This window comes from Mesorhizobium sp. M0088 (assembly GCF_040322895.1).
Classification (GTDB): Bacteria; Pseudomonadota; Alphaproteobacteria; order Rhizobiales; family Rhizobiaceae; genus Mesorhizobium.
This window is the reverse complement of sequence record NZ_JAMYUI010000017.1, coordinates 111,151-166,758: the sequence shown is the minus strand read 5'-3', so window position 1 is coordinate 166,758 and position 55,608 is coordinate 111,151. Positions and strand designations below refer to the sequence as shown.

The 55,608-nt window shown below is 63.9% G+C and carries 55 protein-coding genes (2 of these 55 cut by a window edge); 38 read left to right on the top strand and 17 right to left on the bottom strand.

Annotated features, from left to right (window positions below; translation table 11 throughout):
* The 9 genes from ureC to NKJ67_RS21495 form a co-directional block, all read left to right on the top strand.
* Positions 1 to 1,316 carry the 3' portion of an urease subunit alpha gene (gene ureC / locus NKJ67_RS21535; RefSeq protein ID WP_502895894.1) on the top strand. It extends 397 nt beyond the left edge of the window, so the window shows 1,316 of its 1,713 coding nt (coding positions 398-1,713); its start codon lies off the left edge, out of view; the stop codon is at positions 1,314 to 1,316.
* 32 nt (positions 1,317 to 1,348) lie between these two features.
* Positions 1,349 to 1,783 carry a YfbO family protein gene (locus tag NKJ67_RS21530; RefSeq protein ID WP_352582928.1) on the top strand — a complete coding sequence of 145 codons (435 nt, stop codon included), beginning with the start codon at positions 1,349 to 1,351 and terminating at the stop codon, positions 1,781 to 1,783.
* 34 nt (positions 1,784 to 1,817) lie between these two features.
* A complete protein-coding gene (locus NKJ67_RS21525; RefSeq protein ID WP_224697243.1) occupies positions 1,818 to 2,411 on the top strand; it encodes a hypothetical protein in 594 nt (197 codons plus the stop codon).
* A 44-nt stretch (positions 2,412 to 2,455) separates the two neighbouring features.
* Entirely contained in the window at positions 2,456 to 3,061 is a 606-nt protein-coding gene (locus NKJ67_RS21520; protein WP_352582926.1) for a glutathione S-transferase family protein, read from the top strand.
* Positions 3,058 to 3,651, top strand: coding sequence for an urease accessory protein UreE (locus NKJ67_RS21515; RefSeq protein WP_352582925.1), 594 nt, complete (start codon positions 3,058 to 3,060; stop codon positions 3,649 to 3,651). The genes NKJ67_RS21520 and NKJ67_RS21515 overlap by 4 nt, the downstream gene beginning before the upstream one ends.
* A complete protein-coding gene (locus NKJ67_RS21510; RefSeq protein ID WP_352582953.1) occupies positions 3,644 to 4,315 on the top strand; it encodes an urease accessory protein UreF in 672 nt (223 codons plus the stop codon). The genes NKJ67_RS21515 and NKJ67_RS21510 overlap by 8 nt, the downstream gene beginning before the upstream one ends.
* Entirely contained in the window at positions 4,312 to 4,752 is a 441-nt protein-coding gene (locus tag NKJ67_RS21505; RefSeq protein ID WP_352582923.1) for a DUF3995 domain-containing protein, read from the top strand. The genes NKJ67_RS21510 and NKJ67_RS21505 overlap by 4 nt, the downstream gene beginning before the upstream one ends.
* Entirely contained in the window at positions 4,749 to 5,393 is a 645-nt protein-coding gene (gene ureG, locus NKJ67_RS21500) for an urease accessory protein UreG (protein WP_352582921.1), read from the top strand. The genes NKJ67_RS21505 and ureG overlap by 4 nt, the downstream gene beginning before the upstream one ends.
* 82 nt (positions 5,394 to 5,475) lie before the next feature.
* Positions 5,476 to 6,243 (top strand): class II aldolase and adducin N-terminal domain-containing protein, encoded by a 768-nt coding sequence (locus NKJ67_RS21495; RefSeq protein WP_352582919.1) that lies wholly within the window; start codon positions 5,476 to 5,478, stop codon positions 6,241 to 6,243.
* A gap of 269 nt (positions 6,244 to 6,512) precedes the next feature.
* Here the strand turns inward: NKJ67_RS21495 and NKJ67_RS21490 are convergent, their stop codons facing one another.
* Positions 6,513 to 7,145 carry an HAD family hydrolase gene (locus NKJ67_RS21490; protein ID WP_352582917.1) on the bottom strand — a complete coding sequence of 211 codons (633 nt, stop codon included), beginning with the start codon at positions 7,143 to 7,145 and terminating at the stop codon, positions 6,513 to 6,515.
* A 246-nt stretch (positions 7,146 to 7,391) separates the two neighbouring features.
* Between NKJ67_RS21490 and NKJ67_RS21485 the strand changes: the two genes are divergently transcribed.
* On the top strand, positions 7,392 to 8,351 hold the full coding sequence (locus NKJ67_RS21485; protein WP_352582915.1) for a sugar-binding transcriptional regulator: 960 nt from the start codon (positions 7,392 to 7,394) through the stop codon (positions 8,349 to 8,351).
* A gap of 37 nt (positions 8,352 to 8,388) precedes the next feature.
* On the opposite strand, the gene NKJ67_RS21480 is transcribed toward NKJ67_RS21485, so the two are convergent.
* A complete protein-coding gene (locus NKJ67_RS21480) occupies positions 8,389 to 8,574 on the bottom strand; it encodes a hypothetical protein (protein ID WP_127318258.1) in 186 nt (61 codons plus the stop codon).
* 110 nt (positions 8,575 to 8,684) lie between these two features.
* Here NKJ67_RS21480 and NKJ67_RS21475 point away from each other — a divergent pair, with 110 nt between their 5' ends.
* From NKJ67_RS21475 to NKJ67_RS21430, 10 genes are all read left to right on the top strand, one after another.
* Positions 8,685 to 9,590, top strand: coding sequence for a LysR substrate-binding domain-containing protein (locus NKJ67_RS21475; RefSeq protein ID WP_352582913.1), 906 nt, complete (start codon positions 8,685 to 8,687; stop codon positions 9,588 to 9,590).
* A 225-nt stretch (positions 9,591 to 9,815) separates the two neighbouring features.
* Positions 9,816 to 11,126, top strand: a complete 1,311-nt coding sequence (locus NKJ67_RS21470; RefSeq protein ID WP_128289362.1) for an ABC transporter substrate-binding protein — start codon at positions 9,816 to 9,818, stop codon at positions 11,124 to 11,126.
* 124 nt (positions 11,127 to 11,250) lie between these two features.
* Positions 11,251 to 12,123: a carbohydrate ABC transporter permease gene (locus NKJ67_RS21465; protein ID WP_352582911.1), complete on the top strand. Its 873-nt coding sequence runs from the start codon at positions 11,251 to 11,253 to the stop codon at positions 12,121 to 12,123.
* 11 nt (positions 12,124 to 12,134) lie between these two features.
* On the top strand, positions 12,135 to 12,959 hold the full coding sequence (locus NKJ67_RS21460; protein WP_127382577.1) for a carbohydrate ABC transporter permease: 825 nt from the start codon (positions 12,135 to 12,137) through the stop codon (positions 12,957 to 12,959).
* A gap of 69 nt (positions 12,960 to 13,028) precedes the next feature.
* Entirely contained in the window at positions 13,029 to 14,027 is a 999-nt protein-coding gene (locus NKJ67_RS21455; protein ID WP_127330447.1) for an ABC transporter ATP-binding protein, read from the top strand.
* Positions 14,028 to 14,029: 2 nt separating this feature from the next.
* Positions 14,030 to 14,800: an L-iditol 2-dehydrogenase gene (locus NKJ67_RS21450; RefSeq protein ID WP_352582908.1), complete on the top strand. Its 771-nt coding sequence runs from the start codon at positions 14,030 to 14,032 to the stop codon at positions 14,798 to 14,800.
* A 145-nt stretch (positions 14,801 to 14,945) separates the two neighbouring features.
* Positions 14,946 to 16,424, top strand: a complete 1,479-nt coding sequence (locus NKJ67_RS21445) for a mannitol dehydrogenase family protein (RefSeq protein ID WP_352582906.1) — start codon at positions 14,946 to 14,948, stop codon at positions 16,422 to 16,424.
* A 15-nt stretch (positions 16,425 to 16,439) separates the two neighbouring features.
* Entirely contained in the window at positions 16,440 to 17,123 is a 684-nt protein-coding gene (locus NKJ67_RS21440; RefSeq protein ID WP_127268441.1) for an HAD family hydrolase, read from the top strand.
* A complete protein-coding gene (locus NKJ67_RS21435; protein ID WP_352582904.1) occupies positions 17,120 to 18,706 on the top strand; it encodes an FGGY-family carbohydrate kinase in 1,587 nt (528 codons plus the stop codon). The genes NKJ67_RS21440 and NKJ67_RS21435 overlap by 4 nt, the downstream gene beginning before the upstream one ends.
* Positions 18,707 to 18,873: 167 nt before the next feature.
* Positions 18,874 to 20,277 carry an MATE family efflux transporter gene (locus NKJ67_RS21430; RefSeq protein ID WP_352582902.1) on the top strand — a complete coding sequence of 468 codons (1,404 nt, stop codon included), beginning with the start codon at positions 18,874 to 18,876 and terminating at the stop codon, positions 20,275 to 20,277.
* A 132-nt stretch (positions 20,278 to 20,409) separates the two neighbouring features.
* Here the strand turns inward: NKJ67_RS21430 and NKJ67_RS21425 are convergent, their stop codons facing one another.
* From NKJ67_RS21425 to NKJ67_RS21415, 3 genes are all read right to left on the bottom strand, one after another.
* Positions 20,410 to 20,697 (bottom strand): hypothetical protein, encoded by a 288-nt coding sequence (locus NKJ67_RS21425; protein WP_352582900.1) that lies wholly within the window; start codon positions 20,695 to 20,697, stop codon positions 20,410 to 20,412.
* 221 nt (positions 20,698 to 20,918) lie between these two features.
* Positions 20,919 to 21,377, bottom strand: a complete 459-nt coding sequence (locus tag NKJ67_RS21420) for a nuclear transport factor 2 family protein (RefSeq protein WP_352582898.1) — start codon at positions 21,375 to 21,377, stop codon at positions 20,919 to 20,921.
* Positions 21,378 to 21,465: 88 nt separating this feature from the next.
* Positions 21,466 to 21,825 carry a hypothetical protein gene (locus tag NKJ67_RS21415; RefSeq protein WP_352582896.1) on the bottom strand — a complete coding sequence of 120 codons (360 nt, stop codon included), beginning with the start codon at positions 21,823 to 21,825 and terminating at the stop codon, positions 21,466 to 21,468.
* Between the two features lie 80 nt (positions 21,826 to 21,905).
* Between NKJ67_RS21415 and NKJ67_RS21410 the strand changes: the two genes are divergently transcribed.
* From NKJ67_RS21410 to NKJ67_RS21400, 3 genes are all read left to right on the top strand, one after another.
* Positions 21,906 to 22,484, top strand: coding sequence for a TetR/AcrR family transcriptional regulator (locus NKJ67_RS21410; RefSeq protein WP_352582894.1), 579 nt, complete (start codon positions 21,906 to 21,908; stop codon positions 22,482 to 22,484).
* Between the two features lie 44 nt (positions 22,485 to 22,528).
* Positions 22,529 to 23,794 carry a beta-ketoacyl-ACP synthase II gene (gene fabF / locus NKJ67_RS21405; RefSeq protein ID WP_352582951.1) on the top strand — a complete coding sequence of 422 codons (1,266 nt, stop codon included), beginning with the start codon at positions 22,529 to 22,531 and terminating at the stop codon, positions 23,792 to 23,794.
* Positions 23,795 to 23,887: 93 nt separating this feature from the next.
* On the top strand, positions 23,888 to 24,703 hold the full coding sequence (locus tag NKJ67_RS21400) for an oxidoreductase (RefSeq protein ID WP_127269244.1): 816 nt from the start codon (positions 23,888 to 23,890) through the stop codon (positions 24,701 to 24,703).
* A 22-nt stretch (positions 24,704 to 24,725) separates the two neighbouring features.
* Here the strand turns inward: NKJ67_RS21400 and NKJ67_RS21395 are convergent, their stop codons facing one another.
* From NKJ67_RS21395 to speB, 4 genes are all read right to left on the bottom strand, one after another.
* The gene (locus NKJ67_RS21395) at positions 24,726 to 25,373 is read right to left on the bottom strand and encodes an amino acid ABC transporter permease (protein WP_127269243.1); all 648 of its coding nucleotides are present in this window, start codon (positions 25,371 to 25,373) and stop codon (positions 24,726 to 24,728) included.
* Positions 25,370 to 26,026, bottom strand: a complete 657-nt coding sequence (locus tag NKJ67_RS21390) for an amino acid ABC transporter permease (RefSeq protein WP_127808345.1) — start codon at positions 26,024 to 26,026, stop codon at positions 25,370 to 25,372. The genes NKJ67_RS21395 and NKJ67_RS21390 overlap by 4 nt, the downstream gene beginning before the upstream one ends.
* A gap of 6 nt (positions 26,027 to 26,032) precedes the next feature.
* Positions 26,033 to 26,839 carry a transporter substrate-binding domain-containing protein gene (locus NKJ67_RS21385; RefSeq protein WP_127808346.1) on the bottom strand — a complete coding sequence of 269 codons (807 nt, stop codon included), beginning with the start codon at positions 26,837 to 26,839 and terminating at the stop codon, positions 26,033 to 26,035.
* Positions 26,840 to 26,924: 85 nt separating this feature from the next.
* Complete coding sequence (speB, locus tag NKJ67_RS21380; RefSeq protein WP_352582891.1) at positions 26,925 to 27,986, bottom strand: agmatinase; 1,062 nt, start codon at positions 27,984 to 27,986, stop codon at positions 26,925 to 26,927.
* A gap of 207 nt (positions 27,987 to 28,193) precedes the next feature.
* Between speB and gcvA the strand changes: the two genes are divergently transcribed.
* The 8 genes from gcvA (at position 28,194) to NKJ67_RS21340 (ending at position 37,149) form a co-directional block, all read left to right on the top strand.
* On the top strand, positions 28,194 to 29,168 hold the full coding sequence (gene gcvA / locus NKJ67_RS21375; RefSeq protein ID WP_352582889.1) for a transcriptional regulator GcvA: 975 nt from the start codon (positions 28,194 to 28,196) through the stop codon (positions 29,166 to 29,168).
* A 136-nt stretch (positions 29,169 to 29,304) separates the two neighbouring features.
* Positions 29,305 to 30,609: a nicotinate phosphoribosyltransferase gene (pncB, locus tag NKJ67_RS21370; RefSeq protein ID WP_352582887.1), complete on the top strand. Its 1,305-nt coding sequence runs from the start codon at positions 29,305 to 29,307 to the stop codon at positions 30,607 to 30,609.
* A 168-nt stretch (positions 30,610 to 30,777) separates the two neighbouring features.
* Positions 30,778 to 32,217 carry a hypothetical protein gene (locus NKJ67_RS21365; protein ID WP_352582885.1) on the top strand — a complete coding sequence of 480 codons (1,440 nt, stop codon included), beginning with the start codon at positions 30,778 to 30,780 and terminating at the stop codon, positions 32,215 to 32,217.
* Positions 32,218 to 32,345: 128 nt separating this feature from the next.
* The gene (locus NKJ67_RS21360; protein WP_352582883.1) at positions 32,346 to 33,650 is read left to right on the top strand and encodes an ABC transporter substrate-binding protein; all 1,305 of its coding nucleotides are present in this window, start codon (positions 32,346 to 32,348) and stop codon (positions 33,648 to 33,650) included.
* Positions 33,651 to 33,867: 217 nt separating this feature from the next.
* A complete protein-coding gene (locus NKJ67_RS21355; RefSeq protein WP_352582881.1) occupies positions 33,868 to 34,749 on the top strand; it encodes a branched-chain amino acid ABC transporter permease in 882 nt (293 codons plus the stop codon).
* Positions 34,746 to 35,708, top strand: a complete 963-nt coding sequence (locus NKJ67_RS21350; RefSeq protein ID WP_292337471.1) for a branched-chain amino acid ABC transporter permease — start codon at positions 34,746 to 34,748, stop codon at positions 35,706 to 35,708. Before NKJ67_RS21355 ends, NKJ67_RS21350 begins: the two co-directional genes overlap by 4 nt.
* A complete protein-coding gene (locus NKJ67_RS21345; protein ID WP_352582879.1) occupies positions 35,705 to 36,433 on the top strand; it encodes an ABC transporter ATP-binding protein in 729 nt (242 codons plus the stop codon). Before NKJ67_RS21350 ends, NKJ67_RS21345 begins: the two co-directional genes overlap by 4 nt.
* The gene (locus NKJ67_RS21340) at positions 36,430 to 37,149 is read left to right on the top strand and encodes an ABC transporter ATP-binding protein (RefSeq protein ID WP_352582877.1); all 720 of its coding nucleotides are present in this window, start codon (positions 36,430 to 36,432) and stop codon (positions 37,147 to 37,149) included. Before NKJ67_RS21345 ends, NKJ67_RS21340 begins: the two co-directional genes overlap by 4 nt.
* On the opposite strand, the gene NKJ67_RS21335 is transcribed toward NKJ67_RS21340, so the two are convergent.
* Together NKJ67_RS21335 and pncA are read right to left on the bottom strand one after the other, a co-directional pair.
* The gene (locus NKJ67_RS21335; RefSeq protein WP_352582875.1) at positions 37,150 to 38,595 is read right to left on the bottom strand and encodes a sodium:proton antiporter; all 1,446 of its coding nucleotides are present in this window, start codon (positions 38,593 to 38,595) and stop codon (positions 37,150 to 37,152) included. It abuts the gene before it with no gap.
* Positions 38,596 to 38,752: 157 nt separating this feature from the next.
* Positions 38,753 to 39,367, bottom strand: coding sequence for a bifunctional nicotinamidase/pyrazinamidase (pncA, locus tag NKJ67_RS21330; protein ID WP_127267041.1), 615 nt, complete (start codon positions 39,365 to 39,367; stop codon positions 38,753 to 38,755).
* A 244-nt stretch (positions 39,368 to 39,611) separates the two neighbouring features.
* Between pncA and NKJ67_RS21325 the strand changes: the two genes are divergently transcribed.
* Genes NKJ67_RS21325 through NKJ67_RS21300 form a run of 6 tightly spaced genes read left to right on the top strand, consistent with a single transcriptional unit; the run spans position 39,612 to position 46,913 of the window.
* On the top strand, positions 39,612 to 40,466 hold the full coding sequence (locus tag NKJ67_RS21325) for an FAD binding domain-containing protein (protein ID WP_127267040.1): 855 nt from the start codon (positions 39,612 to 39,614) through the stop codon (positions 40,464 to 40,466).
* Complete coding sequence (locus NKJ67_RS21320; protein WP_352582873.1) at positions 40,463 to 43,456, top strand: molybdopterin-dependent oxidoreductase; 2,994 nt, start codon at positions 40,463 to 40,465, stop codon at positions 43,454 to 43,456. Before NKJ67_RS21325 ends, NKJ67_RS21320 begins: the two co-directional genes overlap by 4 nt.
* Positions 43,453 to 44,994, top strand: coding sequence for a 6-hydroxynicotinate reductase (locus tag NKJ67_RS21315; RefSeq protein WP_352582871.1), 1,542 nt, complete (start codon positions 43,453 to 43,455; stop codon positions 44,992 to 44,994). The genes NKJ67_RS21320 and NKJ67_RS21315 overlap by 4 nt, the downstream gene beginning before the upstream one ends.
* Positions 44,994 to 45,878, top strand: a complete 885-nt coding sequence (locus tag NKJ67_RS21310) for a UPF0280 family protein (protein ID WP_352582869.1) — start codon at positions 44,994 to 44,996, stop codon at positions 45,876 to 45,878. The genes NKJ67_RS21315 and NKJ67_RS21310 overlap by 1 nt, the downstream gene beginning before the upstream one ends.
* Positions 45,871 to 46,455: an amino acid synthesis family protein gene (locus NKJ67_RS21305; protein WP_292660879.1), complete on the top strand. Its 585-nt coding sequence runs from the start codon at positions 45,871 to 45,873 to the stop codon at positions 46,453 to 46,455. Before NKJ67_RS21310 ends, NKJ67_RS21305 begins: the two co-directional genes overlap by 8 nt.
* A complete protein-coding gene (locus NKJ67_RS21300; RefSeq protein ID WP_127271007.1) occupies positions 46,452 to 46,913 on the top strand; it encodes a MarR family winged helix-turn-helix transcriptional regulator in 462 nt (153 codons plus the stop codon). Before NKJ67_RS21305 ends, NKJ67_RS21300 begins: the two co-directional genes overlap by 4 nt.
* Before the next feature lie 40 nt (positions 46,914 to 46,953).
* Here NKJ67_RS21300 and NKJ67_RS21295 read toward each other — a convergent pair whose 3' ends face one another.
* From NKJ67_RS21295 to NKJ67_RS21285, 3 genes are read right to left on the bottom strand one after another with little or no spacing between them, the layout of a single operon-like run.
* Positions 46,954 to 47,922, bottom strand: coding sequence for a substrate-binding domain-containing protein (locus NKJ67_RS21295; protein WP_127267673.1), 969 nt, complete (start codon positions 47,920 to 47,922; stop codon positions 46,954 to 46,956).
* A complete protein-coding gene (locus NKJ67_RS21290) occupies positions 47,919 to 49,235 on the bottom strand; it encodes an ABC transporter permease (protein WP_352582866.1) in 1,317 nt (438 codons plus the stop codon). Before NKJ67_RS21290 ends, NKJ67_RS21295 begins: the two co-directional genes overlap by 4 nt.
* On the bottom strand, positions 49,232 to 50,815 hold the full coding sequence (locus tag NKJ67_RS21285; protein WP_352582864.1) for a sugar ABC transporter ATP-binding protein: 1,584 nt from the start codon (positions 50,813 to 50,815) through the stop codon (positions 49,232 to 49,234). The genes NKJ67_RS21290 and NKJ67_RS21285 overlap by 4 nt, the downstream gene beginning before the upstream one ends.
* 220 nt (positions 50,816 to 51,035) lie before the next feature.
* On the opposite strand from NKJ67_RS21285, the gene NKJ67_RS21280 reads away from it, so the two are divergent.
* Entirely contained in the window at positions 51,036 to 52,055 is a 1,020-nt protein-coding gene (locus NKJ67_RS21280; protein ID WP_127267670.1) for a LacI family DNA-binding transcriptional regulator, read from the top strand.
* A 32-nt stretch (positions 52,056 to 52,087) separates the two neighbouring features.
* Here the strand turns inward: NKJ67_RS21280 and NKJ67_RS21275 are convergent, their stop codons facing one another.
* The 3 genes from NKJ67_RS21275 to NKJ67_RS21265 form a co-directional block, all read right to left on the bottom strand.
* Entirely contained in the window at positions 52,088 to 53,089 is a 1,002-nt protein-coding gene (locus NKJ67_RS21275) for an LLM class flavin-dependent oxidoreductase (RefSeq protein ID WP_127328151.1), read from the bottom strand.
* Between the two features lie 68 nt (positions 53,090 to 53,157).
* Positions 53,158 to 54,327, bottom strand: coding sequence for an AI-2E family transporter (locus NKJ67_RS21270; RefSeq protein WP_352582861.1), 1,170 nt, complete (start codon positions 54,325 to 54,327; stop codon positions 53,158 to 53,160).
* A 252-nt stretch (positions 54,328 to 54,579) separates the two neighbouring features.
* Positions 54,580 to 55,608, bottom strand: partial view of an LLM class flavin-dependent oxidoreductase gene (locus NKJ67_RS21265; RefSeq protein ID WP_292337483.1) — the 3' portion only. Its footprint extends 30 nt past the window's final position; only the last 1,029 of its 1,059 coding nucleotides appear in the window; the start codon falls outside the window, past its right edge; the stop codon is at positions 54,580 to 54,582.

Genomic DNA, 55,608 nt, shown 5'->3' with positions numbered 1-55,608 from the left:
TCGATGCGCATATCCACTTCATCTGCCCGCAGCAGATCGAGGAAGCGCTGATGTCAGGCATCACCACCATGCTCGGCGGCGGCACCGGTCCGGCGCACGGCACGCTGGCCACCACCTGTACGCCGGGACCATGGCACATGGCCCGCATGATCCAGTCCTTCGATGCCTTCCCGATGAACATCGGCCTGTCGGGCAAGGGCAATGCCTCACTGCCCGCCGCGCTTGAGGAAATGGTGCTGGGCGGCGCCTGTTCGCTGAAGCTGCACGAGGACTGGGGCACGACGCCGGCGGCCATCGACTGCTGCCTGTCGGTCGCCGACGACTACGATGTGCAGGTGATGATCCACACCGACACGCTGAACGAATCCGGCTTTGTCGAGAACACGGTCGCGGCGATCAAGGGCCGCACCATCCACGCCTTCCACACCGAGGGCGCCGGCGGCGGCCACGCGCCTGACATCATCAAGGTCTGCGGCCTGCCCAACGTCATCCCGTCCTCGACCAACCCGACGCGGCCCTACACGGTCAACACCCTGGCCGAGCATCTCGACATGCTGATGGTTTGCCATCATTTGTCGCCGTCGATCCCCGAAGACATCGCCTTTGCCGAAAGCCGCATCCGCAAGGAGACCATCGCGGCCGAAGACATCTTGCACGACATCGGCGCCTTCTCGATCATCTCGTCGGACAGCCAGGCCATGGGCCGCGTCGGCGAAGTCGCGATCCGCACCTGGCAGACCGCCGACAAGATGAAGCGCCAGCGCGGCTCGCTGCCGCAGGAGACCGGCAACAACGACAATTTCCGCGTCCGCCGCTACATCGCCAAATACACGATCAACCCGGCCATCGCGCATGGGCTGTCCAGGGACATCGGCTCGATCGCGGTCGGCAAGCGCGCCGACCTGGTGCTGTGGAACCCGGCCTTCTTCGGCGTCAAGCCGGACATGGTGCTGATCGGCGGCATGATCGCCGCAGCCCCGATGGGCGACCCCAATGCCTCGATCCCGACGCCGCAGCCGATGCACTACCGGCCGATGTTCGGCGCCTATGGCAAGGCGCGAACCAACTCATCGGTGACCTTCGTTTCCAAGGCAGCGCTCGAGTCGGGGCTGCATGGCAGGCTCGGCGTCGACAAGCAGTTCGTCGCCGTCGAAAACACCCGCGGCGGCATCGGCAAGCATTCGATGGTGCTCAACGACGCCACGCCGCATGTCGAGGTCGATCCCGAAACCTATGAGGTGCGTGCCGACGGTGAGCTTTTGACCTGCGAGCCGGCGACGGTGCTGCCGATGGCGCAGCGGTATTTTCTGTTTTAGGATTACTGCGCCCACGACGTATCGGACCCATCATGGACGAGCAAAAGAAACTTGCCTTAATTTCGAGGATGGGCGCGCTGCAAAAATACAATGGCGGCATTGCCCCGCTCTCCATGCCGCTTGTTGCACTGGAGGAATATTTCGATGGGGCTCAAGGCGAAGCCGGATTGCTGTGCAACAGCCCGGAGGCACCGGACAATGATACTGTTCTGGCTACATTTCAGTCGATATGGAAAAAGCCCGAAGTTCACGATGTACGGATAGCAATCGTGCAGTGCGATGATGGAGAATGGCCATTCTCTGACAAAGTCGTCATTACAACGCGCGCCAGCGAAGAACATGTGATTGGCTGGCTGCCATCAGGCTTCGAGCCGGACGAAACCTGGGAAGGAGATGTCGATCACCTGCCCGCCGAGCAGATTGAATTTCCGGCCGGCTACCGAAAGCTGTGGCTTTGGTATGATTAGCCGAAATTGTCGAAGCAGTTGGTAAGACACACGCATGGCCACCGAAATCGCCTCCGCCCACGACATCTTCCCGCACATCCGCATCGTCATGGGCATGGTGATCGGGCTTGGCGTCGCCCGCCTGCTGTCGGGGGTGGCGCGCATCGTCCAGCATCCTGGCCAGTACAAGCTCTATACCGTGCATCTGGCCTGGGTCGTCTCGGTGCTCCTGATGCTGGTGCATTTCTGGTGGTGGGAGTTCGGCCTCTACGCCATCGAAACCTGGACCTTCGGCAAGTACCTGTTCATCATCTTCTACGCGATCACGCTGTTCCTGCTGTGCGCGCTTTTGTTTCCCGATTCGATGCTGGACTACACCAGCTACGAGGATTTCTTCTATTCGCGCCGGGCGTGGTTCTTCGGCCTGCTGGCGGCGACATACCTGCTCGATGTGATCGACACGCTGCTGAAAGGGCCGGAGCATTTCGCCCGCTTCGGCAGCGAGTATCTGTTCCGCACGCCGGTCTTCGTTGCGCTGTGTATCGTCGCGATCCTGGTGCGCGACCGCCGCTTCCACATCGCCTTTGTCACGGCGGCGCTTATCTACCAGATATCGTTCATCCTGCGGCTCTTCGACACCATCGTCTGAACGAACGCGATGGTCTAGCTTGTTGGAGAAAGGCAGGGTTCGACATGTACAAGGCCGTTGGATCGCGCGGATCCCGGGTCAGCCGCGTTCTCTGGATGCTGGAGGAGCTCGGGCAGCCCTATGAATTCGTCGAGGTTCATCTGCGCTCGCCGGAAGCCTATGCGCTCAACCCATCGGGCAAGGTGCCGATCCTCATCGACGGCGAGCTGACGGTGACGGATTCGGCGGCGATCTGCGTTTATCTCGCCGACAAGCACGCGGACAAGGGAATGGGCGCCAATCCGGGTGTCGCCGGCCGGGCCGAGATGGATTCCTGGATGCATTTTGCCCAGAGCGAGTTGGAAGCGCCGCTGTGGAACAAATTGCGCCATCGCTTCCTGCTGCCTAGGGATGTGCGCGTCGATGTCGGTCCTGCGGCGGCTTACGATTTTGCCTCGGAACTGAAGGCGCTGGAGAGGCGGCTGGGCGACAAACCGTTTGCGCTCGGCGATCGGTTTTCCGCTGTCGATGTGCTGCTCGGCGACATGGGCGGCTGGGCTCGCGCCGGCCGATTCCCGATCGACTCCGAGCGCGTCAACGCCTATTTCGACCGCGTGCTGGCACGGCCCGCCCGTGCACGGGCGCAAGCAAATGGGGGATCCATGAAATGAAGCTCAACCTCAACACCGACTTCACCAAATTCCCGCGCGCCGTCTCCGTACTGTCCGCCGGCAATGCCGGAACCACCCTACCGTCAGGCCGGGCCATTCTCGCCCATGACGAGCGGCATCTGCGCCGCCGCGCCATCGAGCTTGCTGACGGCAGCAAGGTGCTGGTCGACCTGCCCGAACCCGTCGCCTTGAACGATGGCGACCGGCTGGTGCTGGAGGATGGCGGCCATGTCGAGATCATCGCGGCGCCGGAAGAGGTTTATGACATCCGCGCCCGCGACGGCGTGCATCTGGCCGAGCTCGCCTGGCACATCGGCAACCGCCATCTCGCAGCAAGCATCGAGGCCGGTCGCATCCTCATCCTGCGCGACCATGTCATCAAGGCGATGCTGGAGGGGCTCGGCGCCACGGTGGCCGACGTTTCCGAACCGTTCAAGCCGGTGCGCGGCGCCTATTCCGGGCATGGCGGGCAAAGCCACGATCACGGCCATGCGCATGCCCACAGCCACGCCGAAGCGCACAGCCATTCTCATGACGAAGCGCATGCCCATTCGCACAGTCACGCCGGCCATCACCACGACCATGACTGACCAGCCTTCGAACATCGCCCTGCTGCGGCTGATGGCGTGGCTGTCGCCTGCCTTTCCGGTCGGCGGCTTTTCCTACAGCCATGGTCTCGAGCGCGCGGTGCATGACGGGCTGGTTGCCGATGCCGGGAGCCTGACCGGCTGGCTGGAAACGCTTGTCGAGATCGGTTCGGGCTGGAACGACGCCGTGCTGTTCGCCGAGAGCTGGCGCCGGGCACGCGGCACCGGTGATCTCGATGAAGTGGCGGCACTCGCCGAGGCGCTGGCCGGCTCGCGCGAACGCCATACCGAGACCATGCTGCAGGGTGCCGCCTTCCTCAAAGCGGCGGCGGCCTGGCCAAATCCGGTGCTGAAACGGCTGCCGGCTGAATGCGCCTATTGCGTCGCCGTCGGCGCTGTTGCCGGCGGCAATTCAATTGCGCTTCAGGATGCGCTGTCAGCCTTCCTGCAAACCTTCTTCTCCAACCTCGCCCAGGCGGCGATCCGCCTTGGCATCGTCGGCCAGAGCGGCGCGACCGCGTTGTTAGCCGGCTTCGAGCCGCTGGCGCTGGCGACCGCAAGCCGCGCTGCGCGCTCGACATTGGACGATCTCGGCGGCTGCGCCTTCGTCTCCGATGTCATGGCGATGAAGCATGAAACCCAGTATTCGCGACTGTTCCGCTCATGATTTTTCTCGCTTTCTCGCTCTCCCTTGCTCTGCTGCTGATCACCGCGCTGCATGTCTATTGGGGTCTTGGCGGCATCTGGCCGGGCCAGGATGCGGCCTCCTGCGCCCGCGCCGTTGTCGGCTTTCGCGGCGTCGATGAAATGCCGACGCCGTTTGCCAGTTTCGCCGTTGCCGCGTGCCTGTGCCTCGCGACACTATGGCCGCTGGCGCTCATGGGCGTCTTTGCCTCGCCCTTTCCCCGGGAAGGCCTCGCCGCCACTTCGCTGCTCATCGGCCTGGTGTTCCTGGGTCGCGGCATAGCCGGCTTCACGCCATGGTGGCGGCGGCTGGCGCCGGAACAACCTTTCGCGCGGCTCGACCTGCGCTATTACTCGCCGCTGTGCCTGCTGATCGGGCTCGGCTTTGCCATCCTCGCCATCACGGAGTTTCCGACATGACACAGACAAATGGCCCGCTGCGCGTCGGCATTGGCGGCCCGGTCGGTTCGGGCAAGACGACGCTGACCGAAAAACTTTGCAAGGCGCTGCGCGACGAGTTTTCCATCGCCGTCGTCACCAACGACATCTATACCAAGGAGGACGCCATGATGCTGGCGCGGCTGCAGGCACTGCCCGAGGACCGCATCATGGGTGTCGAGACCGGCGGCTGCCCGCACACCGCCATCCGCGAGGATGCGTCGATCAATCTGCAGGCAATCGCCGAAATGAACAGGAAATTCCCGGATCTCGACATCGTCTTCATCGAATCCGGCGGCGACAATCTTGCCGCGACCTTCTCGCCTGACCTCGCCGACCTGACGCTCTATGTCATCTCGGTTTGCCAGGGCGAGGAGATTCCGCGCAAGGGCGGGCCGGCGATCACCCGCTCCGATTTCCTGGTGATCAACAAGAGCGATCTGGCTCCCTACGTGAACGTCAACCTCGATGTCATGGAGAGCGACGCCGGCCGCATGCGCGGAAAACGGCCGTTTGGCTTCACCGACCTGTCGCGCGGCAAGGGGCTGCAGGAGGTGATCGATTTCATCATCGAGCATGGCGGTCTGCGGACCGGCGCTGCCGCTGCCAGCACGGCGGCGTGAGACAGCTATCCCTGCACCAACCAAAACCGGTTGCGGGGAGCGACTGGCCACGGCATTCTTGCCGAAACCGGAGGATTTTAGGATGAGCATCGCCCGCCTGCAAAAGGAAACGCTGACCAACCTGCCCTTCTATGAGGAGCGCGTCGATCTCGCCTGCGCCTTCCGCTGGACGGCACGGCTCAACATGCACGAGGCGGTGGCCAATCATTTCTCGCTGGCCGTCAATGATGCCGGCACACAGTTCCTGATGAACCCCAACCAGGTGCATTTCTCGCGCATCAAGGCGAGCGACCTTCTGATGATCGATGCCAACGATCCAGAAACGCTTTCGGGGCCGAACGCACCCGACCCGACGGCATGGGGACTGCACGGCGCCATCCATCGCAATGTGCGCCACGCGCGCTGCGTCATGCATGTGCACTCGATCCACGCCACGGTGCTGGCATCGCTCGCTGACTCGACACTGCCGCCGATCGACCAGAATTCGGCGATGTTCTTCAACCGCCATGTCGTGGACGCGCATTATGGCGGGCTGGCCTTCGAGGAGGAGGGCGAGCGCTGCTCGCAGCTTCTCGTCGATCCCAAGGTCAAGGTGATGGTGATGGGCAACCACGGCGTGCTGGTCATCGGCGACACGGTCGCCGATGCCTTCAACCGCATGTTCTATTTCGAGCGCGCCGCCGAGACCTACATCAAGGCGCTGTGGACCGGCCGCCCGCTGCGCACGCTTTCCGACGCGATCGCCGAAAAGGCGGCGAGCGAGATGGACGACTATCCCGGCCAGGCCGAACGCCATCTCAGCGAGTTGAAGGCGATCCTAGACGAGCAGGAACCGGCCTACCGGAATTGAGGACCCTTCTCCCCGTCACTATACGGGGAGAAGGTGCCGGCAGGCGGATGAGGGGCGGCGCAAGCCCCGAAAGTGTGGGACGAACCAAAACTCGGCCTGACCGTGATCTCAATACGCCATGGAAAGCGCCTTCATTGTCAATCGCGGCGCCGCCCCTCATCGCCCTGCCGGGCACTTCTCCCCGTATAGTGACGGGGAGAAGGACGCTCTTATTCGCCGGTTTCGCCAATCATCGACGTCGCAGGAAGAGCCACCCACTTTCCCCAAGCTTAAAGCCCCAGTTCAGTCCGCAATTCCTCGGCGCTGTTGATGACGACGGCGCCGGGCGGGCCTTCCATCGGCTTTTCCGGCCAGAAGATCGTTATCATGCCCGCCGCCAGTCCCGCCATGGCGCCCGGCCAGCTGTCGTCGATCGCCACGGCGTGCGCAGGGTCGACATCGGCCAGATAGGCGGCGCGCAGGAACGGCTCGGCATGCGGCTTACCTTCGCGCACATCGTTGCGGCTGATCGTCTTCATGCCGGGGTAGATCAGGCCGACCATGCTCAGATTGGCGTCGACGATCATCCGGTCCGAATTCGAGACCACGGCCTGCTGGATGCCTCTTGCACGCAGCTCGTTGAATATCTCGATCGCGCCCGGGCGCGGCTTCAGCCCCTCGACCAACGGCAGATAATGCTCGTATTTGCGCACGATCCAGTCGTCGAAAGGCAGGTCCAGGCCGAACTCGTCGCGCATCATCTCGTAGACCGGCCAGGCGGCGACACCGAGCACGCGCTCATGCAGATCGTCCGGCGGGACAAGGCCGACATTGCGCATCGCCGCCATCAGGGCTGCTTCGTGCAGCGGTTCGCTGTCGACCAGCGTGCCGTCCATGTCCCAGAAAACCGCTTTCGGCATCATGTGAGGCTCCTTTTTGCCATCCCTTAAAGGGTTTGAGCCGGGAGATAAACCTTCGGAGCACAAGAACCTGCCGCCTGCCGGGACCGCGGCCAAGTCTCTTTGGCGACACAGGCAAAAAACTGGGCCGTGCCTACGCCGATCGACAGCAAGCAATTGCTCCCGAGATTGACAATTGCGCAGCAGGCCGTTCCCTGCGAAAGTGGGCATGGGCCGCTCTCATGACCGGCGGTCTCGGGAGGCAGGACTTTGAATAGCCGGCAGGATGGTGGCAGCAACAGGCTGGACGATGCGGCGCGCGCCGGCTGGCTTTATTATGTTGCCGGCAACACACAGGACCAGATCGCTTCGACGCTCGGCATTTCACGGCAAACGGCGCAGCGGCTGGTATCGCTGGCGGTGTCGGAGGGCTTGATCAAGGTTCGCGTCGACCATCCTATCGCCAGCTGCCTCGATCTGGCGGCACGGCTGAGATCGCGCTTTGCGCTCGATCTGGTCGAGGTGGTGCCGAGCGACCCCAATTCGTCCTCGACCACGATCGGCATCGCCGAGGCGGCTGCCGCCGAGATCGAGCGGCGGCTGCGGTCACCGACCCCGATCGTCATGGCGATCGGCACCGGTCGCACGCTGAAGGCGGCGATCGAGCAGTTGCCGCCAATGGAATGCCCGCAGCACAAGGTGGTGTCGTTGACCGGCAACATCTCGCCGGACGGCTCGGCCGCCTTCTACAACGTCATCTTCACCATGGCCGACAGGGTCAAGGCGCGCTCCTTCCCGATGCCGCTGCCGGTCATCGCCTCGTCGCCGGAGGAGCGCGAGATGCTGCTCAACCAGCCGATGATCCAACCGACGCTTGCGCTTGCCGCCGAGGCCGACGTCACCTTCATCGGCATCGGCGACCTCGGCCCCAAGGCGCCGCTCTACGAAGACGGCTTCATTTCGGAGAGCGAATTGAAGGCGCTGCAGAAGGCCGGCGGCATCGCCGAGATCGTCGGCTGGGTGTTCGACAGGGAGGGCCGCATGATCGAGGGCATCACCAACGACCGGGTGTCGTCGGCGTCGCTTCCGTCACGCGAGAAATCGCTGGTCATCGCACTGGCCATGGGCGAACGAAAGCTGCCAGGCATCCTGGCGGCCGCGAACCGGCGGCTGATCAACGGCCTCATCACCGATGAACGGACCGCCGCCGCCCTGCTGGCCAACATCTGACCGGAACCACAACTGATTTGCGATAAAACCAACCGCGCTAGCTGTGCCGCCCGAAAGGGTCATTGCCATCGAGAAAACCGAGATCGCGCTGCAGATGCGGCGACAGGTCCCTGATGTCGAGATGTGCCCGTTTTTTGGCCGCGAACCAGCCGAATCCATCCGTCAGCCATGAAAACCAGCGGTGATCCGGAGCGGGAGTGCATTTTTGCTGCGCCATGGTCATGATCGTCAACCTTCGCTATCCTGAACCCGAATGACGGGTTGACTGGGAATGTCGGTCTTGGCGGCAGTCTTTGCCAATCGAACGTCGATAAGGACCCATAAGGAGGCTTTATGCCGGACCTCAGCTCTCGGCAGGTTGCACAGCTTCCGCCGCTGCAGGCGATCCGGGTGTTCGAAGCGGTGGCGCGGCATCTTTCCTTCACCAAGGCCGCCAGTGAACTTGCCATAACGCAAGCGGCGGTCAGCTATCAGATCAAGGTGCTGGAGGAACGGGTCGGCGCGCCGCTGTTCCTGCGACGACCGCGCCAGATCGCACTCACCGAGGCTGGACAGCGCCTCGCGCCGGCGGTCAGCGAGGCCTTTGCCATTCTCGGCCAGGCCTATGCCGCGGCGCGTGGCGGGGCCGACGGCTTGCTATGCGTGACGACGGTGCTGACATTCGCCTCGAACTGGCTCGCGCACCGGCTGGGGTCGTTCCAGATCGCCCATCCAGCGCTGGCGGTGGGGCGCGAAACGACGAGCCGCCTGACCGACTTTGCCCGCGAGGATACCGATATCGCCATCCGCTCGGGCGGCGGCAAATGGCCGGGCCTGGAGGCGCACAAGCTGCTCGATGCCGACTTCACGCCGATGCTGAGCCCGAAACTCGCAGCGACCATCGGCGGCGTCAGGGAACCGGCGGACCTGTTGCGGCTGCCGATCCTCGATCCCGGCGACATCTGGTGGACGCAATGGTTCGAGGCTGCCGGCGTGCATTCGCACGATCTTGCCAAGCGGCCCGGCAGCAGCATGGGCGCGCAGGCCTATGAGGCCAATGCGGCGATCGCCGGTCATGGCGTCGCGGTCCTGACCAGGGCGCTGTTCAAGGCGGAACTTGCCGACGGGCGCCTGATCCAGCCTTTCGATCTTGTTGGCGACGACGGCCATGCCTATTGGCTGGTCTACCCCGAAGCGCGCCGCAACGTGCCGAAGATCCGTGCCTTCCGCGACTGGCTGCTGGCCGAGATCGCCGGCTGACCGGCAAGCTTTCGGGCTGCACCTGGTTCTCGCAGATCTATCTGCTGTTACCGCACTGCATCCGGCCGGGACGCTCCTCGTCCTGGCAATTTCCGCTCGCCCCGGCCTGCGGTGTCGCCCGGGTGCTGCGCTGCAGCATCGAATCCGACTTGACATAATTCACGCCAAGTGAGTAATTGCCCAAAGCCAAGGCAAATGCTCATCTTGGTTCAAGGGAGGAATTTAATGAAACTTCGCACGCTTACCCTGGGCTTGTTGTCGGCCAGCACGCTTGCGTTCGCCGCACACGCCGAATCCATCACCATCGCCACCGTCAACAATGGCGATATGGTCCGCATGCAAAAGCTGACCGACGACTTCACCAAGGCGAACCCGGACATCCAGCTCAACTGGGTCACGCTCGAAGAAAACGTGCTGCGCGAGCGCGTCACCACCGACATCGCCACCAAGGGCGGCCAGTACGACGTGATGACCATCGGTACCTACGAGGTTCCGATCTGGGCCAAGCAGAGCTGGCTGCTGCCGCTCGACAAGCTCGGCGACGACTATGACGCCAAGGACATCATCCCCGCCATCGCCGGCGGCCTTTCGGTCGACGGCAAGCTCTATGCCGCGCCCTTCTACGGCGAAAGCTCCTTCGTCATGTACCGCAAGGACCTGATGGAGAAGGCCGGACTGAAGATGCCCGACGCGCCGACCTGGGACTTCATCAAGCAGGCCGCCGACAAGATGACCGACCGCGCGAATGGCGTGAACGGTGTCTGCCTGCGCGGCAAGGCCGGCTGGGGCGAGAACATGGCCTTCCTGACCGCCATGTCGAACTCCTTCGGCGCCCGCTGGTTCGACGAGAACTGGAAGCCGCAGTTCGATCAGCCGGAATGGAAGAACACGCTGCAGTTCTATGTCGACCTGATGAAGGCCGACGGCCCCGAGGGTGCGTCCTCCAACGGCTTCAACGAAAACCTGGCGCTGTTCCAGCAGGGCAAGTGCGGCATGTGGATCGACGCCACCGTCGCTGCGTCCTTCGTCTCCGATCCCAAGGCATCGCAGGTCGCCGATAAGGTTGGATATGCGCTGGCACCCGACAATGGCCTGGGCAAGCGCGGCAATTGGCTGTGGGCATGGTCGCTGGCGATCCCCGCCGGCACGCAGAAGGCCGATGCCGCCCAGAAGTTCGTCTCCTGGGCGACCAGCAAGCACTACGCCGAACTGGTCGCTTCGAAGGAAGGCTGGGCCAACGTTCCTCCGGGCACGCGCTCCTCGCTCTATGCCAACGCCGAGTACCAGAAGGCGGCTCCGTTCGCCAAGATGACGCTGGACTCCATCAACGCCGCCGACCCGACGCATCCGACCGTCAAGCCGGTGCCCTATGTCGGCGTGCAGTTCGTCGCCATCCCTGAGTTCCAGGGTCTTGGCACCACGGTCGGCCAGCTCTTCTCGGCGGCTCTTGCCGGCCAGTCGAGCGTCGACGACGCGCTGAAGCAGGCCCAGGACGCTGCCACCGCGGCAATGACCGAAGGCGGATACATCAAGTAAGGCTCCTCCCGGTGCCGACTGCCGGTCGCCTCCTTGACCGGCAACGGCCGCCCGAGTTCCCAGTTCGGGCGGCCGCCTTTAACGCCTTTTGAAAATTCCGTCTGACCAGTGAAGGGTGACCGTCATGGCTACTCAGCAGACCCGTTCGCTTGCCCGTTTCATGATGGCGCCATCCGTGGTGCTGCTGTTCGTCTGGATGATTGTGCCGCTGGTCATCACCATCTGGTTCTCTTTCCAGCAATACAACCCGCTCAATCCGGTCCGCGACGGCTTTGTCGGCTTCTCGAATTACGCGCTGTTCTATTCCAACCCGGCCTTCCTGCAATCGATCCTCAACACGCTCACCCTGGTGGTCAGCGTGCTCCTGATCACGGTGATCGGCGGTATCCTTCTGGCGCTGCTGATCGATCAGCCGATGTGGGGCCAGGGCATCGTGCGCATCCTGGTCATTTCGCCGTTCTTCGTCATGCCGCCGGTGGCCGCATTGGTGTGGAAGAACATGATCATGCACCCGCAATATGGGGTGTTCGCCGACATAGCGCGCTTCTTCGGGGCCCAGCCGATCGACTGGTTCGGGCAGCATCCGATGCTGGCGATCATCATCATCGTCGCCTGGCAATGGCTGCCTTTCGCCACGCTCATTCTCTTGACCGCGCTGCAGTCGCTCGACGGCGAGCAGAAGGAAGCCGCCGAGATGGACGGCGCCGGCTTCATCAGCCGCTTCATCTATCTGACGCTGCCGCACATGTCGCGCGCCATCACGGTCGTCATCCTGATCCAGACGATCTTCCTTCTCTCCGTCTATGCCGAGATCCTCGTCACCACCAATGGCGGCCCGGGATACGCCTCCACCAACCTGCCCTTCCTCGTCTACCAGAAGGCGTTGCTGGAGTTCAAAATCGGCCAGGCATCCGCCGGCGGTGTGATCGCCGTCATTCTCGCCAACATCGTTGCCTTCTTCGCCATGCGCGCCGTCGGCAAGAACCTGGACAAGTAAGGGAGGCTACGATGGCACGCTCAGTCACCACCCAGCACAAGACGATTGCGACAGTTGCCGCCTGGATCGTCGCCCTGCTGATCTTCTTCCCGATCCTCTACACGATCATCACCTCGTTCAAGTCGGAGCAGGAAGCCATCCAGGGCTTCAGCATCATCCCGTCGGGAACGTTCGAGAGCTATGCCGAGGTTCAGGCGCAGAGCGGCTACTTCAAATTCTTTTTCAACTCGGTGCTGCTCTCGGTCGGCTCGACCATCCTGGCCCTGCTCGTCGCCATACCGGCGGCATGGTCGATGGCCTTCTCGCCGACCAAGCGGACCAAGGACATCTTGATGTGGATGCTGTCCACCAAGATGATGCCCGCGGTCGCGGTGCTGTTCCCGATCTACCTGATCTTCCGCGACACAGGACTGCTCGACAGCCGCATCGGCCTGATGATCATGCTGATGCTGATCAATCTGCCGATCGTGGTGTGGATGCTCTACACCTATTTCCGCGAAATCCCGGGCGAGATCCTGGAAGCGGCGCGCATGGACGGCGCATCGCTGTGGAACGAGATCATCTATGTGCTGACGCCGATGGCGGTGCCGGGCATCGCCTCGACGATGCTGCTCAACATCATCCTGGCCTGGAACGAGGCGTTCTGGACGATCCGGCTGACGACGACGGAAGCAGCACCCCTGACCGCCTTCATCAGCTCGTTCTCCAGCCCGCAAGGCCTGTTCTGGGCCAAGCTCTCGGCCGCCTCGACACTGGCCATCGCGCCGATCCTGATCATGGGCTGGTTCAGCCAGAAGCAGCTGGTACGCGGCCTGACATTTGGTGCGGTCAAATAATTGATGGCGCGGTGAAGTAACGGAATTGCCCGAAGCAATCGGCAGAAATAACCCCTCGGGGAGGAAATCATGGGAAACATCACGCTCAAGAACGTCTCCAAATCCTTCGGAGCGACGTCCATCATCCCCGGTCTCGACCTGGTGATCGAGAATGGCGAGTTCGTCGTCTTCGTCGGCCCGTCGGGTTGCGGCAAGTCAACGCTGCTGCGGCTGATCGCCGGGCTCGAGGACACCAGCGGCGGCTCCATCAACATCGACGGCCGCGACGTCACCGGCGAGGCACCGGCCAAGCGCAAGCTCGCCATGGTGTTCCAGTCCTACGCGCTCTATCCGCACATGACGGTGGCCAAGAACATCGGCTTCCCGCTGAAGATGGCCGGCGAGGACAAGGCGACGATCGACAAGAAGGTGGGAGACGCGGCGCGCGTGCTCAACCTGACGAACTATCTCGAACGCCGGCCCGGCCAGCTTTCCGGCGGCCAGCGCCAGCGCGTCGCCATCGGCCGCGCCATCGTGCGTCAGCCGACCGCCTTCCTGTTCGACGAACCGCTGTCCAATCTCGATGCGGCACTGCGCGGCACCATGCGGCTGGAGATCAGCGAGCTGCACCATCAGCTCAAGACGACCATGATCTACGTTACCCATGACCAGGTCGAAGCCATGACCATGGCCGACAAGATCGTCGTGCTGAACGCCGGCAACATCGAGCAGGTCGGCTCGCCGATGGAGCTCTACAAGACGCCGAAGAACCTGTTCGTCGCCGGCTTCATCGGCTCGCCGAAGATGAACCTGATCGAAGGCGCGCCGGCTGCCAAAAACGGCGCCAAGACCATCGGCATCCGTCCCGAACACCTGGAGATCTCGACCACGGCGGGCGAATGGAAGGCGGTTGTCGGCGTCGCCGAGCATCTCGGCTCCGACACCTTCCTGCATGTCCAGGCCGATGGCGTCGGCCCGCTGACGGTGCGCGCCGACGGCGAACTCGGCGTCCATCATGGCGACACCATCTATCTAACGCCCGACAAGGCCAAGCTGCATCGCTTCGGCGCCGACGGGAAGGCAATCTGAACATGCGGCTGGCCGGCAAATCCGCGCTGATCACAGGTTCGGCCCGCGGCATCGGCAGAGCCTTCGCCGAAGCCTATGCCGGCGAAGGCGCCACCGTCGCCATAGCCGACATCAATCTCGAGGCGGCGCAGAAGACGGCCGCCGAGATCGGCGGCAGGGCCTATGCGGTCAAGCTCGACGTCACCGACCTCGCCTCCATCGAGGCGGCGATGAAAGCCGTCGAGACGAAGACCGGCGGCCTCGATATCCTGATCAACAACGCCGCTCTTTTCGATCTGGCACCGATCGTCGAGATCACCAAGGCAAGCTACGACAAATTGTTTTCCGTCAATGTCGCCGGCACGCTGTTCATGCTGCAGGCAGCCGCCCGCTCGATGATCGCCGCTGGCCGGGGCGGCAGGATCATCAACATGGCAAGCCAGGCCGGGCGACGCGGCGAGGCGCTGGTCGGCGTCTATTGCGCCACCAAAGCCGCCGTCATTTCGCTGACACAGTCAGCGGGGCTCGACCTGATCAAGCACCGCATCAACGTCAACGCGATTGCCCCTGGCGTCGTCGACGGCGAGCACTGGGATCACGTCGATTCGCTGTTCGCCAAATATGAGAACCGGCCGAAGGGCGAGAAGAAGAAGCTGGTCGGCGAGGCAGTGCCGTATGGCCGCATGGGCACGGCGCAGGACCTCACCGGCATGGCGGTTTTTCTCGCCAGCAGCGACGCCGAATACATCGTCGCCCAGACCTACAATGTCGATGGCGGCCAGTGGATGAGTTGAGGCGGGGGACGGCCTCTGCTCCTCGTCCCTCCGCGGGGAGCAGAGGCCGACATCAGCGGGCGCGTAGCCAGTGCCACCCCTTATCCTCTCCCCGACCGGGAGAGGAGCGTAACGAAGGCCTAGATCCGGCCAAAGGGTAAAACAGATGACCGTGAAACTCTCGTCCTCAAACCTCTCCAAACTGCCCACTGAGGTCGCCGGGCCGAACTATGACCGCGCGACATTGAAGGCCGGCATCGTGCATTTCGGCGTCGGCAATTTCCATCGCTCGCATCAGGCCGTCTATCTCGACGATCTGTTCAATTCGGGCATCGGCCATGACTGGGCACTGATCGGCGCCGGCGTGTTCGACGGTGAAAAGATCGGCCGCGGCAAACTGGAAGAGCAGGACTGGCTGACCACGGTGGTCGAGCAGGACAGCGGCCATATGAGCGCCCGGGTCACCGGCGCCATGATCGACTTCCTGATGCCCGGCGATGGCGCCGGCATCATCGAACGGCTGGCCGACCCGGCGATCAAGATCGTTTCGCTGACCATCACCGAGGGCGGTTATTTCATCGATCCGGCATCCGGCGTGTTCAACCCGACCCACCCCGACATCGTCGCCGATGCGCAGCCCGGCGCGACGCCGAAGACGGTGTTCGGCATCATTCTTGCCGGGCTGGTGCGGCGGCGCGATGAAGGCACCGTGCCGTTCACGGTCATGTCGTGCGACAACATTCCCCACAATGGCCATGTCACCTCGGACGGCGTCATCGGTCTGGCCCGCCTGATCGACGAGGACCTGGCGAACTGGGTCAGCGAAAAGGTCGCCTTCCCGAACGGCATGGTCGATCGCATCACGCCGGCCACCACGGACCGCGAACGCGGCATCCTGGCCAAGGATTTTGGCCTCGAGGACAATTGGCCGGTGTTCTGCGAGCCGTTCCGGCAATGGGTGCTGGAGGACCATTTCACCGATGGCCGGCCGCCACTGGAAAAGGTCGGCGTGCAGTTCGTCAAAGACGTTGCGCCCTATGAATTGATGAAAATCCGCATCCTCAATGGCGGCCACGCGACGATTGCCTATCCGGCCGGCCTGATGGACATCCATTTCGTCCATGAGGCGATGCAGGAGCCACTGGTGAGCGGGTTTCTGGCCAAGCTCGAACGGGAGGAAATCATCCCGACGGTGCCGCCGGTGCCGGACACGGTTCTGGAAGATTATTACCAGCTCATCGAGAGCCGCTTTTCCAATCCCAAGATCGGCGACACGGTGCGCCGGCTCTGCCTCGACGGCTCCAACCGCCAGCCGAAGTTCATCATCCCGACCATCGCCGACCGGCTGAAGGCCGGAAAGAGCGTCGCGGGCCTGGCACTGGAATCGGCGTTATGGTGCCGCTACTGCTTCGGCACGACGGATAGCGGCGCCGTCATCGAGCCCAACGATCCGAGCTGGGGCCGGCTGCAGGCAACGGCAAAAGCGGCAAAGGGTGCTCCCGCCGCCTGGCTTGCCATGGAGGACATCTATGGCAATGTCGGCCGCGCGACGGCGTTTGTCGAGGCCTTCGCCCATGCGCTCAACGTGCTGTGGGCGAATGGCGCGCGCGCGACGCTGACGCGCTACCTCGCCGGCAAGCTCTGAGAGCCATTCTCGGCCATGACGCCTGAACTGGTCATCTTCGACTGCGATGGCGTGCTGGTCGACAGCGAGGCGCTCTCCGTCTCGGCGCTGCTCGGCATGGTCAAAGTCGCCGGCGGCAGCGTCAGTGAGGATGCCGCCTACGAGCATTTCCTCGGCAGGAGCATGAAAAGCGTGCGCGAGATCCTCGGCCGCGACTTCGGGCTCGATATCACAGACCTGCACCTGACCGAGATGCGCGTCGAACTGATGCGCAAATTCCGCGAGGAGCTGAAGCCGATCGCCGGCGTCAAGAAGATACTGCCGAAGCTTGGGCTGCCGTTCTGTGTCGCGTCCTCGGGCACGCTCGACCGCATCCGCTACGCGCTCGACGTCACCGGATTGCTTGGGCTGATGGAGCCGCACCTGTTCAGTGCCACCATGGTGGCCAAGGGAAAGCCGGCGCCGGATCTGTTCCTGCATGCCGCCGCCAGCATGCGGGCTCATCCGCGCAAATGCCTCGTCGTCGAGGACAGCCCGGCCGGCATCATTGCTGCGCGCGCGGCGGGGATGCGCGTGTTTGCCTTCACCGGCGGCTCGCATGCCGGCAACCCGACCTTGAAAGCGCGGCTTGCGTCGAGTGAGCCGGACTTTATATTCGCTGACATGCTGCAATTGCCCGATCTGATTGCAGGCCTGGGAGCGAGAGACAGAGCATCTTGACGAAACAGTTCGTTTGCGCGGTCGATGTCGGCACCGGGAGCGCTCGCGCGGGCATTCTCGACACCACAGGCACCTTGCTCGGCCGCGCCGAGCGGCCGATCGCCATGAACCAGCCGAAGCCCGATCACGCCGAGCATGATTCGCGCGATATCTGGTCGGCCGTCTGCACCGCCGTGCGCGCTGCCCGCGAAAAAGCCGGTGTCGAGCCTGAGGACATTGTCGGCATCTCCTTCGATGCCACCTGTTCGCTGGTGGTGCGCGACCGGCAAGGCGGCCAGCTCAGCGTCTCGGTCACCGGCGACAAGCGCTGGGACACCATCGTCTGGCTCGACCACCGCGCCATCGCCGAGGCCGACGAATGCACGGCAAGCGGCCACGCCGTGCTGAATTACATCGGCGGCGTCATGTCGCCGGAAATGGCGACGCCGAAGCTGATGTGGCTGAAGCGCAATTTGCCGCGGACGTGGAATGAAGCCGGCTATTTATTCGACCTGACCGATTTCCTGACCTGGCAAGCGACGGGCTCGCTGGCCCGCTCGCAATGCACGCTGACCGCCAAATGGACCTATCTGGCGCATGAGGAGACAGGCTGGCGGCGCGATTTCTTCGAACTCGTCGGCCTCGACGATCTTTTCGAGCACGGCAGCCTGCCGGAAAAGGCCAGTCCCGTCGGCGCCGATATCGGTCGATTGACGGCGCAAGCGGCGGCCGAGCTTGGACTGAGCGAGAAATGCCGGGTCGGCGCCGGGGTCATCGATGCCTATGCCGGCGCGCTTGGCGTGCTCGGCGGCTTTGCCGATGACGAACAGGATATCGGCCGGCATTTGGCGCTGATCGCCGGCACGTCGAGCTGCGTCATGGCGATGTCACCGGATCCGCAGCCCTTCGCCGGCGTCTGGGGGCCGTATTACGGCGCGGCGCTGCCCAGGCTGTGGCTGTCGGAAGGCGGCCAGTCGGCGACCGGCGCCCTGCTCGACCACATCATCCGCTGGCACGGCGCCGGCGGCGAGCCGGATGCCGCCATGCATGCGAAGATCGCCGGGCGTGTCGCCGAGCTGCGCGCCACCGAGGGCGACAACCTCGCCGCAAGGCTGCATGTGCTGCCCGACTTTCATGGCAACCGCTCACCGCTCGCCGATCCGCATGCGGTCGGCGTCGTCAGCGGGCTGACGCTGGACTCCTCCTTCGACAGCCTGTGCAAGCTCTACTGGCGCACCGCCGTCGGCATCGCGCTCGGCGTGCGCCACGTGCTGGAGGCACTGAACGAAAATGGCTATCTGATCGACACGCTGCACGTCACCGGCGGCCACACCAAGAACCCGCTGCTGATGGAGCTCTATGCCGACGCCACCGGCTGCAGGGTGATCGAGCCGCTGGCCGACGAGGCGGTGCTGCTCGGCACCGGCATGATCGCCGCCACCGCAGCCGGGCTGTTTCCCGACCTCAACGCCGCCTGTCTTGCCATGCAGCAAGGCGGCCGGACGCGCCCGTCGAACCCGAAATCATCAGGGCGTTTCGAGCGCGACTACAAGGTTTTCCTCGAGATGCACCGCCAGCGGCGGATGCTGGACGCGATCCGCTAGAGCATCGGGGCCGGTCGCTGGCTCAATCCGTTCCTGTCCCTCCTCTCTTGCCTTCATGTCGCGTTTCGTCCAGAAGCTGACGCAAACGCCGCGAAACCGAAGGTTTTGCCGTTTGACATGCGGCTTCCGGCTCTGGCCGACGTGCCGTAGCTGGAAAGAGCGGAACAATGTCTGCGATCGAAGCCGGCGCTCGCGCGCCGGAAAGTCTTTGGCGTCAGGAAATCAGGGCGACGCTGGCGCTTGCCTGGCCGATGGTGCTGACCAATCTCGGCCAGACCGCGATGACGGCCACCGACGTCATGATGATGGGTCGTCTGGGGCCGGATACGCTGGCCAGCGGCGCGCTTGGCGCCAACCTTTATTTCATGCCGCTGATCTTCGGCCTCGGCCTGATGCTGGCGACCTCGCCGATGATCGCCACCGAGCTCGGCCGCCGCCGCTATTCGGTGCGCGACCTGCGCCGCACCGTGCGCCAGGGCCTGTGGCTGGCGATCCTGATCTCGATCCCGATCTGGCTCGTGCTTTGGCACGGCGAGGGCATTCTATTGGCCATGGGCCAGGACCCGGCGCTCGCCCGTCAAGCCGGCATCTATCTGCGCTGGCTCGAATGGGCGGTGCTGCCGTTCTACGGCTATATCGTGCTGCGCTCGTTCATCTCGGCGCTGGAACGGCCGGGCTGGGCGCTGGTCATCGTCTTCGTCGCCGTCGCCTGCAACGTCTTCTTCAACTGGGTGTTCATGTTCGGCAATCTCGGCGTGCCGGCAATGGGCATTGCCGGGTCGGGCCTTGCCACCTCGCTGTCCTCAGCGCTGATGTTCATCGGCATGGCTGCCGTGGTGATGCTGGAGAAGAAGTTCCGCCGCTACCATCTGTTCGGGCGCTTCTGGCGGTCCGACTGGCCGCGCTTCAAGGGTCTGCTGCGGCTCGGCCTGCCGATCGCCGGCATTCTCGCCTTCGAGGTGACGATCTTCAATGCGGCGGCCCTGCTGATGGGCCTGATCGACGCGGATTCCCTGGCCGCGCACGCGATCGCCATCCAGATCGCCTCGATCTCCTTCATGGTGCCGCTCGGCCTCAACCAGGCGGTGACGGTGCGCGTCGGCCTTGCGCACGGCGCCGGCAATCCGGAAGGCGTTTCGCGCGCCGGCTGGACCGCTTTCGTCATCGGTGTCTCGTTCATGGCGCTGATGGGGCTGGTGATGATCCTGTGGCCGCATCCGCTGATCAGCGCCTTCATCGATCTGGGCAATCCGGCCAATGCCAGGGTGATCGAACTTGCCGTGTCGTTCCTCGTCTTCGCGGCGCTGTTCCAGGTCTTCGACGGCGCCCAGGCGGTGGCCGCCGGCATGCTGCGCGGCCTGCACGACACCAAGGTGCCGATGATCTATGCCGCGATCGGCTATTGGGGCGTCGGCCTGCCGCTCGGCGTGCTGCTCGCCTTCCATTTCGGCCTGCATGGCGTCGGCATCTGGATCGGCCTGTCGACGGGGCTGGCCGTGGTGGCCGCGCTGCTTCTGGCGCGCTGGCTGCGGCGCGACCGGTTGGCGCCGCCGCTGGTGTTTGGCCATTGAAACAGGACAGCTGCCGGTTTGGCGGCCGCTATGTCCCAATATTGTAGCTGATTAAGCGGCGCCTGTAGAAACGTTCGTGCCGTGAGCCGGCGCTTGGCACCGAGGCAATGAACGTCTTGGCCGAGAGCGGAACTATGTTCCCTTCACGATTCTCGGCTTGCTCGGCTGGCGGGATTGAGCTGCGCTCTCGAGGGCCTGGGCCAACCGCTTCTCGTCTTCGATGGCGCGATCGACTGCCTCAATTTCTTCCTGGAGCGCCTTCAGCTCGGCTCCGTAGCTGGAGCCATCGCTGTCCCCTATCTGAAAGCCACTTGCCCGCATTGCATCGCGGGTATGGTGCACGTTGCGGACTCCTTCACGTCGGGTTGCGACCAGGATTTCCCGGAACTCTCCAAGACGTTCAACGTGATTGCGAGTCATTGCGTTCTCCTATTTCGTCGTCATCGTCGCCGACGGCGATTCAGAACGGCTAAAAACTACGGCGCAGACCGTTTAAGTGAATACAGGAGATACTCTCGACAAAGCATGAGTGCGGAAGCTCAAATTTGAACGTCTTCAACAAGTTGGAGCGCGGCAGCGGAGATGGCTCGGGACCCGAGCCGGTCGGCGCATGGGTAACCCGGCCGTCCTCGAACCGCGCTTCAGCTTGTTATCTGTTCGGCGACAGCCTCTTCGAGGCCGGCTGCGGCTTGAGCGGCGAGACCGCGCGCTGCCGCCTGTGAATCGTAAAACTCCTCGAGCGCATGAACCGTGCCCCACCGCAGCGTGAACACGTGGAGACCACGGTTGACGTAGGACGTATCGCCGTTGAGCAGGGTTGCGGTGCCATCCCACTGGGCAAACACGGTGGTATGCCACGGCCAACCCTTCACCCAGACGTGGTTGACCGTGAGATGGAGAGTGGGCAGAACACGGCCGAGGCGCTCGAACCAGCGGCGCAGGGCTTGCTTGTCGTGGCGCTCCCCACCAAGCGCGTGGGCGCCACCAACCCGGTGATGGACATGCGGCGCGATGGCCTTCACCGCCGCGTCCCAGCGATGGTTGTTGACGTCATCGAAGCTCTGCCGGATCGATTTCTCGACAAAATAGCTGTAAAGCATGTGACCTCTCTCCGAACTTATTGGTGGCGCGCCGTTCCGACGCGAGAGCCCCGGCCAGCATCGCGCGGCCGCGGGCCTGCGCGTCAGGTCAGGGCATTGTCGCGTCGGCTCGCAGGGATGTGTCAGTCTCGGTCGAGACCGTCACTTCCTTACCGGACCTTGAGAACGCGTAGAGCGAGCCCGGGTAGCCCGGTATGGAAAACGACACAGCGTCACTGTTGGCGAGGCCCATGACAACCCGCAGCGGATCACCCCCGGCCTTCGGTGCGAAAGTGGCGGTGACCTCAAGCAGGTCGCCGCGCGGAACGTAGTAGGCCACCATGTCCAGGTGTCCCTGGTGCAGGCTGCCGCCTTCGATCGGGCGTCCGATGGTGGCTTCCTCGGCAAGAGCCGGGGTTGCAAGAAACAGCGCTGCCAGCAGCGAGGCGCTCAGGGTTTTGCGGATCATCTCATTTGTCCTTTTTTAGATTGCGTTCACCCTCTATATAGGGTATAGATTACGAATGCAATCTAAAAAAGGAGATGACGATGCGTGTGAGTCGCACTCAGGCCGCGGAAAACCGCGAGACCGTGATCAATGTGGCAAGCCGGCTTTTCCGGGAGCGCGGCTTTGACGGCATCGGCCTCAAGGACCTGATGAAGGGTGCCGGGCTGACCCAGGGCGCCTTTTACAAGCAATTCGAGTCGAAGGACGATTTGGCGGCGCTGGCGTCCAGGCGGGCGATGGAAAGCGCCACCCACAAATGGTCGGCCGCGACCGCGGCACATCCTGGGAACCCGCTCGACGGGGTGATCTCATTCTACCTCAGCATGGACCATCGCGGGGAAAAGATGGACGGCTGCCCGGTCGTTGCGCTCGGCTCGGATGCGGCCAGGCAAGGTGCCGAGGTGAAGGCATCATTCGAAGCCGGCATCAAGGCATACCTTGAGATGCTCGGCGGATGGGTTGGCGAGGGCGACAGCGAAAAGACCGGCAACAAGGCAATGGCCGTTCTCTCGACGATGGTCGGCGCGGTCGTGCTCTCGCGGGTCGTCAACGACCCCGACCTTGCACAGGCTTTTCTGGATGCGGCGGCCGATCAGGTTCGCGAAGCAGTCGCCCCTTGAACGGCGCGAGCAGTGCCGCCGGCACACCAAGGACAGGAGAGCAGATGCAACGGATTGTCGTCACGGGCATGGGAGCGGTCACGCCTCTTGCCGCCAATGTCGAAGCGTCCTGGTCACGCCTGCTTGCCGGCCGGTCGGGCGCTCGCAGGCTTCCTGACGATGTGGTGGGAGAGCTGCCGGCTAAGATTGGCGGCGTGGTTCCCTCCCTGGGCGAAGATCCGGAGGCTGGTTTCGATGCCGATGCCGTCCTGTCGGCGAAGGATCAACGCAAGGTGGACCGGTTCATTCTCTTCGCGCTGGCCGCGGCGGAAGAGGCGCTGGCGCAGGCGCAATGGAAGCCTGCCCTGGAAACCGATCGCCTGCGCACGGCCACGATCATCGCTTCAGGGGTCGGCGGGTTCCCCGCCATCACCGAGGCGGTGCGCACGGTGGACCTGCGTGGCGCCCGCCGCCTGTCTCCCTTTACGGTGCCGTCCTTCCTTGTAAACCTCGCGGCGGGCCACATCTCGATCCGTCATGGTTTCAAAGGTCCACTCGGAGCACCGGTGACGGCATGCGCGGCGGGCATCCAAGCGATCGGCGACGCCGCCCGCCTGATCCGCGCCAACGAAGCCGACATCGCCGTATGCGGCGGGACGGAAGCGTGCATCAACACCGTCAGTCTCGGCGGTTTCGCCGCGGCGCGCTCTCTTTCAACCGGCTTCAATTGGGCGCCGGCTCAAGCCTCGCGCCCTTTCGACACATCGCGGGACGGCTTCGTCATGGGCGAAGGAGCCGGCGTGCTGGTCATCGAGGCATTGGACCACGCGTTGGCGCGCGGCGCAAAGCCGTTGGCTGAGCTCGTCGGCTACGGCACGACCGCCGATGCCCACCACGTCACCTCCGGACCGGAGGACGGCGACGGCGCGCGCCGGGCCATGCAGATCGCGATTGCCCAGGCAGGGATTTCGCCACGCGAGGTTCGTCATCTCAATGCGCATGCGACATCAACGTCAGTCGGCGACCTGGGTGAGATCGAAGCGATCAAGAGCGTGTTCGGGCGCGATTTCGCGATAGCTGTCAGCGCCACGAAATCGGCGACCGGACATTTGCTCGGAGCGGCCGGCGGGCTTGGTGCGATCTTCGCAATCCTGGCGCTCAGGGATCAGGTCGCCCCGCCAACCCTCAACCTTGGCGAGGCCGATCCGGCCGGCGACGGAATCGACTTCGTCGCAAACGCGCCCCGGCCCATGGAGATGGAGTACGCGATCTCCAATGGCTTCGGCTTTGGCGGCGTGAATGCCAGCGCCCTGTTCAGACGCTGGAACTAACCGGTGGCCAGACGCAGTCATGACCAACGCCCTTTGCCCCGGCCTCTCATGCTTTTCCCAATCCGATCCAACGCAAAGAAGGATATGATTTCCATGAACAAGACCAACCCTGGCGTCGCCCTGGTCACAGGGGCATCTTCCGGCATCGGGCGCGCTACCGCCGATGCCTTGCTAGGCGCCGGCTTTCGCGTCTTCGGAACCAGCCGTCGCGCGGCCTCCCGGCCATCCGCCGGCGTTACCATGCTGACCTGCGACGTGACCGACGACGCGTCCGTTGCGACAATGGTCGATGACGTTCTGGCCAAGGCCGGACGCATCGACCTGCTTGTCAACAATGCCGGCATGGGCCTGTTTGGCGGCGCAGAGGAGTCCTCGACCGCCCAGGCTAAGGTGCTGTTCGACGTGAACGTCTTCGGCGTCTTGCGTGTGACCAACGCGGTGCTGCCGGCAATGCGGCGCCAAGGGAAGGGCAGAATCGTGAATTTGAGTTCGGTGCAGGGGCTCATCCCCGCTCCCTATTTCGCACTCTACTCGGCGACCAAACATGCCATCGAGGGTTATTCGGAGTCGCTCGATCACGAATTGCGCCCGTTCGGCATCCGCGTTTCGCTGGTGGAGCCCGCCTATACCCGCACGGCATTCGAGGACAATCTTGCCGCCCCCGACCGGTCGCTCGAAATCTACGACTCCGCGCGTGCCGGGATGACTGTATCCGTGCGGAAATCGATGGAAAAAGGCGATGCGCCCGAAGTGGTCGCCAGCACCGTTCTGGCCGCGGCGACCGATCCTGCGCCGAAGAAACGCTATGCGGCTGGAAAAATGGCGCGCCAGGTCAGTTTCCTGCGCCGTTTCGTCCCCGCGTCCGCATTCGACAAGAGCCTGCGCAAGCAGCTTGGGCTGCCGGCCTGAAATCGAGCGCTGCCTTGGCGCGTCAGCGAGCAGCCGCCTGTTTCTCGAGCCTGCGGGCGTATTGCGTCAGCGGAAAGCACATGACGAAGAAGATCAGAGCCACCAGCCCGTAGACCTTGAACGGTTCGAAGGTCGCATTGTTGATGGCGTTGGAGGTCCGCACCAGCTCCTCGAAGCCGATGATCGAGGTCAGCGCGGTCGATTTGATCAGCTGAACCAGGAAGCCGACGGTGGGTGCGCGGGTGATCGAAAAGGCCTGCGGCAGGATAATCAGCCTCAGCTCCTGCAGATAGTGCAGGCCAAGGCTTGCGCCGGCGTCCCATTGCCCCAGGGGTAGCGCCGCGACGCCGGAGCGCCAGATTTCGGCGAGATAGGCGCTGGCGAAGAAGGTGAGGCCGAGCGCCGCCGCCGTCCAGGGTTCGATGCGAAGGCCGAGCATCGGCAGCCCGAAGAACATCAGGAACAGCTGCATCAAGAGCGGCGTTCCCTGGAACAGGGCGATGTAGCCGGAGGCTATGCGCCTGCTCCACTTGTTCTTGGCGATCCTGAAGAACAGCACGACCAGGCCGACGATGCCTCCGCCGATGAAGGCGGCCAGCGATAGCAGCACCGTCCAGCGGGCGGCGAGCAGCAGGTTGCGCACGATGTCCCAGGAGGTGAACTCGATCATGATACGCCGGCTCCGAGCGCACGGCGCCCGCCTGACACCAGCAGCCGGCGCAAGGCCATCGACAGAGCGAGATAGACCAGCGTCACGACGAAATAGGTCTCGAAAGAGCGGAAGGTGCGCGCCTGCAGCATGTCGGCCTCGTAGGTCAGTTCACGCACGGCGATCTGCGACACCACGGCCGACTCCAGCATCATGATGACGATCTGGCTGGTCAGCGCGGGATAGATGATCTTGAGTGCCTGCGGCAGCACGATCTTGACGAACACCTGGCGGGGCCGCAGCCCAAGCGCGAGCGCTGCTTCCGTCTGTCCGCCGGGCACGGCGTCAAGCCCGGCGCCGACGATCTCGATGGTGTAGGCCGCCATGTTGAGCGTCATCGCCAGCATGGCGGCCAGGATCGGATCGAGCCGGATGCCCAGGCTGGGCAGGCCGAAGAAGATGAAGAACAGCTGCACCAGGAACGGCGTGTTGCGCATCACCTCGACGTAACAGGCGATCGCCCGCTTGAGCAGAACCGGGCCGTTTCGTCGCCCCGCGGCACCCAGGATGCTGAGCAGCGTTCCGGCCAGCGTGGTCACGGCGATCAGCAGGATCGTCGTGGCCGCGCCGTGCGCGATGTCGCCCAGAGCACCCGGGAGCCAGGCAAAGGCCACGGAAACTCAATCCTTGAGGTTTTCGGGATTGAGCGGCGTCTTCAGCCAGGCTTTCGAGCTTTCGTCCAGCTTGCCGTCGGCCAGCATCTTGGCGACCGCATCGTTGACGGCCTTCTTCAGGCCGTCCTCATTCTTGTTGAGGCCGATATGCGAAGGCGAGGTCAGAAGCTGGAACTTCTGCTCCGGCTTCAGCGCATCCTGCTTGGCCAGCACCTGCGCGCCGACATCGTTGCCGACGACCATCAGCTGCGTCTGGCCGGAGATGAAGGCCTGGATCACCGAATTGTAGTTGTCGAAGCGCTTGATGTCGGCCGACGCCGGTGCTGCCTCGGTGAGCGAGGTGTCTTCCAGCGTGCCACGATTGACGGCGATCGACTTGTCGGCGAGGTCTTCCTTGCCCTTGACCGTCAGAGCCGCCGGACCGATCACGGCGATGTAGTAGGGCGCGTACGCGGCGGCGAAGTCGATGACCTGTTCGCGTTCCTTCGAGTAGCCGACGCTCATCAGGATGTCGACGCGCTTGTCGTTCAGATACGGGATGCGGTTCTGGCCGGTGACGGCGATGGGGTTGAGCTTCACCTTGAGCGTATCGGCAATGTATTGCGCGACATCCATGTCATAGCCCTTGAGGCTCATATCGGCGCTGGCCGAGGAGAAGGGCGGAAAGTCGGCGAAGACGCCGACATTGATGGTGCCGGCCTTGGTGATGTCCGCCAGCGCATCGGCGCTTGCGGCTTGTGTGGCGAAGCCGAAACCGGCCGTGCCAAGCATCAGCACGGCGGCGATGGAGGCAAATGTCTTGCGGATTGTCATTGTTATTCCCCTGTCTGGACGCTTGTTTGTTGGATACGGCCGCCGGCTCCAGCGCGGCGGCCGCCTTCGTTTGGATTCGTAGAGGTCAGGCTCCCTTGCCGGTGATAGCCGGGCTGAACACCATCAGGCTCAATATCTCGAACAGCACCTGTGCGGCGGCGTGCGCCGTGTTGGTGGTAGCGTCATATTGCGGCGCCACCTCGACGACGTCGCCGCCGACGATGTTGAGGCCCTTGAGGCCGCGCAGCAGTTCGAGCACTTCGCGCGTCGTCAGCCCGCCGACTTCCGGCGTGCCGGTGCCCGGCGCGAAGGCCGGGTCGACGCTGTCGATATCGAAGGACACATAGGTCGGGCCGTCGCCGACTATTCTGCGCGCCTTCTCGATGATGGCCGGAATGCCGAGACAGGTCACCTCCTCGGCATGCACCACGGTCATGCCGGACTCGTAGGTGAACTCCCACAGATATTCGGCCGAGCCGCGGATGCCGATCTGGATGGTGCGCGTCGGGTCGAGCACGCCGTCAAGCACCGCGTTGCGGAACGGGCCGCCATGGTGGAACTTGGTCATGTCGAACAGGCCACTGGTGTCGCAGTGGGCGTCGATATGGATCAACCCGACCGGAGCTTTCTTGCCGACGGCCTTCAGGATCGGATGGCTGATCGAATGGTCGCCGCCTATCGAAAGCGGGATGACGCCGGCATCGACGATCTGGTTGGTGCGGCGCTCGATATCCTCATGGCTTGTCTCAAGCCGGTAGCGGCTGCGGAACGGCGTGTCGCCGATATCGGCGACCCGGAGCTCATGTGTGGGCGCGCATTCCAGAACGTGATTGTAGGGGCCGATGCGCTCGATGGCACGCAGCGCTCGCGGCCCGAAGCGCGAGCCTGGCCGGTTGGTGACGCCGAGGTCCATCGGCACGCCGATCATCGCTACCTGCAAATCGCCGAAATCCGGATTGTCGGCCGATATTTCGCGGTACGGCGCGGCGAGGAAGGTCGGGATGCCTGAATAGGGCGCCAGCCGCGTGCCGCTCTTGGAGAAGATCTTATCGGCGACCTTGCGGAATTTCGGGTCGAACATCTCGCCGCCATGGCTTTCACCATATTTGCGACGCAACGCGTCGAGCTTGCCGCGATCATATCCCATGTCCGCTCCTCCTGGGCTGATGCAGTGCCGCCGCGGATGACGCCTGCGAACCGACCGTCATCCGGCCGGGCCGCTGTCCCGCTGGCTGCCTGCAGATTTCACGTCTTGATGCTGTTCCAGGTTCAGTGTCCGGCAGCGGCATTGAAAAATCAATTGATATTGTTAGGGTGTTTTCTGTGAGAAAATCTCACAATAAAGTTGATACCCATGACCAAGCGCCTGCCACCGCTTAATCCGCTGCGCGCCTTCGAGGCAACGGCCCGGCATGGCTCGCTGACCAAGGCGGCCATTGAGCTGAATGTCACCCATGGCGCCGTCAGCCATCAGATCAAGGCGCTCGAGCAGTCGCTCAGTGTCAAGCTGTTCGAGCGGGCCGGCCAGCGGGTCAAACTGACACCGCATGGCGCGGAGCTTCTGCCGGCGGTGTCGAGCGCCTTCGACGGCATCGCCGCCGCCACCCAGCGCATGACAAGGCCGGCGAGCAGCGGCACACTTTCGGTCTCCTGCGTGCCGGCGCTTCTGTTGTTGTGGATGACACCGCGGCTCGGCAGTTTCATGGCGCAATACCCCGACATAAGGCTGACGCTCATCCCTTCCAACGATTCCAAGGATTTGCGGGCGCCCACCATCGATGTCTGCGTGCATTATGGCGACGGCAGCTGGACCGATTGCTGGATGCGCAAATGGTCGGGCCTCGAACTGTTTCCCGTGGTCAGCCCGACACTGATCAACAACCGGCCGATCCGCAGCGTCAGGGATCTCGCCGACCATGTCTTCCTGCATGGCGATGACGGCCGCGAATGGCACACCTGGCTGGCGGCCGCCGATGCGCTGGACCTGGAGCGGGGTCGCCGCCATCATCTCGGCGATGCGCGCATGGCGACCGAGGCGGCGGTGCATGGCCATGGCGTGGCGCTGGGCGACTCGGTGACGGCAAGCGCGCTGCTGGCCAGGGGCATGCTGGTCGCGCCGTTCAGCCTGTCGGTGCCGGCGGTCGACGATTTCTATGTCGTCTGCCGCAACGAGATGCGGGCGACACCGATCGTGCAGGTGTTCATCGACTGGCTGTTCGCCGAGAAGGCCGGGGATGACGGGCGCGCCGACGCCCCTGTGGCCGGCCGCATCGTCAGCCGCCGCAAGCGTCCGGCGCTCAGGGTGATGGGCGGAAAATCCGCAAGTTGATGCCAAGCTCTGCGCCACCGCATGCAGGCAGCTCTTTTTGTCGGGCCAGCCTGAAAGCGGGCAGCGTTCTGGCCGATTCGATGCTATGAGGCCTGTCGCGATTGTGGATGGCAGGCAGCGAAGGCGGTGTTGAGACATGGCTAAGACCGATATTGCGCGGCGCGTCTACAACCACACCTGGAAGCTCGACCCGATCGTGCGCAGCCTGCTCGACACGGATTTCTACAAGCTTTTGATGCTGCAGATGATCTGGGGCATGTATCCCAAGGTCGACGCAACCTTCTCGCTGATCAACCGCACGACCTCAGTGCGGTTGGCTGACGAAATCGACGAGAGCGAACTGCGCGAACAGCTCGACCATGCCCGCACCTTGCGCTTCTCCAAGAAGGAGATGATCTGGCTCGGCGGTAACAATTTCTACGGCCGCAAGCAGATCTTCGAACCGGAATTCCTCGCCTGGCTGGAAGGCTTCCGGCTGCCCGACTACGAGCTGTCGAAGCGCGACGGGCAGTATGAACTGACCTTCAGCGGGCCGTGGATGTACACCACACTGTGGGAAATCCCCGCGCTCGCCATCATCAATGAACTTCGATCGCGCGCGGCGATGCGGGCGTTCGGACCTTTCGCGCTCGACGTGCTCTATGCCCGCGCCAAGTCCAAGATGTGGGCCAAGACCGAGCGGCTGAAGGCGCTGCCCGGCATCCGCATCTCGGACTTCGGCACGCGCCGGCGCCATTCCTTCCTGTGGCAGCGCTGGTGCGTCGAGGCGCTGAAGGAAGGCATCGGCGAAGCGTTCACCGGCACCTCCAACGTGCTTCTGGCCATGGACAACGACCTCGAAGCGCTCGGCACCAACGCACATGAGCTGCCGATGGTGTTCGCCGCCCTCGCCGACTCGGAAAAAGAACTGAGGCAGTCGCCCTACAAGGTGCTGCAGGACTGGCAGCGTTACTATGGCGGCAATCTCTTGATCGTGCTGCCCGACGCCTTCGGCACGGCATCGTTCCTGCGTGATGCGCCGGACTGGGTGGCCGACTGGACGGGCTTTCGCCCCGACAGCGCTCCGCCGATCGAAGGCGGCGAAAAGATCCTGTCCTGGTGGCGCGACAAGGGCAAAGATCCCCGGCAGAAACTGCTGATCTTCTCCGACGGGCTCGAGGTCGAGACGATCGAGGAGACCTATCGCCACTTCAAGGGCAAGGTGCGCATGTCCTTCGGCTGGGGCACCAATCTGACCAATGATTTCGAAGGCTGCGCGCCGACGGAAACCAACAGCCTCGACGCCATATCGCTGGTCTGCAAGGTCACCGAGGCCAATGGCAGGCCAGCGGTCAAACTTTCCGACAATCCGGCCAAGGCGACCGGCGATGTGAAAGAGATCGAGCGGTATCTCAGAATTTTCGGCGAGAAGGACCGCGTGGAGCAATTGGTCAAGGTGTGAGGGGTGGGGTTCCTGGATAGTACGAGTTCCCTGGCGCCCCTCTCTGTCCTGCCGGACATCTCCCCCTCAAGGGGGGAGATTGCTCCCTCATCTCTGCTTTCGCCAATCAACAACATTGCCAGGGAAGAGCCGGCGGCGAAACTGCCAATCTCCCCCCTTGAGGGGGAGATGTCCGGCAGGACAGAGGGGGGCACCGTAGAGTGCCAACACCTATCGTCGTCTTTGTTGCTTACGGCCGCATGGCTCATATTGCCTACCCCCGCCTTTGCCCACGCCTCCGATCGTGGCCATGTCCTGCTTCTGCCGACCGGCTACTATCTGGTCGGAGGCGCCTTCGCCGTGGCCGTCAGCTTCCTCGTCCTTGCGCTGCTGCCTGCGGATTCACTTGACCGCTTCTGGCGCCGGCGCCTGCCATTGTTAACTCTCGGCGATGCCTCCCGGACAGCCATCAGCCTGCTATCCTTCGCCGGCTTTGCAATTCTTATCGCCGCCGCCTTTTTCGGCAGCCGCGACCCACTTTCCAATCCTCTGCCACTGGTGATCTGGACACTGTTGTGGGCCGGCGTCACGCTGCTGCAGGGTGTCTTCGGCGACCTCTGGTCATGGCTCAACCCCTGGTATGGAGCATGGCGTCTCGCCTCGCGCCTGTTCGAGACCAGGGATCACGGAGCATGGCGCCTGCCCGGATGGGTCGGCTGCTGGCCGGCTGTCATCCTGTTCTTCGCCTTCGCCTGGTTCGAACTCATCGATCCGGCGCCCGACGATCCGGGGCGGCTGGCCTTGGCCGCCGGCCTCTACTGGCTGTTCTCTTTCCTCGCCATGCTGGCGTTCGGCTATCGCGACTGGAGCCGCAGCGGTGAATTCCTGACGGTTTTCTTCTCGATGGTGGCGCGCTTCGCCGTGGCCGAACGCAACCAAGACGGCCGGCTTGGCCTGTGCTGGCCCGGCGCCAAGCTGCTGACGGCGCAGCCCCTGCCGGCCAGCGGCATCGCCTTCCTGCTGCTGGCCCTGTCGTCGGTGTCCTTCGACGGCCTGTCGAAGACCTTCTTCTGGCTCGGCCTGTTCGGCATCAACCCGCTCGAATTTCCCGGCCGCACCGCGCTGATCGGCAGCGGCACTTGCGGGCTGATCCTGACATTCGCGCTGCTGGCGGCGGTGTTCCTGCTTGCCGTCCGGCTCGGCCAGCGTTTTGCCGGCAGCGATCACACGCTCGGCCAGGCCGCAGGCCTGCTGGTGTGGTCGATCGTGCCGATTGCGCTTGCCTATCACGTTGCGCATTATCTGACGGCGCTGCTCGTCGACGGCCAGTATGCGCTTGCGGCACTGTCCGATCCGTTCGCGCTGGGCTGGAACCTGTTCGGCACCGCCGACATGCAGATCGAGGCCGGCATCGTTGCGGGGGCGGACTCTGCGTGGTGGCTGTGGAATATCCAGGCCGGCGCCATCATCCTGGGCCATGTGCTCGCCGTCCTCGTCGCTCACGGCTTCGCCTGGCGCCTGCACCCACAGCCCTCCCGCGCGGCACTCAGCCAGTTCCCGCTCACCTTGCTGATGATCGCCTACACCGTCTTCGGCCTCTGGTTGCTTGCCACGCCGACTGTCGGATGAGAAAAGGCGACCAGCATGCCTTCGGGGAAAGCCCGCTTGCCACGTCGGGGCTTTGGTGATTTAGTTTGTACACATGCGATTTTTTGCCTCGTTACAGCCAGTCAAAACTCAAAAACAGGGGAACTGCCGTGACTGACAAGAATGGGTTTTTCGATCTCTCCAGATCCACGCTCACCCGCCGCACGGCGCTGAAGGGTCTGGCCGCCGGCGCCGGCCTGGGCCTGGCCCCCGGCTACGTCCGCTATTCCCAGGCGCAGAGTTCGGCGCCGATCAAGATCGGCTTCCAGTCGCACCGCACCGGCATCGGCGCCGCCTATGGCCGCTGGTACGAGAAGACCACGGCTGCCGCGGTCAAGGCGATCAACGCCGCCGGCGGCATCAACGGCCGTCAGGTCGAGGTGATCATCGAGGATGACGGCACCGATCCCGGCCGTGGCGCCGAGGTGGTCGGCAAGTTCGCCACCCAGCACAAGACCGACATCGTCTTCGGCACGCTGTTCTCGCATGTCGTCATTGGCTCTGCGCCCGCCGCCGGCGAAAACAAGATGCCCTATTTCGTCGTCAGCGAAGGCCATCACGTCGCCTCGACAAAGCTGAACCGCTATGTCTTCCAGCCCGGCATCACCGACGTGAAGAGCCAGATCCAGTCGATGGCGCCGTGGATCGCGGCCAATGCCGGCAAGAAGGTGACGCAGATCTTCCCGGATTTCGCCTTCGGCTACGACCACCGCGACTACCTACCGCCGGCGCTGAAGGCACAGGGCGCCGAGGTCATCGCGCAGATCGCCATCCCGCCAACGGAATCGTCCTTCACCAAATACTTCCCGCAGATCCCGGCCGAGACCGAGGTGATCTACCACGTCATGGTCGGCCCGGCCGTGCTCACCTTCGTCAAGGAGCTCGGTGAGTTCTACGGCTCCAACCGGCCGCAACTGTTCGGCTTCATCGATTCGCTCGAAGCCACCGACATCAACAGCCCCGGCCTCGAATTCCTCGACGGCAGCCATTTCTGGGAAGGCTCGCCGCGCTATGCGCAGGCCGACGATTCCGAGGCGCAGAAGGCCTACCGCACCGCTGTCGGCATCGACGACAATGGCGCCGCCGTCGGCGACCCCAAGGACGTCTCCACCGCAGCCCACATGTTCGGCTGCTGGGAGACGCTCTATGTCGTCAAGAAGGCGATGGAAGACGCCGGCTACAAGGGCCCGGAAGACCGCGCCAAGCTGGTCGAGGCGACCGAGGCGCTGACCGAGTTCGCCGAAGGCCCGGAGCATCCGCAGGGACCGAAAACCTTCAACGGCAAGATCCACCAATGCTTTGGCATCCAGAACATCTCCAAGGTCGAAGGCGGCAAGCTCAAGGTCGTGCACAAGACCAAGATCGAGGACGGGCTTTACGAGGCCGAGGGGGATTACACGACGCAGGCGCTGTGAGCCTGGTTTTGTAAGCACAGTGCCCTTCGGCCCACCCCCCTTTGGCCTGCCGGCCATCTCCCCCTCAAGGGGGGAGATTGGCAGTTCATGCGAAGGCGGCCATTTATCACCCTTGGCTATTGGCGAAGGCCGTGGGGACAGCCAATCTCCCCCCTTGAGGGGGAGATGGCCGGCAGGCCAGAGGGGGGTGCCTCGCGCATCCGCTGGTGCTTAGCCCATGCACTTCGGTCCCCATCTCCTCCTCGCCGCTCTCGAAGGCCTCGTCACCTCGTCAGTGCTAGCCCTGACGGCGCTCGGCCTGTCCCTGGTGTTCGGTGTCATGCGCGTGGTCAATGTCGCGCACGGCGAGTTCTTCATGCTGGGCGCGGTGCTCGCCTGGGCGATCACCACGGCCATCGGCGGTCACCCTGCGCTCGGCTTCCTGGCGGCGCTGGTGATTGCCCCGCTGATCGTCGGCGCCATTGCGCTGGTCGCCGAACGGCTGGTGCTGCGCCGGCTCAATTACAATCCGGAAGCCACCATCGTCGCCACCATCGGCATGCTCTACATCATCCAGCAGCTGGCGCTGACTTTCTATGGCCCGGAGGCTCGGCCGGTCGAGCCGCCGTTCAGCTACCGCATCCTTTTGCCTTGGTTCGGCTATTCCGGCTACAAACTGTCTGTTATCGCCGCTTCCGCGCTGCTGCTCACCGCGACATGGCTGGTGCTGACGCGCACCAGGATCGGACTCGTCATGCGCGCCACGCAGTATGACAGCGAGACGGCGCAGGCCTTCGGCATCCCCGTCGGCCGCGTCTATGGCGGCGTCTTCGCGCTCGGCGCCATGCTGGCGGCCATAGCGGCGGTGCTGATCGTGCCGATCAGCCAGGCGCATTATCTGATGGGGCAGGATCCGCTGCTGCTCTCCTTCATCGTCGTCATCATCGGCGGCCTCGGCTCGCTGCGCGGCACGGTCGTCGCCGCCGTGCTGATAGGCCTCTCCGACGGCATCATCTCGATGTTCTTCTCGCCGACGCTGGCCAAGATCATCGCCACGCTGCTGGTCGCCATGGTGCTGGTGTTCCGCCCGCAAGGCCTGTTCGGGACGACGTCGCGATGAGCGAAGCTTCGCCGGTAAAAGCCTATGCCCTGCATCTCGGCGTCATCGCGCTGCTCTTCGTGCTGAGCTTCCTTTTGCCGGACTACTATCACGGCCTGCTCGCCCGCATCATGGTGCTGGCGGTGTTCGCCATGGGCTACAACATGCTGTTCGGCTATGTCGGCCTGCTCAGCCTCGGCCATGCGATGTTCTTTGCCGCCGGGCTCTATGGCGCCGGCCTTGCCGTCATCCAGCTCGGCTGGAGCGTACCAGCGGCATTCGCCGCGGGCCTCGGCTGTGGTGTTGTTGTTTCACTCGTGATCGGCCTGCTGGCGTTGCGCACCACGGGCGTCGCCTTCATGATCGTCACCATGATGTTCGCTCAAGTGTTCTACCTCCTCATCCTCTACTTCGCGACTTGGACCGGCGGCGACCAAGGGATGGTCGTGCCGCAGCCGGCGCGGGTGCTCAGCTTTGGCGCTACATCGCTCGAACTCACCAATCCGACGGTGCGCTACATGACAGCGCTGGCGCTGTTTTCCATCGTGCTGCTCGTCACATTGGCCATCGTCCGCTCCCGCTATGGCCGCGTGCTGGTCGCCATCCGCGAGAACGAGGAGCGCACGAAGATGCTCGGCTACGATACGTTTTCGAACAAGCTCGCCGCCGTCGTCATCTCCGGCATCATCTGCGCGGCCTCGGGGGCCGCTTATGCGCTGCTGTTCGGCTATGTCGGATCAAGCTTCGCGTCGGTGCAGTATTCGATCCTGCCGCTGCTTTGGGTGCTGCTGGGCGGTGCCGCCACCACGCTTGGGCCGCTGATCGGCACGCTGTTCATGTATTATGTCATCGATATCACCAGCGGCTACACCTCCGCCTATCTGCTGATCGTCGGCATCGCGCTGATCCTGCTGGTGCTGTTTTTCCCGAAAGGCATTCTGGGCAGCATCCGCCAGCGCTGGCTCGGGTGGCTGCCATGATGCCGCTTTTGACCACCAAGGGCCTGTCGCGCAATTTCGGTGGTCTGCGCGCCGTCGACAATGTCGATTTCGCGCTGATGCCGGGCGAGATCCGCGCCGTGATCGGTCCCAATGGAGCGGGGAAAACCACCTTCGTCAGCTTGGTCAGCGGCCGCATCCAGCCGTCTGCCGGCATGATCGTCTTCGATGGCACCGACATCACCAGTCTGCCTGCCTATGTCAGGGTGCGCAGGGGCATCGCCTACACCTTCCAGCTCACCAGCGTCTATGCCAACCTGTCCGTTTACGCCAACGTCGCGCTGCCCGCGCAACTGACGCAGCGGCATGGCAGCCATTCCAAGAGCGCGATACAGGCCGCTGTCATGACCGCACTGGAACGCATCGGCCTGGCCGATCGTGCCCACATGCCGGCCGGCCAATTGTCCTACGGCCATCAGCGCCTGTTGGAAGTGGCGATGGGCCTCGCGCTGAAGCCGCGCCTGCTGATCCTCGACGAGCCGACGCAAGGGCTGGCCGACAGCGAGATCGACAATTTCATCACCCTGGTGCGCGAGATCGCCAAGAACGCCACCGTGCTTCTGATCGAGCACAACATGCCGGTCGTCATGCAACTGGCCGACCGCATCACCGTCTTCAATGCCGGCAAGATCCTGGCCGAAGGCACCCCCGAAGCGATCCGCGAGAACGCGGCGGTGCAGGAAGCCTATCTGGGGACCGCCCCATGACTGACCCTAAGTCTCAAGCCCTCACCATTTCGGGGCTCGATTGCTTCTATGGCGAGGTCCAGGTGCTCTATGGCCTCGACCTGGTGCTGAACAAGGGCGAGGTGCTGTGCCTGTTCGGCCGCAATGGCGCCGGTAAGACAACGACGCTCAAAGCCATCATGGGGCTGGTTCCCTCAAGCGCCGGCTCGATCAAACTGGCTGGCCAAGAGTTGACTGGTCTGCCGGCGCATGAAGTGCCCAAGGCCGGCGTCGCCTATGTGCCGCAGGGAAGACGGCTGTTCGCCGAAATGACGGTGGCGGAAAACATCGAGATCGGCCTGATGGCGCGCGGCAAGGGCAAGGCCGTGCGGGAAAATGTCCTCGACCTGTTCCCGCTGCTGCGCCAGCGGCTGCGGCAGCGCTCGGGCACGCTGTCCGGCGGCGAGCAGCAGATGCTGGCGATGGCCCGCGCGCTCTGTCTCGAACCGCAAGTGCTGCTGCTCGACGAGCCGACCGAAGGGCTGATGCCGTCGATGATCGCCAAGATCCGCGAGACGGTGTCGAAGCTGCGCGACATGGGGGTCTCGACCATCCTGGTCGAGCAGCGTGTCGATGCAGTGCTTTCGGTCGCCGACCACGTTGCCTTCATCGAAAACGGCCGCAACCGCGAGACGGTCGACGTCGAGGAGTTGCGCGCCGACCCGTCGGCGGTCCGCCGCTATGTCGGCGTCGGGTGATCAGCCGAAGAACAGAAAGCCCGCGACCAAAAATATCGGGATCAGCACCAGCCCAGACCACAGCATGTAGCCGAAGAAGCCCGGCATCTTCACGCCGCGATGGCGGGCGATGGCGTAGACCATGAAGTTCGGTGCATTGCCGATATAGGTGTTGGCGCCCATGAACACCGCGCCGGCCGAGATCGCGGCAAGCGTCGAAGCGAACTCCGTCATCAGGTGCCGGGGGTCGCCGCCGGCAAGCTCGAAGAACACCAGATAGGTCGGCGCATTGTCGAGGAAGGACGACAATGCCCCTGTCAGCCAGAAATAGGCGAGATCGTTGGGCGCACCCGAGGGTGAACTGACAAGCGACACCAGCGGCGCCAGTGCCCCCTCATGGCTCGCCCTGAGGATGGCGATGACCGGCACGATGCAGATGAAGATGCCGGCAAACAATTTGGCCACCTCCGCTATCGGACCCCAATTGAAGCCGTTCGCCTCGCGGTGGCTCTTGTAGGAGAGCGGAAGCGACAGCAGGGCGAGCGCCAGGATGATGGCATCGCGCACCAGGTTCTGCAGTTCCAGGCTGACCCCGAACACGGAGAAGCTGACGCCCGGCTTCCAGGCCGCCGACAGCAGGATGGCGCCGATCACACCTGCCAGCAGCGGAAGGTTGGCCAGGCCGCGCAGACGCACCGTCGTGTCCGGCGTCGGATCCTTGATCTTCGGCGCGCCAGCCTCGCGCCGATGCAGGATGATGTCGATGCCCAGGAAGACGGCCAGCACGGCACCGCCGACGAACAGGGTCTCGCGCCAGAGATTGGCGGTCGTCCAGAAGAAGTCGACACCTCTGAGGAAGCCGACGAACAGCGGCGGATCGCCAAGCGGCGTCAGCGAGCCGCCGATGTTGGACACCAGGAAGATGAAGAAGATCACGACATGGGCGTTGAACGGCCTGTTATCGTTGGCGCGGATGATCGGCCGGATCAGGATCATCGAGGCACCGGTCGTGCCTATCACCGAGGCCAGCAGCGCGCCGACCAGCAGCAGGCCTGCATTCACCAGCGGCGTGCCGTGAATGTTGCCGGCAAGGAGAATGCCGCCCGAAATGGTGAACAGCGCAAACAGCAGGATGATGAACGACATGTATTCCGTGAGCAACGCATGCAGCACCGCTTCGGTCGCTGTGGGAACACCGAAGGCAGCCGCCAGCGGCACGATCACCAGTGCGGCCCAAAGGGCCGATATCTTGCCGTAGTGATGTTCCCAAACATGAGGAAACAGCAGCGGACCGGTGGCGATCGACAACAGCAGCCCGGCAAAGGGCAGCGCCCACCACAGCGGCATCGAAGCGCCGGGCAGGCCGTGTTCCTCCGCCGCGAAAGCCTGTGCCGGGAACAGCACGGCGGCAATTATCGCAGCGCATGCAGCCAACAGGGAGATCGGATATGAAAAAGGCCCCCTCATCCGGCCGCTACGCGGCCACCTTCTCCCCGAGGGGAGAAGAGACTCGGCGCCGACGCTCGCCTTCTCCTCTCCCCTCGGGGAGAGGTCGGATTGCCCCGAATTGCCCTTCGCAATTCGGCTGGCAATCCGGGTGAGGGGGTGCTTGCCCAACGGCCGTTCAATCCGACAAAGGGTCTTCGAGCGTCACGCCGGCGTCGCGCAGGCGCTGCAGCATGGCATCGAGCGAACCGTTGAGATCGATGCCGCGGCAGGCATCGAGCCGCACTGTGGTTTTGAAGCCCTGGCTGACGGCGTCCAGCGCCGAAAAGCCGACGCAGAAATCGGTCGCCAGCCCGACCAGGGTCAGCGTGTCGATGCCGCGCTCCCGGAGGTAGCCGGCAAGGCCGGTCTGCGTCGTGCGGTCGTTCTCGAAGAAGGCCGAATAGCTGTCGATATCAGACCGAAATCCCTTGCGAATGACGAGCTCGGCCTTGGTCCAGGCCAGGCCGGAATGGAAATCCGAGCCCAGGCTGCCCTGGATGCAGTGGTCCGGCCACAGCGTCTGCTGACCATAGGGCATTTCGATCATCGTGAAAGGCTGCGCGCCCGGATGGCTGGAGGCAAAGCTGGAATGACCGGCGGGATGCCAGTCCTGCGTCAGCACGACATGGTCGGTTCGCCGGATCAGGTCGTTGACCAGTGGCACGATCTCATCGCCGCCGGCAACCGCCAGCGCGCCGCCGGGACAAAAGTCGTTCTGCAGGTCGATGACAACAAGCGCCTCGTCGGCCATGGGCTTTCCTCTTCCGTATGCAGGCTCCAGTGGAAAATGCCGCTGACGCGACCGGACGCAGAAACTTGACCAGATGGCCGGCGGCGTCAACCTCTCGCGACATAACAAATGCGTGCCGGCCGGGCCGCCGCAAACTCGGGCTTTGACAAATCCTGCGGGCTTGATATCATTTGCATACGAATGAGTTTCTCGGCTCGAACGCCGGAAATACCGGATTCGGAAAGTTCCTTCTGGAAGGCAAAGCGTGATCCGTTACGCGAAACCCACCTCGGTCGACGAAGCGCTCGCTTTGCTTGGCGAGGGCGCCTGGCGCATCCTTGCCGGCGGCACCGATTTCTATCCGGCACAGGGCAGCAAACCGTTCCGCGACAATGTTCTCGACATTAACGGCCTGGCGGCGCTGCGCGGCATTGCCGAGACGCACGACCATTTCGTCATCGGCGCGCGCACGACCTGGACCGACATCGTCCGCCATCCCTTGCCGCCGGCCTTCGATGCGCTGAAACAGGCGGCGCGTGAGGTTGGCTCGGTGCAGATCCAGAACGTCGCCTCGGTCGCCGGCAATCTCTGCAACGCATCGCCTGCCGCAGACGGCGTGCCGGCCCTGCTCATCCTCGATGCCGAGGTCGAGCTGCGCTCGGTGGCCGCGACGCGGCATCTGCCGTTGCAGGACTTCATTCTCGGCAACCGCCGAACCGCTCTGCTGCCCGGTGAGATGGTCACGGCCATCCGCGTGCCGAAGCCCAGCGGCACGTCGGCTTTCGTCAAGCTCGGCGCGCGCCGTTATCTCGTCATTTCCATCGCCATGGTGGCGGCGCGTCTGGTCGTCCAGGATGGCCTTGTCCGGCAAGCGGCGGTCGCCGCCGGCTCCTGTTCGGTGGTGGCCAAGCGGCTGGCCGGCGTCGAAGCCGCGCTGCACGGTCTGCCGGTGGACGGCGGACTCGCCGACGCGGTCCTGGCCGCGCCGATGGCAGAACTGTCGCCGATCGCCGATGTGCGCGGCAGCGCCGAATACCGGCTCGATGCGGTGCGCGAGATTGTTGCCCGCACGGTGCTCGCGGCTATGGGGCGTACGACTGGCGAAGAGGTGGCGGCATGAGCCAAAATTGGCCTGACGCGCGTGAAGCCCTGCCCGATCCGGGCAGTGCCCAGCCAGGCTTCGGCGCTGCGCGCGCCGATATCGCCTTCGAGGTCAATGGCACCGCCGTCTCGGTCAATGTGCCGCCCCTGCGCCGCCTGTCCCTGGTGTTGCGCGATGAATTGCTGTTGACCGGCACCAAGATCGGCTGCGACGCCGGCGACTGCGGCGCCTGTACGGTGCTGGTCGACGGCGATCCGGTCTGCGCCTGCCTGATGTCGGCGGCTTCCGCCGCCGGCGCATCGGTGACGACCGTGGAAGGGCTTGCCGATAGCCGATTGTCGGCGTTGCAGGCCTCTTTCCTCGCCCATGGCGCTGCGCAGTGCGGCATCTGCACGCCGGCGCTGCTGGTCGCGGCAACGGCATTGCTGGACAAGCAGCCCAACGCGACCGAAGTCGAGGTGCAGGATGCGCTGGGCGGTATTCTCTGCCGCTGCACCGGCTACCGGAAGATCATCGCGGCGGTGATGGATGCGGGTCGGTTCGAACCATCAACGGGCAGCGCTGCCCCTCATCCGCCTGCCGGCACCTTCTCCCCGTATAGTGACGGGGAGAAGGGAGAAGCTCCAGCGCTGGCGGCCCCCTCTCCCCTTTCTTCACGGGGAGAGGGTAAGGGCGAGGGGCAGCACCAACACCAATCGTTTGATCTCGGCCTCGATCGTAGAATGCCAATCTCGGGCAATGCTGTAGGCTCCTCACCGGTCAGACTCGATGGCGTGCCAAAAGTCACCGGCGGTGAAAAATTCGGCGGCGATTCCTTCCCCGCCGATGCGCTGGCCGTGCTGGTGGTCCGCTCGCCGCATTATCACGCCAGCTTCGCCTTCGGCGACCTCGACGGCTGGACGAAGGCGCATCCCGGCATAGCCGGTGTCTTCACAGCAGCCGACATTCCGGGAAAAAACTGTTTCGGCGTCATCGGCCCGTTCGCCGACCAGCCGGCGCTGGCTGAGGGGTTTGCCCGCCTCCGCGGTGAGGCGGTGGCGCTGGTTGCCGGCGAGCGTGAGGCGATGCTCGATCTCGACCTCTCGGATTTTCCGATCCGCTGGACCGAATTGCCGCATGTTCTCCAATCCTGCGAAGCGCGCGCCGGCGGTGCCAAGCTCATTCATGAAAACAGGGCGGCAAACTTGCTGACCTCCGGCTTCGTCGAACGCGGCGATCCGGAAGCAGCGCTTGCCGGCGCGGCTTTCACCGTCTCTGGCGCCATCGACACCTCCTATGTCGAGCACGCCTATATCGAACCGGAAGCCGGCTATGCCTATCTGGACGGCGACACGCTGGTCGTCGTCGCCTGCACCCAGGCGCCCTATATGGACCGCGACGAGACGGCGAAGGTGCTCGGCCTAGCCGTCGACAAGGTGCGCATCGTGCCGACCGCAACCGGCGGCGGTTTCGGGTCCAAGCTCGACGTTTCGCTGCAGCCGCTGATCGGCCTGGTGGCGATGAAGACGGGGCGGCCGGCGGCACTTGCCTACACCCGCACCGAATCGATGATTTCGACCACCAAGCGCCATCCGGCCGAGATGAGAGCGACCATCGGCGCCGATGCCGACGGCATTGTCACCGGCATGATCTTCGAAGGTGACTTCAACACCGGCGCCTATGCAAGCTGGGGCCCTACCGTGGCCAACCGCGTGCCGGTGCACGCCTCCGGACCCTATGCGACGCCGAATTACCGCGCCGAAGGCCGCGCCATCCACACGCATGGGCCGATCTCCGGCGCATTCCGCGGCTTCGGCGTGCCGCAAGCGACGATCATGCAGGAGACGCTGTACGACGAGTTGGCTGGCAAGCTCGGCATGGACCGGCTCGATTTTCGCTTGAAGAACTGCCTTCGGAACGGTTCCGAAACGGTTACCGGGCAGCTTCTGGAGTCCGGCGTCGGCATTGCCGAATGCCTCGAATCGCTGCAGCCGCATTGGGTACGGGCAACTGCCGATGCGGATGCATTCAACAGCGCCAGCAGGGATAGAAAGCGCGGCGTTGGCGTCGCGTCCTGCTGGTATGGCTGCGGCAACACCTCGCTGCCCAACCCGTCGACCATCCGGGTCGGCATCGCGGCTGACGGCACGGTCATCCTGCACCAGGGCGCCGTCGATATCGGCCAGGGATCCAACACGGTCATCGCCCAGATATGCGCCGACGCGCTCGGCCTGCCGCTTGAGAAATTCCAGTTGAAGAGCGCCGATACAGCCATCACCCCCGACGCCGGCAAGACCTCGGCCTCGCGCCAGACCTTCGTCACCGGCAAGGCGGCCGAAAAGGCTGGCCGCGCCTTGCGCGAAAAGATCCTGCGCTTCGCCAATGTTTCGGAAAAAGCCGCTCTGCAACTGGACGGTTCGGCGATCGTCATCCGCGAGGGAGAAGCCACCCGCCGCATCGATCTCACCACATTGGACGTGGATGCCGAAGGCTTCGTCTTTCGCGCCGAGGAGACCTACGACCCGCCGACGCTGCCCCTCGACGCCAAGGGCCAGGGCAAACCCTACGCCGTCTACGGCTATGGCGCGCAGATCGCCGAATTGGAGGTCGACCTCAAGCTCGGCACGGTGAAGCTGCTGAAAATCACCGCCGTGCATGATGTCGGCAAGGCGATCAACCCGCTGCTGGCCGAGGGCCAGATCGAAGGCGGCATTGCGCAAGGCATCGGCATGGCGCTGATGGAAGAGTATATCCCCGGCCGCACCGAGAATTTGCACGATTATCTCATCCCGACCATTGGCGACGTGCCGCCGATCGAAACCATCCTGATAGAAGTTCCGGATCCGGAAGGACCCTTTGGTGCCAAGGGTTTGGGCGAGCACGTGCTGATCCCGACGGCGCCGGCGATCCTCAACGCCATCCGCCACGCCACCGGCGTGCTGGTCACCAAGATTCCGGCGACGCCGACGCGTATCCGCGCTGGCATCCGCGAAAAAGATGGCATCCGCGAAAAGGAGGCACGCCGATGAGCGAGCTTGCCGAACGCTTCGAGACCCATGATCCCGGCGAGAAGCTGGTGGCGGAGAAGATCCGCTGCGATGCCTGTCCGGTGATGTGCTACATCGCTGACGGGCGCACCGGCGCCTGCGACCGCTACGGAAATGTCGGCGGCAGGATCGTGCGGATGGATCCGCTGACCATCCTCGATCATGCGGCCGAGACCGGCGCGGCGATCGTGCCGTTCGTCGCCGAGGGCGAGGCATGGGATGGCGAACTGGTCAACACCGGCCGCCGCTTCGTCACCGCAATCGGCGCCGGCACCACCTATCCCGACTACAAGCCGGCCCCCTTCATCGTCAGCCAGGAGGTCGAAGGCGTCGATCTCGTCACCGTCGTCACCGAGGGCATCTTCTCCTATTGCGGCGTCAAGGTGAAGATCGATACCGACCGTCACCTCGGTCCCGAGACGGCAATAGTCCGCGCAGCCGGCGAAGCGATCGGCCATGTCACGACGGGCGAGTATGGCTCGCAGATGCTGTCGCTGGGCGGTGTGCACCATCTGACCGGCGGCTCCAAGGCCGAGGGACGCGCCACCTGTGACGCGCTGCTCAATCTGTGCAACCGCAAGCCAGTGGAACTGGCCATCGACGGCGGCGCCACCATCATAGTCGAAGCCGGCAAAGCACCTGTCATCGACGGCAAGCAGGAACACCGAATGCGCGTCGGCTGCGGCTCGGCCACCATCGGCATGTTCGCCACGCAATGGCGCGGCCTTGTCGACGAGGTGGTGGTGGTCGACGACCACATCACCGGCGTTGTTTCCGAGCATCAGGCCGGCAAGGTGCTGGGCTGGCAGGATACAGGTATAAAAATAATCGGCCGCCGTTCGACGCCGGGCCGCTATTTCAAGGTGTCCGAACCCGGGCTGGGCTGGGGCGGCACCAGCATTTCAGACCCGCTGTCGATCCTCGGAGAGTGGAACGCCAAGAAAGGCGCGCGGCCGGGGCTGTCGCTGCTGATGGTGTCGACCACCGGCGAACAGTTCGCCTATTACGAACTCGACGACGAACTGAAACCGGTGCAAAAACCTTTCCCCGAACGGCTGCAGAAGTCGGTCGGGCTGATCGAGGACAATTGCGAGCCAGCTTTGTGCACAGTGCTGTTCATCGGCGGCGCCGGCGGCTCGCTGCGGGCCGGCGTCACCGAAAACCCGGTCAATCTCACCCGCTCGGTTCAGGGCCTGACCACCTATGTCACGGTCGGCGGCGCGCCGGTCTATGTCTGGCCGGGCGGCGGCATCACGCTGATGGTCGATGTCACCAGAGTGCCTGAGGGTGCCTTCGGCTATGTGCCGACGCCGGCGCTGGTGGCGCCTATCGAGTTCACGCTGCGCCGCGACGACTATGTCAGGCTCGGCGGGTACGAGGCCGAGATCCGCAGCGTCGAGGATATTGTCGCAAAAGGCGGTGAGTACCTCAATCCGCGCCGCGGCACAGGCGCCGAAGCCACCAATCCATGGCCGCCACTCGCGCAGCTACGCCGTGCCGGCTCGAACGGGGCCGGGTGATGCAAGGCCCGCAAGCCAACTGGCTGCAGGACGGCAAGCGGCTCCATCTCAACCACGGGCCGATCGACCTGATCGTCGAGGTTTTTGGTGAGGCGGATGAATGCCGCCGAGCGTATGAACAGGCGGTAGCGCGGTTCCAGACGATCCTGATGGAGCTGGTCGAGGAGCTCCCCGAATTGCGACTACCGGCGTTTTTCCTGGCGCCGCGCACCTTCGCCGGCCCGACGGCGCGCCGCATGGAAGCAGCCGTCATGCCCCTGGCGGAATGCTTCATAACACCGATGGCCGCCGTCGCGGGATCGGTAGCCGACGAAATGCTCGCCGCATTGCTTGCCGGCCGCAAGCTCGATCGCGCCTATGTCAACAATGGTGGCGACTGCGCAATCCATATCGGCAGGGGACAGTCGATGGGATTGGCGGTCGCCGGCACCGGTAACGGCATGGCGGACCGGATCACGATCCGCGCGGAAGATGGCGTTCGCGGCGTTGCCACCAGCGGCTGGCGCGGCCGCTCCTTCTCGCTTGGCATTGCCGACGCCGTCACCGTGCTCGCGCGGACCGGCGCCGAGGCCGATGCGGCGGCGACCCTCATTGCCAACGCGGTGGACCTGCCCGGCAATCCAGCCATCAAGCGCATTCCCGCGCACGAACTGTCGCCCGACAGCGATCTCGGCGCGCGGCTGGTGACACATGGTGTCGGCACGCTTGGCCTTGGCGAAGTGGCGCGGGCGCTGGACAATGGCCTTGCCGTCGCCGAAGATTTTCGCCGGCGCGGCCTGATTGCCGCATCGGCGCTGTTTCTTGGCGGTGAGATCCGCATCAGTGGCTCGGTCGCGCTTGCAGCGCCCAACAAAAGTTCGAGGGAGGAAGTTGCCCATGCCTGAGTTTTCGATCCGCAAAATCGCGGTGCTGACCGAAGAGATTTTTCACGAGGGCGGGCCGGTGGCCCAGGTGCCGCGCCGCCGCGCCGCCGCCATGGCCCTGGTGAAAAACCCGTTCGCCGGGCGCTATGTCGAAGACTTGCAGAGCGCCATGGACGATCTGAAGCCGCTCGGCCTGTTGCTCGCCGACCGGCTGATCGCGGCGCTCGGCGGCGACGTCAAGCAGATCGACGGCTACGGCAAGGGCGCCATTGTCGGCACGGCGGGCGAGTTGGAGCACGGTGCGCTGTGGCATGTGCCCGGCGGCTACGCCATGCGCGAACGGCTCGGCGACGCCAAGGCGATCGTGCCGTCGGCCAAAAAGGTCGGCGCGTTCGGTTCAAAGCTCGATGTACCGCTCGGCCACATCAACGCCGCCTATGTGCGCAGCCATTTCGACGCCATGGAAGTCGGCATCAGCGATGGTCCGCGCCCCGAGGAGATCCTGTTCTGCCTCGCCATGACCTGTGGCCCGCGCATCCACGATCGCATGGGTGGTCTCGCGGCCGATGACATCAAAGCCTGGGATGGCTTGCGGTGAGCGGCGAGGACAATCTGCTCAAGCTGGTCGAGGTCGAGGCGCCGGACGACCAGGATTACCTGCTGCAGGAGCAGGTCGGCTTCATCCTGCGCAAGGCGCATCAGCGCCATGTGGCGATATTTGCCGCGCATATCGGCGATCTGACGCCGCCGCAATTCGCGGCGTTGGCCAAGCTGCGTGACGTCGGCGAGACCTCGCAGAACCAGCTCGGCACGCTGATCGCGATGGATGCGGCGACGGTGAAGGGCGTCATCGACCGGCTGAAGGCGCGCGGCCTGGTCGAGCTTTCCAGGCACGAGGTCGACAAGAGACGGCTGCTGGTCAACCTGACCGCGGCAGGCCGTGATGCCATCGACCGCCTGATCCCGCTGGCGCGCGAGATCACCCAGGAGACGCTGGCACCGCTCTCCGCCAAGGAGATCGCCACCTTCATGAAGCTGCTGGTGAAGCTGGCTTAGACCGCCGGGCGCCAAAAAGGCACCCGGCAGGAAGCTTGGCTCAGAGGCCGTTGTCCTTCAGCACCTGGGCGGCGTTTTCCTTGGTGATCTTCTCGGTCGGCAGAGTGATGGTCTTTTCGACCTTCTCGCCGTTGAGGAACTTGATCGCCTGGCGCAGGCCTTCGGCACCGGGAGTGACATAGGTGAAGGTTGCCGTCAGCTCGCCCTTGTTGACCATCTGCACGCCTTCGTTGGGCAGGCCGTCGATACCAATGAACTTGATGTCCTTCTCGCGGCCGACATCCTTGGCGGCGAGATAGGCGCCGTAGGCCATCGGATCGTTGTGTCCGTAAACGAGATCGATCTTCTCGTTGCTCTTCAGCGCGTTGGCCATCAGATTGTAGGCCTGATCCTGCTTCCAGTCGCCCGATTGCTGGTCGAGCAGATATTTGATGCCCGGCTCCTTGTCGGTGAATTCGTGGAAGCCGTCGTGGCGGTCATGCGCCGGCTGGGTGCCCATGCCGCCCCAGATCTCGACGACGTTGCCTGCAGCCTTGCCCTTGCCGCCAAGCAGTTCGACGGCATATTCGCCGGCCGCGCGGCCGATCAGCGCGTTGTCGCCACCGACGAACTGCGTGTAGTCCTTGGTCTCGACATTGCGGTCGAGCACGAAGACCGGGATCTTGGCATCGATCGCCTGCTGCACGACGCCGGTCAGGCCGGCCGATTCCTTCGGTGACACCAACAGCGCATCGACTTCCTGGCGGATCAGGTTCTCGACATCGGCGACCTGCTTTTCGGTCTTGTCCTCGCCGTCGGTGATGATCAGTTCGACCTCGGGATGCTTGGCGGCTTCGGCCAGAATGTCCTTGTTGAACTGCGCGCGCCAGGGCTCGATGGTCGTCACCTGCGAGAAGCCGATCTTCCACTTCTTGTCCTGGGCGAAGGCATTGCCGGTGGTCAGAAGCGCGGTGGTGGTCAGCAGTGCCGCGGTCACTGCAGCAAGCTTCAGCATGTCACGTCGTTTCATTTTTTGTTTCCTCCGAGATTGAGAGACGGTGTCTCTTGCGACGGCCGCTTTGCCGCGGCCGTTTCCTTGTGCGCCGATTGCCCGCCGGGCAGGCGCAGATAGGCCAGGAGATCACCGGCATTGCGCTCCTGCACGAGCACGGTGCCGATGATGATCATCCCCTTCAGCACCAGCTGAAGGTTCGAATTGATGTTGTGGAGCTGCAGGATGTTGGAGAGCAGACCGAAGATCAGCACGCCGCAGAACGTGCCGGTGAGGCTGCCGCGCCCGCCCATCAGGCTGGTGCCGCCGATGACCACGGCGGCGATGGCGTCGAGCTCCAGCCCGGCGCCGGCATCCGGCTTGCCTTGCCGGTACTGTGCGACATAGAGCACGGCGGCGATGCCGGCGAGCAGCCCCGAGACGGCATAGGTTGCGATCTTGACGCGGCCGGCGGCGATGCCGGAGAGGCGCGCCGCCTCCTCGTTGCCGCCGATGGCATAGACATAGCGGCCGAACGGCGTGAAGCGCAGCACCGCGCCATAGATCAGGATGGCGCTGAGGAAGAACAGGCCCGGCATCGGGATGATGCCGAACACCAGCGAACGCAGGATCTCGAAATCGGCGGTCGCGTTGGAGCCGGTATAGACCGGCAGCACCGCATTGTTCTGGCCGGCGGTCAGCCGTGCGATGCCGAGCGCCGTCACCATCATCGCCAGGGTGACGATGAAGGGCTGCAGGCGCCCGGCAACGATGATGAAGCCGTTGAGCGCGCCGAACAGCAAACCAACGCACGGCGCCACCAGCAGCACGCCGAGCACACCGAATTTCGGCTCGATCTGCGGCAGCAGAAACCACAGCGACAGGCAGCACAGGACCACGCCGACGACGGCGGGCGTGACCAGGCCGCGAATCCCGTCCAGCTTGATCTCACGGAGGAGGTCGGCGCCGGCACGGGATTTTGCCAGGTTCTGGAAAATGAAACGGGTGACGACGAAACCGAGGCAAAGCGCCACCAGGGCGACGGTTGGCACGCCCAGCACGACGCCCGGCGTCACGCCTGGAACCGTCAGCAGCATGGCGCAGACCACCGAGCAGATGGCCATTAGCGAGCCGACGGAGAGATCGATGCCGCCGGTGATGATGACAGCCGTCATGCCAGTGGCGATCAGGCCGGTGGTCGACACCTGGCGCAGCACATCGAGCAGATTGCCGTAGGAGAGGAAGATGTTGTTGCCCTTCGAGCTCATCGGCGAGCCCAGGACACAGATCAGGAAGATGGCGATCAGGCCCCAATAGAGCTTGGTCCGGGACAGGAGTTTCAAAACGGTCATGCGGCTGGTCTCGATATGGTCCGGCGCGGGGCGGCGAGGCGCATGATGGCCTCCTCACTGGCCGCGTCGCGGGAAAGAATGCCTGTCTGGCGGCCATCGGCCATCACCAGGATGCGGTCGGAGAGGTGCAGCAGCTCCGGCAGTTCGGAGCTGATGACGGCGATGGCGAGGCCGTCGCGCGCCAGCTTGAAGATCAGGTCGTAGATCTCGCGTTTGGCGCCGACATCGATGCCGCGCGTCGGCTCGTCGAGCAACAGCACCCTCGGCTTCGTCGCCAGCCATTTGCCGATGACAACTTTCTGCTGGTTGCCGCCCGACAGCGTCCCGGCGGGCTGGTCGATGTCCCGGCAGCGGATGCCGAGGGCCTTGACCGCCTGCCGCGCCAGCCCCTGCTCGCCGGCCAGCGAGCGGATGCCGAAGCGGGCCAGCGAGCCGACCAGCGGCAGCGCGACATTGTCCGCGATCGAAGCCTGCAGATGCAGGCCTTGCGTCTTGCGGTCCTCGGTCACCAGCGCAATGCCCAGCCGCCTTGCATCGCGGGGCGAGCGGATATTCACGGGATGGCCGTCGATACGGATTTCGCCGCCGGTGCGGCCATTGCTCGAGCCGAAGATCGCTTCCAGGATCTCGGTGCGGCCCGAACCCAGCAGCCCGCCAATGCCGAGGATTTCTCCGGCGGCAAGATCGAAGCCGACGCCGTCGATCACCGTGCGCCAACCATGCGCATCGGGCTTCGACAGCGACAGGTTTTCGACCGAAAGCACGGTCATGCCGCTGGTGTTGCGCTCTTCCTCGGAGGAAGCGAGCAGGTTGCGGCCGACCATCGCCGAAATGATCGTATCTTCGTCGAGCCTGGCCATCGGCTCGGTCAGCACATGGCGGCCGTCGCGAAACACGGTGACGCGGCCGGCCAGATGCATGACCTCGTCGATGCGGTGCGAGATGTAGACGATGGCGACGCCGCTGTCGGCAAGCTGGCGGATGATGCGGAACAGCCGCTGGCATTCGGCCGGCGAAAGCGCCGAGGTCGGCTCGTCCATGATCAGGATGCGTGCCGACATCGACAGAGCCTTGGCGATCTCGACCAGTTGCTGCTCGCCGACACGCAGGGCGCCGACGCGGGCTTGCGGATCGAGTTCGATGCCGAGCCGCTGCAACAAAGCACCTGCCGCGCGGCTGCTCGCCTTGCGGTCGACGATCAGCCCGGCGATCAGCTTCTCGCGGCCGAGGAAGATGTTGTCGGCGACGCTGAGCTCGGGCACCAGGTTGAGCTCCTGATGAATGATGGCGATGCCGGCATCCTCGGCGTCGCGCACGCCGGCGAAGCTGGTGGGGCGGCCATCGACGCTCACCGTGCCGTCATAACCGGTATAGACGCCGGAGAGGATTTTCATCAGCGTCGACTTGCCGGCGCCGTTCTCGCCCATCAAGGCATGAACCTCGCCGCGACGCAGCTCAAAGCCGACATCGACAAGCGCGGCGATGCCGCCGAAGCTCTTGGAAATGCGCTCGGCACTCAGAACGATGTGCGACCGATCGGCCGCACCGTGCTCCGGGGACTGGCAATTGCTCTCTTGCATGACAATGGCGGCCTCCCTTCCGTCGTCGTCAACTTCCCGCAAACGCTAATCTAAACGTTTCGATCATGTCAAGCCGATATAAGGTGCCGGACGTTTGGTGCAATTCGATTCTTGCTAAAAAGGACAGGATTCCGTACGTATTGGCCAGCAAGAGTGGCGAAACGTTTCGAAAATGACAGCGTCAGGGCAAAAAAGACACCGCAAATCCACCGCGCCCACCATGCTTCATGTGGCTGAAGCGGCGCGTGTTTCTGTCGCCACCGTTTCGGCGCTGATCAATGGCACGGCGACGGTCAGCCCGGAGCTTAGCCAGCGCATCGAGCAGGCAATCCGCGATATCGGCTACAAGCGCAACGCGATCGCCCGCAGCCTGAAGATGGGCACGACCCGCACCATCGGACTGACCGTGCCGCACATCACCAACCCGTTCTTCACCGATGTCGTCTCGGTCATCCAGCAGGCCTTCGACCGGGCCGGCTATGCCGTCATGCTGTGCTGCACGGACGAGGATTTGAACACCCAGGACGACCAGATCAGGCTGCTGCTCGACCGCATGGTCGACGGGCTGATCGTGGCGCGCGTCGGCGACGGCGCGATCCTCAAGCGGATCGTCGACGACGCCAACGTGCCGGTCGTGCTGCTCGATCGTATCTGCAAAGGCATCGACACCGATGCCGTGGTGCTGGACAACCAGCGCGCGGTGTTCGACGCCATCACCTATCTGATCAATCTCGGCCACCGGCGCATCGGTTACATCACCGGCACCTCGGACATCTCGCCGATGCATGACCGCATGGCGGGATATCGCGAGGCGCTTCACGCCGCCGGCCTGCCGATCGCCGAGGAGTTGATCCGCTTCGGCAATTTCCACGAGATCGACGGCTATAACGAAACCATGCAGATGCTTTCCTCGCATGATCGGCCAAGCGCGATCTTCTCGGCCAACAATCCGATGGTGATCGGCACCATGAAGGCGATCCGCGACATCGGCCTGTCCTGCCCGGAAGACATTTCGGTCGCCTGCTTCGACGACTTTCCATGGTCCGACGTGTTCCAGCCGCAGTTGACCACGGTGGCCCAGCCGGTGCAGGCGATCGGCGAACAGGCGGCCAATCTGCTTCTCGACCGTCTCGCCGGCAACAGGGACGCGCCGCCGCGCAAGCTTTTGCTCAAGGGCCGGCTGATGATCCGCAATTCATGCCGTCCGCTCGGCGCGATTGCGCAGAGCGTGAGCGCGTAGCCTTCCCCCGGCGTAAGTCGTACCAGGATTTGTCAGGCCGCCTGCGACAGGGATTTGTGCGCGTCGGCCAGGATCTCGAACGACCGCACCCGTGCCGCATGATCAAAAATCTGCGCGGTGACCATCAGCTCGTCGGCACCGGTGCGGCGCACGAAGGCATCGAGGCCTTGCCGCACCGTTTCCGGAGAGCCGACGACGGCGCAGGACAATGCCTGGCCGAGCATTGTCTTTGCCATCGGATCGAGATCGCGGTCATAGTTCTCGACAGGTGGCGGCAGCCGGCCGGCCCGACCGGTGCGCAGATTGACGAAAGCCTGTTGCAGCGAGGTGAACAACAAACGGGCCTCCGCATCGGTGGGCGCGGCGAAGACATTGAGGCCAAGCATGACATGCGGCTTGTCGAGCTGCTCGGACGGCTGGAAGCGCGAGCGGTAGACATCCAGCGCGTGATCCAGCTCCGCCGGCGCGAAATGCGAAGCGAAGGCGTAGGGCAGGCCGAGCATGGCGGCGAGCTGCGCGCCGTAGAGGCTGGAGCCGAGGATCCAGACCGGCACGTTCTGGCCTTCGCCGGGCACGGCGCGAATTCGCTGGCCTTCCTCGGCCGGCTGGAAATAGCCCATCAGCTCGACGACATCCTGAGGGAAATTGTCGACCCCGGCCTCGAGATTGCGGCGCAAGGCACGGGCGGTGCCCATGTCGGTGCCGGGCGCCCGGCCGATGCCGAGATCGATGCGGCCCGGATGCAAGGCGGCCAGCGTGCCGAACTGCTCGGCAATCACCAGCGGCGAATGGTTGGGCAGCATGATGCCGCCGGCGCCGACGCGAATGGTCTTGGTACCGCCGGCGACATGGGCAATGACGACGGCTGTGGCCGCGCTGGCGATACCCGGCATGTTGTGATGCTCGGCCAGCCAGAAACGCTTGTAGCCCAGGCGCTCGGCATGGCGGGCAAGATCGAGCGAGTTGGCCAGCGACTGCGAGGCATCGCTGCCTTCGACGATCGGCGACAGGTCGAGAACGGAAAGAGCGGTCATGGATGGGATCCTGTGTCAGGACCGCATGTAGGAAGCATCCGGCGGCGCCGCAAATTCAAAAATATTGATCAGCCTTTGATAGCTTCGGGGTCGGCGATGTCGTCCTCCTCGACGACAACCGCGTGCTGCGCGGCGAGAAAATTGCCGACATGGCTGAGCCCGTCGAAATGATCGCAGAATACCTTGATGACGACCAGCAGCGGCACCGCCATCAGGGCGCCGACGAAGCCCCACAACCATGACCAGAAGGCGATGGCGATCAAGATTGCCACGGCGTTGATCTCCAGACGCCGGCCGACCACCATCGGCGTCACGAACTGGCCTTCGACGATGTCGCACAAGATCACGAAGGCCGGCGCCAGAAGCGCGTAGAAGATGGTATCGAAGCTGATCAACGCCATGACCGTGACAAGCACGATGGTGATCAGCGCTCCGACATAGGGCAAGAAGTTGAGCAACGCCGCGGCGGCTCCCCAGACCAGCGGGTTGGGCATGCCGAGCGCCCACAAACCGAGAGCGATGACCGTGCCGAGGCCGGCATTGATGATGGAGACGGTGAGCAGATAGTGCGAGATTTCGCGCTCGACGTCATAGACGACGCGCAGCGCCCGTTTCTTTTCGCTGAGGCTGGCGAAGGACTGGATGATCTTTTCATAAAACATCGTGCCGGAGGCGAGCAGGAACAGCGACAGCACGAAAATGATAGTCAGGCCTGTTCCGGCCGACAGGATGTTGCTGGCGGCCGCCGACAGGATGCCGGACTGCGCCATCGCCACCCTCTGGATGCCCGGCTCCTGCGACGTCTGGGTCAGCTGTTCGATCTGATGCGAAATCTGCATGATCTTCTCGAGTGGGCGGCGCAATTGCGCCAGCCGTTCGGCAAGTTGCTGGCCTATCGAAGAGGTGTTGTTGATGAGGTCGATGATCGGTCCGCTGAGGAGGTAGCCTACGCTGGCAAAGATGCAGATCGACAACAGCACCAGAAGGGTCGCCGAAACCACTTCGGAGATGCCGTGCCTGCGCAGGAGCCTAACGATCGGCGTCAGCGTCAGCGCCAGCAGGAAAGCCAGAATGACCGGCATGAAGAAAGCGCGAGCGAAGTAGAGCGCATAGATGGCCATGAACAGGAAAATGCCGACGAGCAGCGAGCGCATCAGATGCGTGTCGGCGCGGGCCGCAACGCGCGAATCCGACTCGTCGGCGATGGCGCGGCCCAAGGCAGCGGGTTCGGTTTTCATGCTCACCCTCGAGCCGGCGCCCTCGGCGATCGGCTATTGCTTGCATGAACGCAGAGTTATGGGCGCAGGTTCCATGAGCCGGCTTCCGGAATGAGGCCCGTTTGCACGGGTCCGGAAATCAGAGCGCGCCGCAGCATCCAGGCCTGCACTCACGGAGTTGGAAGAAAGATTTGGCTTCTTCCGAATGTCGTGGCGACGAGAACGAAAAATCCGGCCCTTCTCAATGGTAGCAGCCAGCAGCCGACATTTCCGTCAGGCTGGTGCGGTGACGGCTGTGGCAGCCCTGGCTGTTTCCTTGCGCACGATCGGCGCCACCCTGGTGCCGTAGAGTTCGATCGCCTTCATGATCTTGGCATGCGGCATGGTGCCGATCGCCATTTGCAGCAGGAAGCGGTCATTGCCGAAGATCTTGTGCTGGGCGACGATCTTCTCAGCCACTTGCTCGGGACCGCCGACGAACAACGCGCCGTTCGGGCCGCGCGACTGGTCGAAATGCGCTTGGGATGTCGGACCCCAGCCGCGCTCGCGGCCGATGCGGTTCATCACCTCCGCCTGCGGGCCGTAAAAATCGTCGGCCGCCTGCTCGGTCGTCTCGGCGATGAAGCCGTGCACGTTGATGCTGGTGGCAAGGCCCCTCGGGTCGCTGCCGGCGCGCTTGGCGGCTTCGCGATAGAGATCGAACAGCGGCGCGAAGCGCGCCGGCTCGCCGCCGATGATGGCGAGCGCCAGCGGCAGGCCGAGCGCACCCGCGCGGGCGGCAGACTGCGGCGTGCCGCCAATGGCGATCCAGACCGGTAGCCTGTCCTGGAAGGGCCGGGGATAAACGCCGCGATCGTTGATCGGCGCGCGCAGATTGCCGGACCAGGTGACCTTCACGCTGTCGCGGATGGCAAGTAGCAGATCGAGCTTTTCGGCGAACAGCTCGTCATAGTCCTCGAGGTTGTAACCGAACAGCGGGAAGGATTCGATGAACGAGCCGCGTCCGGCCATGATCTCGGCGCGGCCGCCCGACAGAAGGTCGAGCGTTGCGAACTGCTGGAACACGCGCACCGGGTCATCGGAAGACAGAACGGTGACGGCACTGGTCAGCTTGATGCGCTTCGAGCGCTCGGCGGCCGCGGCCAGGGCCACGACCGGTGCGGAGGCGGCATAGTCGGGCCGGTGATGCTCGCCGAGGCCGAAGACGTCGAGGCCTACCTGATCGGCCAGCTCGACCTCCTCGATCAGGTTGCGCAGCCGCTCATGCGGGCCGATGGCGCCGGGGCCCGGCTGCGGGCTGAC

Coding starts and splice junctions, on each gene's coding strand:
- NKJ67_RS21490 (WP_352582917.1), bottom strand. CDS start 7,145: ATGATGCCGAAAGCGGTTTTCTGGGACATGGACGGCACGCTGGTCGAC.
- NKJ67_RS21305 (WP_292660879.1), top strand. CDS start 45,871: ATGCCTGAGTTTTCGATCCGCAAAATCGCGGTGCTGACCGAAGAGATT.
- NKJ67_RS21385 (WP_127808346.1), bottom strand. CDS start 26,839: ATGACAATCCGCAAGACATTTGCCTCCATCGCCGCCGTGCTGATGCTT.
- NKJ67_RS21400 (WP_127269244.1), top strand. CDS start 23,888: ATGAACAAGACCAACCCTGGCGTCGCCCTGGTCACAGGGGCATCTTCC.
- NKJ67_RS21340 (WP_352582877.1), top strand. CDS start 36,430: ATGACTGACCCTAAGTCTCAAGCCCTCACCATTTCGGGGCTCGATTGC.
- NKJ67_RS21495 (WP_352582919.1), top strand. CDS start 5,476: ATGAGCATCGCCCGCCTGCAAAAGGAAACGCTGACCAACCTGCCCTTC.
- NKJ67_RS21345 (WP_352582879.1), top strand. CDS start 35,705: ATGATGCCGCTTTTGACCACCAAGGGCCTGTCGCGCAATTTCGGTGGT.
- NKJ67_RS21425 (WP_352582900.1), bottom strand. CDS start 20,697: ATGACTCGCAATCACGTTGAACGTCTTGGAGAGTTCCGGGAAATCCTG.
- NKJ67_RS21530 (WP_352582928.1), top strand. CDS start 1,349: ATGGACGAGCAAAAGAAACTTGCCTTAATTTCGAGGATGGGCGCGCTG.
- NKJ67_RS21290 (WP_352582866.1), bottom strand. CDS start 49,235: ATGACCGTTTTGAAACTCCTGTCCCGGACCAAGCTCTATTGGGGCCTG.
- NKJ67_RS21440 (WP_127268441.1), top strand. CDS start 16,440: ATGACGCCTGAACTGGTCATCTTCGACTGCGATGGCGTGCTGGTCGAC.
- NKJ67_RS21510 (WP_352582953.1), top strand. CDS start 3,644: ATGACTGACCAGCCTTCGAACATCGCCCTGCTGCGGCTGATGGCGTGG.
- NKJ67_RS21395 (WP_127269243.1), bottom strand. CDS start 25,373: ATGATCGAGTTCACCTCCTGGGACATCGTGCGCAACCTGCTGCTCGCC.
- NKJ67_RS21355 (WP_352582881.1), top strand. CDS start 33,868: ATGCACTTCGGTCCCCATCTCCTCCTCGCCGCTCTCGAAGGCCTCGTC.
- ureG (WP_352582921.1), top strand. CDS start 4,749: ATGACACAGACAAATGGCCCGCTGCGCGTCGGCATTGGCGGCCCGGTC.
- NKJ67_RS21520 (WP_352582926.1), top strand. CDS start 2,456: ATGTACAAGGCCGTTGGATCGCGCGGATCCCGGGTCAGCCGCGTTCTC.
- NKJ67_RS21320 (WP_352582873.1), top strand. CDS start 40,463: ATGAGCCAAAATTGGCCTGACGCGCGTGAAGCCCTGCCCGATCCGGGC.
- NKJ67_RS21270 (WP_352582861.1), bottom strand. CDS start 54,327: ATGAAAACCGAACCCGCTGCCTTGGGCCGCGCCATCGCCGACGAGTCG.
- NKJ67_RS21285 (WP_352582864.1), bottom strand. CDS start 50,815: ATGCAAGAGAGCAATTGCCAGTCCCCGGAGCACGGTGCGGCCGATCGG.
- NKJ67_RS21295 (WP_127267673.1), bottom strand. CDS start 47,922: ATGAAACGACGTGACATGCTGAAGCTTGCTGCAGTGACCGCGGCACTG.
- NKJ67_RS21455 (WP_127330447.1), top strand. CDS start 13,029: ATGGGAAACATCACGCTCAAGAACGTCTCCAAATCCTTCGGAGCGACG.
- NKJ67_RS21450 (WP_352582908.1), top strand. CDS start 14,030: ATGCGGCTGGCCGGCAAATCCGCGCTGATCACAGGTTCGGCCCGCGGC.
- NKJ67_RS21315 (WP_352582871.1), top strand. CDS start 43,453: ATGAGCGAGCTTGCCGAACGCTTCGAGACCCATGATCCCGGCGAGAAG.
- NKJ67_RS21415 (WP_352582896.1), bottom strand. CDS start 21,825: ATGATCCGCAAAACCCTGAGCGCCTCGCTGCTGGCAGCGCTGTTTCTT.
- NKJ67_RS21515 (WP_352582925.1), top strand. CDS start 3,058: ATGAAGCTCAACCTCAACACCGACTTCACCAAATTCCCGCGCGCCGTC.
- NKJ67_RS21420 (WP_352582898.1), bottom strand. CDS start 21,377: ATGCTTTACAGCTATTTTGTCGAGAAATCGATCCGGCAGAGCTTCGAT.
- NKJ67_RS21335 (WP_352582875.1), bottom strand. CDS start 38,595: ATGAGGGGGCCTTTTTCATATCCGATCTCCCTGTTGGCTGCATGCGCT.
- pncB (WP_352582887.1), top strand. CDS start 29,305: ATGGCTAAGACCGATATTGCGCGGCGCGTCTACAACCACACCTGGAAG.
- NKJ67_RS21430 (WP_352582902.1), top strand. CDS start 18,874: ATGTCTGCGATCGAAGCCGGCGCTCGCGCGCCGGAAAGTCTTTGGCGT.
- NKJ67_RS21525 (WP_224697243.1), top strand. CDS start 1,818: ATGGCCACCGAAATCGCCTCCGCCCACGACATCTTCCCGCACATCCGC.
- gcvA (WP_352582889.1), top strand. CDS start 28,194: ATGACCAAGCGCCTGCCACCGCTTAATCCGCTGCGCGCCTTCGAGGCA.
- pncA (WP_127267041.1), bottom strand. CDS start 39,367: ATGGCCGACGAGGCGCTTGTTGTCATCGACCTGCAGAACGACTTTTGT.
- NKJ67_RS21445 (WP_352582906.1), top strand. CDS start 14,946: ATGACCGTGAAACTCTCGTCCTCAAACCTCTCCAAACTGCCCACTGAG.
- NKJ67_RS21350 (WP_292337471.1), top strand. CDS start 34,746: ATGAGCGAAGCTTCGCCGGTAAAAGCCTATGCCCTGCATCTCGGCGTC.
- NKJ67_RS21365 (WP_352582885.1), top strand. CDS start 30,778: ATGTCCGGCAGGACAGAGGGGGGCACCGTAGAGTGCCAACACCTATCG.
- NKJ67_RS21465 (WP_352582911.1), top strand. CDS start 11,251: ATGGCTACTCAGCAGACCCGTTCGCTTGCCCGTTTCATGATGGCGCCA.
- NKJ67_RS21480 (WP_127318258.1), bottom strand. CDS start 8,574: ATGACCATGGCGCAGCAAAAATGCACTCCCGCTCCGGATCACCGCTGG.
- fabF (WP_352582951.1), top strand. CDS start 22,529: ATGCAACGGATTGTCGTCACGGGCATGGGAGCGGTCACGCCTCTTGCC.
- speB (WP_352582891.1), bottom strand. CDS start 27,986: ATGGGATATGATCGCGGCAAGCTCGACGCGTTGCGTCGCAAATATGGT.
- NKJ67_RS21410 (WP_352582894.1), top strand. CDS start 21,906: ATGCGTGTGAGTCGCACTCAGGCCGCGGAAAACCGCGAGACCGTGATC.
- NKJ67_RS21310 (WP_352582869.1), top strand. CDS start 44,994: ATGCAAGGCCCGCAAGCCAACTGGCTGCAGGACGGCAAGCGGCTCCAT.
- NKJ67_RS21475 (WP_352582913.1), top strand. CDS start 8,685: ATGCCGGACCTCAGCTCTCGGCAGGTTGCACAGCTTCCGCCGCTGCAG.
- NKJ67_RS21280 (WP_127267670.1), top strand. CDS start 51,036: ATGCTTCATGTGGCTGAAGCGGCGCGTGTTTCTGTCGCCACCGTTTCG.
- NKJ67_RS21275 (WP_127328151.1), bottom strand. CDS start 53,089: ATGACCGCTCTTTCCGTTCTCGACCTGTCGCCGATCGTCGAAGGCAGC.
- NKJ67_RS21470 (WP_128289362.1), top strand. CDS start 9,816: ATGAAACTTCGCACGCTTACCCTGGGCTTGTTGTCGGCCAGCACGCTT.
- NKJ67_RS21505 (WP_352582923.1), top strand. CDS start 4,312: ATGATTTTTCTCGCTTTCTCGCTCTCCCTTGCTCTGCTGCTGATCACC.
- NKJ67_RS21460 (WP_127382577.1), top strand. CDS start 12,135: ATGGCACGCTCAGTCACCACCCAGCACAAGACGATTGCGACAGTTGCC.